Here is a 57,671-nt window from a genome sequence, read left to right as displayed (position 1 = left end):
GATGAGCCAGGTTGGCGCGGAAGACGCCTGCCGCAGCGACTGGCTGCAATCCGGCAGGGCTGTGGTGGGACGCGGGCATGTCGCCACCGGCGTGCCGAACCCGGCCACAGGCGGGAAACGATAGGCAATCTGGCTGGTGAAACTGCGCTGGAGATCCCAGGTGTAACGCAGCCCGCCCGTAACCTTCAGCTTGTCGTTCAGGTCATAGCTCGCCTGTACATAGGTGCCGATGCTCTGCGTGGTCAGCCTGTTGCGCGTATAGTCCACAGTGCCCACCGGCACGGGAAAGCCGAGCTGGCTGCTGAGCAATATGCCCAGCACGTCGGTGCACTGGAGCGTTTCCACATTGGCGCAGTAGAGCGATGTGGGCGACTTGGAACCCGATGTGCCCAGCGGTGCGGACCGCTCATAATAGAGGCCAATCTGATAGTTCAGGCGGCTGTCACCCGTTCGTCCCTGGAACTGGAATTCCTGGGTGAAGGTGGACTGATAGGCGACACCCGCTGTATCCGCCGACGGGGAAATCGCCGCGAAAGCGAACGGACGGCTCGGCTCGCCGCCCACCGGCGCCGACACGAACTGCGTGCCGAACAGCGCGGAATTCAGCTTCTGCTTCAACTGGCCATAGCTGCTGATGCTCTTCACCGTCAGCGTGTCCGACGCCTGCCAGGCGAGCGTATTGGCAATCTGCCACGTCTCCAGACGCGAACTGGCGTTCGCGGCGCTGTTGCGCACATCATAGAAACCCTCGCCCTTCGCGCGCTCATCGGCCATTTGCGGACAGGCAAAAGCGCCGAAGAGGAAGCTGGTGGGGTTGCAGTGGGTCAGCTTCTGGAGCGGCCCGTTGGTGTTCGACACATTATAGGAAATGACCGTATAATTTTCGAGGGCAGGCGTGAGGTCCGCGACGATGCTGGCGCGCAGGGCCAGATAATCGACATCGGCAAAATCGCCAGGGCCGACGCCGCTGCGGTTGTGCATCCAGCCATCGCGGGTCTGACGATCCGCGCCGAGGCGCACGCGCAGGCTCTCTGTGACGGGAAGGTTCAACACCGCCTGAACCCGGCGCATGTCATAATTCCCGATGCTGCCCTCGACATAGCCCTCGAACCGGCCGGTCGGCTTTTGCGGGACGAGGATGACCGCGCCGCCCGTCGTGTTGCGGCCGAACAACGTGCCCTGCGGTCCTTTGAGAACCTGCACATTCTGAAGATCGAAGAAGCTGCCCGCGCCCGCGCCATCGCCCGTCGTCAGCGCCGGGTTGCCACCGCGCGGCGCGACGACATCCGCGAAATAGACGCCCACCGACGGGGCTGTGCCAATATCCTGCACGAAACCGCGAATGGCGAACGTGCTGTTGTCGCTGCCGAAATTGCTGTTGGCGGCCAGCGACGGCGTATAGCGCGCCAGATCCTGTGAATTGACGACGTTGCGGTCTGTAATCTGCTGCTGGTTGAAGACCGTGATGGAAATCGGAACGTCCTGGAGACGCTCCTGTACACGCCGTGCGGTTACGATGATCTCACCGGAATCACCGCTTTCCTGCGCCATGACCGGACCGGCGACGAACAAACTGGCGGTAAGGAACAGGCTCGTACGGAAGGCTTTCGAAGGCAACATATATCTCCCAGATGGATAAAGGCGTTTTTCAGGGGCGATCATTGGGTGCCGCCCTTTTTCAATGCATGCCGGTCGCTGGACGACCCGAAGTGACGCCGGGCGTGATCGACCGAAATTGTGCAACGGGGGAGGATCAGGGCGGCCCACCGCGGGCGCGCCCGTCACCCTCAATCGTCAGGCGCGAGGGTCACGCGCAGGCCGGACAGGCTCTCGGTGAGCTGGATCTGGCAGGACAGGCGCGAATATTCCGTGCGGTGATTGGATGTGTCGAGCAGGTCGGTTTCATCCGCGCTGATCGCGGGCAGCAAGTCCGCCTGCGCCGGATCGACAAACACATGGCAGGTCGCGCATGAGCAGCATCCGCCGCACAAGGCCAGCATGTCGTCGAAACCGGCGTCGCGGATCACCTCCATGACAGTGCGATCCGACGGGCTGGGCACCGTGGTTTCGTTGCCGTCACGGTCTATGACGATAAGGTCGGGCACGCTTCACTCCTCTGATTTTTGGCGGGATGCGCAGGACAGGCAGGGCATCCGGCTATGGTTTCGCCCTGGGCCTGTTGCGCTGTCAGGGCCTGTTCGTCTTTGGGGATGATGGCTTCCCCACCATCCCCGATTGTTATGGAATGCCTATTGGGCCGTTTCGGCCTGGCTCGACGCCTGCGACAGGTCGACACCCTCGGCTGGTGTGAACTTCACATGCAGTTCCGTCAGGCCGCGCACGATGAAGCTGGGATCATAGTTGAGATCGCGATTGCCGCGCGGTCCATGCTTCGCCTCGTCGAGGTCGATGTTCGACGTGTAGGCGAGGAATTTCTCAAGGATTATACGCACTTCGACGCGCGCCAGCGGGGCACCCGCGCAGACATGCTTGCCGCGACCGAAGGCAAGATGCTCCTTGATCTTGGGGCGGTTGAGCGCGAACGCATTCGGCTCCTCCCACCGTTCTCCGTCGCGATTGGCCGCCGACAGGGCCACCAGTATCTTGGTGCCGGCCGGAACAGCCCTGTCACCGATCCGCGTGTCCCGGCGTGCCAGCCGCGCGGTCTGCTTGGTCGACCCTTCCAGACGAAGCACCTCTTCCAGCAATTGCGGGATCAGCGAGGGATCGGCGCGCAACTGATCCTGAAGACCGGGCTGATCGGTTATGTAGCGGATGGAATTGCCAAGCAGCTTGGCACTCGTGTCCTGCCCCGCCCCGAAGAGGAAGGCGGCCATCTTGACCAGTTCCTCTAGCTCCGGGACGCTCCCGTCGGGATAGGTCGAATGGGCAAATTCGTTGAGGATGTCCTCGCGCGGATTGGCGCGCCGCTCCAGAATATAGCGCGCGAAAAAGCCGCCCATCACCGTCAGCGGATGGTTCTCGCCTCGGAAGTCATTTTCCTCTGTGTTGAGACTTCCCGGAGGCGGCGCGGCATCGATGACATTCATGAAATGCTGGCGATCGTCCGCCGGCACGCCGAGCAGGTCGGCGATCACAAGGGTCACGAACGGCGTCGCGACATCCCGCATCAACTCGCAACCGCCCCTGGCGATCATCTGCCGCGCGATCTCGTCGGAATATTCGTCGATGAAACGCTCATTGGCCTTGAGCCGGGAGGGCGTGAACAGCCGATTGAGCAGCGCCCGCGTCTTCGTGTGCAGGTCATCGTCATAGTTGACGAGCAGGTCGCCGCCGAGAATCCGGTCGCGGTGGGCCTCGACCTGTTCAGAGATGTCGGACCCGGACGGTTCGAACGGCAGCGGCGCGGAGGCACCCTGCACGCCGATGATCGCGGAGAAATCTGCGGAATTCTTGAGGACTTCCAGCGTCTCCGCAAATCCCGTCACGATCAGATAGTCCCGGCCGGGCGGCTGATAGACAGGCCCGTGCGAACGAACCGCCTCAAAGAAGGCGTAGGGATCCTTCAGAATCTCATAATCGGTGAAATAATCACGCTCTTCCAAGGCCTGCATTATCCAGCTCCTGACCGGTACACATGTTATCTATGCAATTATGAATCGCATAAATATCCATTTTCGCCCGATGGTCAAGGAAGATAACAGCGAAAAACCTCTGTTTAACGGCAAGACGTTGCGCACGGCAGCGCCTCACCTCGGATTATATAAGCAATTCATAAGCGCATATTTGGAATCGAACCCGTCGCCCCGGACAACTCCGGCCGGGTAAGGAGCGCACAGGGACGAGCGCCCCTTCGCCGGCATAATATTGCACCAGTCCCGTACCGATATCGCCCGCTCCGGCGACGATGATCGACTTGCCCCTTCAGGGGGCCACACATGGCCCTCTCCTCATTTCGTCAAGTCGCACGGGTCACGCCTTGCCCGCTTCGAAACCGCCCGCTTCGAAACCGTCCTCATGCACGATCCAGTGGACGAAGCGGTGCATGATATACATGGCGTCATGCGGTGCGCCGATCGACTGGCCGCCCGCGTCGCCCAGTTGCACGACGCGCTGCGCCCCGCCGCTGGCCAGCCCGTCGCGCAGTTCCGGGATGCGCGCCGGCGGATAGACGCCGACCGTCTGGGTCGCCACATTGACATATTTCAGGGCGTCTTTCAGCGACCGGACCGGCACCACATTGGCCGTCTTGCGGATCGGATGGAAATCCGCCGGGCCATCGGACAGCACGACCAGCCCATTGCCGTCCGGCGCGCCCCATACGCCAAACTCATCGTCGAACATGCGCAGCGTCTCGATCTCCTCCGCCAGCTCGCCCGGCAGGGGCGGCGCCTTGCCGATAAGGGCGCTGCGCTCCGCCAGGTTGCGCTGAAGACTGTCGCAGAAGCGGTCGATCCGGGCGCGCTCGCCTTCCACGAACAAGACGCGGCTGGACACGCATGGCTCCTGATTGCCCATGCCCACATCCGCCGCAGCGCGGGCGGCGACATCCTCCAGCGTCGTGTCATCCACCAGCGCCTCCGCCCCGATCAGGGAAATCGAGGTCTTGGGATCGAAGGAGACGAGTTGCAGGCCGGGCATCAGATATTTGATGACATTGCTGATCGCGTCACCCCCGCCCCAGGCCACGATCTTGTCGAAATATTGGGGCCGATAAATGGCCTGTTCGACACGTTCGTCCCCGCCGCGCCAATAGACGGCCGACATGGACCGCAGGACGGGATGGTCGGGATCGACATCCATCATCGTGCGCAGGATCGCGACCGCCATGAACGGGTCGCTCGACCCCATCTTGAACACATTGACGGCCTTCACCATCGACGCCAGCGCGATGGACTGCACGGCGGACACCGGCGCATTGCCGGGCAGCACATGCACCAGCCGGGGCGGGAAGGCGCGGGTAAAGCTCCTGCGGCCCGTGCTGTCGGTAGAAGGCACCCACTCGTCGAGCAACCTTGCATTGCCCAGATTGCGCTCGGCATATTCCAGCAGACGCCCCTTGTGCAGATATTCGGCGGCGATCTGCATCTGATATTCGATCTGCTGTCGGGGCAGGACGTTGGTCAGCGCGATCTTGTCGACACAATCGGCGAGATAGCCGCTCCTGTCCTGCTTCATCGCCTCGCCGGTAGCCGCCAGGAAATCGAGTATCTCGTCCAGCTTAACATCGAACAGCGGACCGGGTTCGACCCGCGAACTGATGAGCGCGTCGAGGTCGATCTCCGGCGTGACGAAGTCCATACCGAGGTCGCGGGACTTGTGGTGAACCTGTTCCGCATCGACCAACCGCCCCCGGATGATGAAGGGCGCGGCGACGGATGCCGGGGTCTGCGATCCGATGGATGCCAGGGTGACATTCTGGGTCATGGGTCTGTACTTTCAGAAATTGAGGAAACGGGCCGCGCGCTCAGGCCGCGCCCCGGACATAGGCGTCGATGGTGCCGGAACAGGCGATCTTGTCGCCGCCGGCCGTATCCGCGTACCGCTGAATATCCGCGTGGATCGACGGGCTGTGGTTGCCGCAACCGCAGCGATCCCACCGCACCTTGATCTTGTCACCGGATATGACCCCGCCCCAGCGCCCCTCCAGCGACAGGTCGAACAGCGCCGCCCGGCCCTCATGCTCGCCCGTCGGCTGCGGCTCGACCAGTTGCTCGCCGCTTTCGTCCAGCAACAGCAACAGCATCCATGGCGGCACATGATAGCGGCCATGGGTGCAGCGCGGCGACTGGCTGTTGATCTCCTGCATCCCATAGGTCTGGCAGATGCGCTCGTCCGCCAGGTTGAAGGTGTCGAAGATATAGTCGCGATAATCGTCTGGCACCTGCGCGCGCTTCAGGCCGCCGCTCAGGAAGCTGCTGTTGGGCTGGAAATCCTTGCCGCTATAGCCCCGCGCCCGCACCAGTTCGGCAACCTTGAACAACGGCCCCAGCATGCCGAGGATGTGCAGGGGCATATGGCGGCTTTCGATCAGCGCGTCGGCCGCCTGCTCCAGCGAACTCGCCATGTCCTTTTCGCGCTGGGCCGACACCGCGTCATAATGGGCGACCTCGCTCGGCTTGGCGGTGCCGTCTGCCATCTTCTTGCGCAGCAGCACCATCTCCAGGATGCCGCCAATGGTGATCGGCGGCACGTCGGGGGAAAAGGGCCGGATGCCGGGCAGGCTGAACGCCTCCGCCATCGGACGGCCAGTCATCATATTCTTCGTCGTCATCGCGACCTGCCCCAGCCCGACGATCCGTCGGTCGTTGGCGGGATTGAGGCCGGTCCAGCGGATCGCGGACAGCAGATCGTCCGCCGCGAAGGTCAGGTCCGCCATCGTGCCGTCCATCATCGCGCATTTGCCGGTCGTGCCGCTGGAGCAGGAGACATAATGGCCCTGCTCCTCCAGCCGCTTCAGCCAGTCGTCGAGGCCGTCGATCTCCCCCTGCACGGGGGCGACACCAAAGGATGACACCGTGCCCAGCCAGCGGGCCAGCCGGTCCCACTTCTGCTCGAACAGCCAGGTCTCCGGATAGCTTTTATAGGCGGTGTGGGCGAACAGCAGAGGCACGACATCCGCCGCACGGCGGATTTCGGAAATGCCACCCGTCTCCGCGCGATTCTGCAGCAGCTTGATCTTGCCTACCCGGTCCTGAAACCGCTCGTCGATCGCCTGGAGCTGGATGGGAAGAAGTTCGGCCGCCGATGGCTGAAAGCGATCTTCCTTGCCCGCTATGTCGAGCAGGGACCGGGTTGCCGACATATTCAAACTGGTAGCCATATCTCTCTCCAAGCCAGTGTGACCGTGCTGAAAACCGGCCCTGCCCATGGGGACCGCAGCCGATCAGCGGACGCGCGCGCTTCTTCGCTGCTCCGTACGACTCGGATAATACGTTAAACATTTAACGTAGAAAAGAGAAATTATGACGTTGCGCGGTTCAGCTTCGCTGTCGGTTGATGACCGGGTAGATGACGAGGCTTTCCAGCATGTCGGCGATCTCGCCCTGCGGGAAATCGTCGGGTTGCTGGAACCACCATGCGATGATCTCGAACAAGCCGCTGGCGAACACGCGCGACGTGATGGCGGCGGGAAAGCGGGGATTGAGCCGCGGCCCTCTGGCGGCGACCTCCTGCCCCTGCCGGATGAACTCCTCCCGCATGATGGCGATGGCGCTGTCCGACAACAGCCGTCGCCACAGCGGCCGCCGCCCCGCGATGAAGGCGCAGATTCTCTCGCCCGGCCTGTCGACCACCGGCCCCGCATCGCCCGACTGCTCCATGAAGCCCTGCGCCTCCTGCCGCGCGATGTCAGCCAGCAGATCCTCCTTGGTCGCGAAGTGGCGGTAGAAGGTGGGGTAACTCACCCCCGCCCGGGAGGCGATGTCGCGCAGGCTGATCCGGTCGAATGGCATCTCCTCCAGCAGGTCCAGAAGCGATTGACGCAGGGCCTGCTGCGAACGGACGGATCGGGCATCGCTGAGGGTCGGCAAGGTCGGGACTCCGGGTCGCGTTTCGCGCAGCCGACGAGACGACGCCGGATCGCGCAGCGGAACAGAGCCATGGAAGCAAAAACGGGGCCTGACAACCGTCCTGCCCCGTAAAGATGCCGCCCGGACCACCCGGCCCGGACGGCATTACGTCAATGTTCGATCAGAATTCGACGCTCAGTTCCAGCCCATAGGTTCGCGCCGGCACATAGTTGGCGGAGGTACCGAAGGGCGTGAACAAGGTGGTCGTGATATCCCGGCGATTGCTGAGATTCTTGCCCCAGAGCGACAGTTCCGCATCGACCGGACCCAGCGCGAGATGACGCAGGGCGACCCGGCCGTTGAAGGTCCAATAGCCCTTCGTGCCCTGTGCGTTCCTGTTGCTGTCGTTGATCTGGATCGGCGCGTTGGTCGTCTGGTTCATGGCGCCTTGATAAAAGGCGTCGCCCCGCACGCTCAGCCTCGTATCGCCGAACAGCGGCTCTGTTTCATAAGAGGCATAGGCGCTGCCCGTCCAGTCGGGCCGCTGGTTCACCTCCAGCCGTCCGCCCGTCCCCGCCAGCACCAGCGGCTGGACGAAGGGAAAGGTGACGTCGGCGTAGGAGACGCTGCCACCGATCGTCAGCCCCTTGATCGGGGCGGCGGTGATTTCCGCCTCAATGCCCTTGACCAGCACATCGCCCTGATCGCCGACAAAGACGCTCAGCTTGCTGAGAAGCTCGCTCGCCGTGGTCGCCCCATAGAGGCCAGTGAGGATCGGCAGCGCCAGAGCCTGCGACGCGGGCGTCGAGAGCGACTGCGATTGCTGGAAATGCTTATATTTCACATGATAGACGGCCAGGTTGGTACGCAACCGCCGGTCGAGGAAATCGACCTTTGCACCCAGTTCCCAGGATGTCGCGGTTTCCGGCTCATAGGGGATACCGCCGGTGTTGCCGCCCGACACGAACGAATTCGAGAATTTGCCATAGATCAACGTATCGTCGTTCGGCGTCCAGTTCAGGCCGATCAGGAAATTCGGCTTCGTCTTCTTGTAATCCGGCGGGACTATGGGCAGCCGTGGCGAACCCGACACGTCATAGCGGAAGAAGCTGCTTTTCGTATCCCGCGTGATCCGCGCGCCGGCCATGATCTCCAGCGTCGGCAATATCCTGTACTCGATCTGGGCATAGGCCGCGATCGAGGTCGCCTTGTTGAAATAGCGCCCCTCATTGCCGAGGGGGACCAGACCGCTCGCCGGGATCAGAGCAAAGGACAGAGTGTTCTGCTGCCCATAGGGACCGCCCGCCTCATCCTTGGAATGGAACCACAGGCCGCCGACGGTGATATCGAACTTGCCGGAGGAATAGTTGACCTGAAGCTCGTCGCTCCACTGCTTGGAGATGGAGCTGGCCTGCGCGGCGATACCCAGGAACCGCTGGCCGCCCAGATTCGCCTGCAAGCCTGCCAGCACGGCAGCCTGCGTGCCCGCCGGGAAACTGGCGAAGCCCGGCACGGCGACGGGCGCAAAGGCCGCGATCGCCGCCGGCGTCATGTTGAGGCCGCTCAGCCCGTCGATCGGCGTCGGGCCGATGACATTCGACTGGCGGAAGGCCGCGATATTCTTGACCGTGACACGGTCCACCGGTTCCCATGTCGCGGTCAGGCTGTGGCCATAGACCTTGACCTTGCGCGGCACGGCGAAGCCATTGGTGACGATGTCGGGCCGCTTCCCATTGGCTGCGGTATAGACATTCTGGCTCGAATAGAGCGTGTTCAGGAAGTTCGCGAGCGTGGGGCCGAGGGCGCCGGTGGCATTCGCCAGATCGAAGCCGACAAAACCAGTCGCGTCCGGCGTGCCGCGGTCGTCATTCTGGTCGAACTTGTACACGAAACGCAGGTTGTTGGTCGGCTCGAACTTCAGCGCGCCGAAATAGGAACTCGTGTCCACCGTGCCCAGATAATAGGGGGACTGCTGGACGCCGAAACCGGGCGACAGCGACCGGTCCCACACCTGCCCACCGGCGGCGTTATAGACCTCGCCGCGCCGGTAATTGTGAACATAGCTCACGAAACCGCTGAACGGCCCGACCTGCGGCAGGTCGGCGGTGATGCGGAAGCGCCCGGCATCACGGTTGCCCAGCGATGCATCGACCTTGATATGCGCCTCGCCCGACGGATCGCGCGTCACCACGCTGATCGCGCCCGCCGTGGCGTTGCGCCCGAACAGCGTGCCCTGCGGACCGCGCAGCACTTCCAGCCGCTGAATATCAGGCAGTTCGAAGATAGAGCCGCGCGGCGAGCTGACGTACACGCCGTCGATGTAGATGGACACCTGCTTGTCCGATCCCGGCACCACGCCAAAGCTGTTCTGGCCGCGGATGGTGAAGACGGGAACCTGGCTGCCGCCCGGCGACGGACGGACGATCACGCCCGGCGCGATGGAGGACAGGTCGTTGACGGAGAAGATACGGTTCGCCTGAATCGTCTCCTGCGTCAGCGCGGTGACGGCGATCGGCACGTCCTGCAGGCTCTGCTCGCGCTTCTGCGCGGTGACGATGATATCCTGGAGACCGACCTCCTGCGCGAACCCTTGCACGGGCGACAGCAATGCGACGGCGCCTGCCGTCGTCGTGAGAAAATGCCGTCGGCGAATGTTGATGGCTTTCATGAAACCCCCTCCTCCTATGTAACCAAGCGAGCCGGCGTCATCGCCATTCAGGTCTCGCTTGGCATATTGCCGCCTGCACCATATTGTGCAATCGTGAGTCGCATTGATGGACAAACAGGCCCGGCGATGCAATCCTAAAGTTCGAGCGGGATCATATTCACGTCCAAGTGAAATTACTCGTACAATTGCCGATATAATAGAAAAATACCGAATATACTTGGTCGATCGCCACTATAGGGGCATTGGCCCACAGCATTTAACTGCAACCAAAGCGCGCAAATCCTGTAAAAATAGCGCAATTATATATCGCAGAGAGTGGAGGCATATGGCAGTCGAACAGGGGAACAACCGGTCATCGCCGGAGCGCCTGGCGGTCATCACCGGCACGGGAGGCCTCGGTTATGAAGCCGCCCGGAAGCTTGCCGCGCAGGGTTTCCGCATCATCCTCGCGGGCCGGAATGAGGATAAGGGCCGGGCCGCGGTCGCCGCCTTGCAACAAGCCAGTCCCCACGCCACCATCCAGTATGAGCGGCTGGATCTGGCCAGCCTGTCCTCCATCTCTGCCTTTTCGACCGCACTGGCGGGCCAGCTCGCCGCCGTCGATCTCCTCATCTGCAACGCTGGCATCATGTCGCCCCCGCAGCGCCGGACGACCAAAGACGGTTTCGAAGTGCAGATGGGCGTCAATCATCTGGGGCATTTCGCGCTCACCGCCGGCCTGCTCCCGCTTCTCCGTCAGGCGCCATCCGCCCGCGTCGTCAGCGTGACCAGCCTCGCGCAGCATCACGCGAAAATCGATCTCGACGACCTGCAAGGCGACGCGCGCTACAATGCCGGACGCGCCTATTGCGCCTCGAAATTCGCGCAGGCATCCTTTGCCCGCGAACTGGACCGGCGAAGCCGGGAAGGCGGCTGGGGGATCGCAAGCCTCGCCGCCCACCCCGGCTTTGCCCGCACGAAATTGTTCGAAGGCGACCATGCACGGACCGGTGGCCCGAAAATCCTGTTGTCGGGCCTGCTGGGCCATCTGATCGGCCAGTCCGCGTCGGACGGTGCCGCGCCCATCGTCCATGCAGCGACAGCTCCCGACGCGAAAGGCGGCGAGCTTTATGGTCCCAAGGGCCTTTTCGAGATGCGGGGACCACCTGGCCCCTGCACCTTCGCCAAGGCCAGCGACGATCCTGAGCGCGCGGCCCGACTATGGATCTTGTCGGAGCAATTGACCGGCGTCCGCTTCCCGCAACCGTCCCGATAACCCGCCCACCGTCCAGACCGTCACAAGTCGGCTGGAACCCGCATACCGATTACGAGAGGATAGCTGATGAAAACGCGCACGCCCGGCCCCGGCAATGAGTGGCAGGCCCATTGGCCGTTGCTCCTCTCCGCCACGATGGGCGTTTCCGTCGCCGCGATCCCGCTCGCGACTCTGGGCGTCTTCATGGCCCCGCTTCAGGATGCCTTCGGCTGGAGCAGGACGGAGATTTCGGCGGGGCTGACCCTGTTCGCCTTCATCACCCTGCCCTTCATGCCGCTCGCGGGCATGCTCGTCGACCGATATGGGGCGAGGCGCGTCGCACTGCCGGGCCTGTTGCTCAGCAGCCTGGCCTTCGCCGCCTTTTCCGTCCAGACCGGATCGCTCACCCTGTGGTTCGCGACATGGGTCGCCTATACGCTTGCCTCGCTGTCCGCCAGCATCCTGGTCTGGAGCAGCGCCATATCCTCTGCCTTCCGGCATAATCGCGGCCTCGCGCTCGCCCTGCTGTTGTGCGGCAACGCCGTGACACAGGCGCTGGCCCCGCTGGCATCCCTGTGGCTCATCGACGCCTTTGGCTGGCGCGTCGGCTATATCGCGCTGGCGGGGGGATGGGGCGGTTCCGCCCTGCTGCTGGCGGCCCTGTTCTTCCGCGAGCGGGGAAAGACGGACGCCGCCACTCCCACCATGGAACAGGCGGCATCGGCGCAACCGAGCGGCTTGTCCGTCCCGCAGGCGCTGCGCAGCCTGCCCCTGTACCGCATCGCGCTGGCGACATTCCTGCAAACCACGCTTTCGGCCGCGACGGTCGTGCATCTCATACCCATGCTGACCTCGCTGGGGCAGACCCGCGCCGATGCGGCATCCTTTGTCGCCATTTTCGCGCTGGCGGCCATCGCCGGGAAGCTGCTGACCGGCTGGCTTGTCGACCGGGTCGATGCGGCATGGCTCCCGTCCCTCTGCTATGCCGGACCGGGGATCAGTTTCTTCCTGCTGCTCAACGGGGCCGGGTCGCCCGCCTTGCTGCTCATCGCCATTGCGGTGCTGGGCTATTGCTCCGGGGCATCGCTGCAACTCACCACCTATCTCACCACCCGCTTTGCCGGCCTGCGCAACTTCGCCACCATCTTTGGATTCATCTCGACCGTCATGGCGCTCGCGGGCGGTGTAGGTCCGGTCCTGGGCGGCCTCATCTTCGACTATTCCGGCGGATATGTGCCCTTGCTGACGATCGGCATGGTCACCGCCTGCGCGGCGGGCCTGTGCGTTCTCGGCCTGGGGCGCTATCCCGAATTCCGGCAGGAGCCAGCCGCCCATGCAGCATGATATTGACACGGCCCGCTCCCCCGCCCTCTATCGGCCCGCCATTGGGCGACCGCAGCAGCAACAGGAGAGTGTCGTGACGAATTCACGGATCTGGACCCGCAAGACACCCCCATTCCTCCTGACCGCAATAGCGATCATGACCGCATCGTCCGCCCCGGCGCAGCAGGCCCCGCGACCGCTCTACATGGCCCCGCAAACGCCATTCCAGACCATGACGCTGGCCGAAAAAGTCCAGCGCCTGTGCGACGAGCAGGAAATCCGGGATCTGGTGTCCATTTACGCGCATCGGGCGGCCCATGGCGTTTCCATGGCCGATCTGTTCACGGACGACGGGGCCTTCGTGAATCGCGTTCCGCAGGCTCCGACGCTGGAAGTGCGTGGACGCAAAGCGCTGGACGCCTATTATAACGGCCTGCCCACCACCGGGAATCATCCCATCCCCACGATTCATAATCATCTCATTGCCGTCTCCGGCCATGATGCGACCGGCATTTCCTCGATCGAAGTGCGGATCAGCGGGAATGGCCCGGACCGGATCGGGTCAGGCTATTATAACGACCGCTACAGGAAGGAGAATGGGCGGTGGAAATTCGTCCTGCGGGACGCGGATTTCTTTCATCTGACGACCATCGGCCAGTCATCGGATGCCCCTCCACCCAAACCGTAAAGGGCAATCCTATCTTGATGCTTCCTTGCCCGCCACCCTATCAGGGGCGGGCGCGCCCATGATGCAGTCCGCCACAGGCCGGTTTTTATTGACGTGGCACCGATCCTCATTCTTCAAGCAGGGATCATGTGCAGGAGTTGAAGCGTGCGTTCGACAAAGAAGAGCCTCCCCGTCGACCTGAGCGATGGTTTGGCAACCAAAGAGGGAGCGGAGACGATCGCCCCAATCGCAAAGCCCGCTGCGCCACGTGGCGGCACCGACCCTCGACAGATCCGCAGCGCCACTGCCCTGCGGGAAGCCCTGCTGACATTGCTGGAGCGCAAGGCCTTCGATCAGATCACGGTGCGCGAGATCGCTGCCGAAGCCGGGGTCAATAATTCGACCTTCTTCCGCCATTATGTGGATAAACAGGCCCTGCTCGATACCGTCGCGGCGGACGAGATCAGCCGGCTGGTCGCCTTCTCTCTGCCCTGGGGTCCAAAACTCGACGGCAACCGGGCCTTGTGCAGCTATGTGAATGACCGCCGCGCGCTTTGGAAAGCCCTGTTCAATGGTGGCGCGCGGGCGGCCATGCGCGAAGAATATCTGCGCCTGTCGAGAGAGGTCGCCGCCAAGCACACCGGTTCCACCAGTTGGCTCCCCAATGATTTCGCCATCATTTGCAGCACCATGCTCATCATTGAAACGATCAGCTGGTGGCTGTCCCAGAGCGAGCCGAATGTGCAGTCTGGCGAGGAAATAGCGGTGATGCTCGACCTGCTCCTGAGCGCCACCACCTCACAAAAGCCTCCTCCCCGGCGTCGTTGACGGGGCCATTCCCGGCAAGGATTATCGGGTGCTGTGCGACTATGCGGACAGCCACCGTAGCTTGTGGAACGCCCTGCTTGCAGGCGGAGCTATGCGCGCAGAATCAATGAAGCTTGCCGGATCATTGGCTGCCGTCCGAACGGTCCATTATCGGTACGACAACGCTGATCGTCGAGACAATATCATGAGGTGGCGGAAAGCAGGTGCGAAATGCCAGCGGATGCGATCATGGTGCCATGATCGCGAAAGGGGCCGGGCGATCCCCTCGCCCGGCCCCGTCCCGATTATTTCCTGGGCAGCTTGGCAAGGTCTGCCTGTATCGCGGCCAGCGCCTGATCCGTCAGCGTGTCCGGCGAATATTGCTGCACGATCTTCAGCGTCATGGACCGCGCCATGTCGACCTGCGGATTGCTGGAGAAGCCCGGCATATGCTTGTCGATCACCGCCTTGGCCGCCGGATCGTCCAGCAATGTGCCGATGTCGGTCTCCTCGACAGTATAGCTCGTGACCTTCGCGGCGGGGGCCGGGGCGGCGGGTGTCTGTGCAGGGGCCACCGCAGGGGCGACGGCGATCAGCAGGGCGGGCAGGATGGCAAGATAGTTCATGATCTTCCTCTCTCTCTTCTGTCAGGCTTCGTTCGACGTGGTAATATTGTCATCGGGATGGCGGCGGGTTCAGCCCAGCCCCGACGCTTTCCGGCCCGCCCCCGCGCCATGAAATTCCGCCGGTCCATCCGTTTCTCCGTCCCCGATAGGATGGATGGGCTGCGGATAGTCGCAGCCCATCCCGACCTTTACCGCGAGCCGAAAGCCAGCCGCAGGTTCAGGCCGAACTCACGCGGCGCCGTGGTCGTCACTTCCAGATAGTTGGTGCCGATGGTCTGCGACGCCGTGGCGCTGCGGATCGTGGAGGTCACGCCGCCATTGGTGGCGCTCAGCACCCGCTGGGTATTGAGCAGGTTCTTGGCGAACAGCGACAGTTCCCACGCCCCCTTGGGCGAGCGCAGGCCCGCATAAAGGTTGAGCTGCGAATAGGCGCGGACGTCGTCGAAGCTGTAGCTGGGATCCTGCCCATAGCTGGGATACAGGTTGAACAGCCCGCGCAGATAGGCGTCCGCCCGGTCGCTGACCGGCACCGCATATTCCGACTGGACCACCATGCTCCACTTGGGCGCAGTGTTCGACGGTCCGCTATAGTTGCACGCGGAGACATGGTCCGTCGCGGGCAATTGCGCGACCGTCACCGCGCCGGGGTTGGCGTCCGGCACGCCGTCGCCGTTCAGGTCGGTGCAGGCGATCCGCCCGCCCGTCACCCGGCCATTGGCGTAGCTGAAGGTCGCGCCGACGTTCCACCGGCGGGTCGCCTGGAAATTCGTCTCGATCTCGAAGCCGTCGACCTTGACCGGGACGGCGGCGACGAAGTTGAAACGGGCGGCATCCGGGATCGCGGTGGGGGTGCTATAGTTGATGTACCAGATCGACCCGCCGCGATAGCCATAGTTGGTGAAGTCCTGATGGAAGGCGGAGGCGTTCACCGTCAGGCGCCGGTTGAGCCAGCTCGTCTTCACGCCGACCTCGTAGGAGGTCGACTTCTCCGGCGCGGTCGTGATGAACGACTGCTCCAGCGCGGACCTGCGCGCGCTGAGGTTGCCGATCACGTTGAGGCCGGGCCGCCACGAACTGCCCACCGTGGCATAGGCCATGATGTCGCGGGTGAAGTCATGCTTGAGCGATCCGGTATAGATCACCGCTTCCGACCGGCTGAGGTAGGACGGCTGGGCCGTGCCGCGCACCATGAAGTCGCTGCTTTCCTCATAATCGATATAGCGCAGGCCGCCGGACAACTCCGTCGCGTCGCCGATGTACGCGGTGATATTGCCGAACAGCGAATGTTCGTTCCGCCGGCCCGGACGGGCGGTGGCCGACGTGTCGAAGAACAGGAAGGAAGGCGAGATACGGATCGCCGTTTCCTGGTTGATATAGTTGGACTGCGACACATGGTTTATCATGCCGCCAACCACATAGCTGAACATGCCCAGCACCCGCTCGTCGGACGACAGGCGCAGTTCGTGCGTGTCCTGTGTCTGGCGGATGTCCGTGCACTGGTAGAAGTCGCCGTTCGTCGCGCCAAAGCCGAACAGCGCCTGATTGGTGGAGCAGACCGGCTGAAAGCCCGCCGGGTCGGTCAGGGTGCGCGGCGTGGTGCCGGTCAGGGCGTTGGCCTGGTCATATTGCGACACGCCCCGGATATGCTGAACGCTGCGCGACCCGACATAGCTCAGCTTCTGCCCGGCGAACCGCCAGTCCGCGTTCCACGTCATCACGTCGAACCGCTGGATGTTGGACCGGAAACCATCGGTGATCGCCTGCCGCTGGAACGGGTCGATATAGGCGGGGGCGGACGATTGCGTCGCGTCGAAAAAGCTGATCGAGGCGAGCTGGTTAAAGCCGCGCTGCCGCCGGTCCGTGCTCTGGTACAGGAAATTGGCGCTGATGTTGTCGGTCGGTTCGAACCGCACGCTCGCCCGATAGGATTCGGTGCGGGCATAGGGGCTGGCGCTGCTGTTGACGCTATAGGTCCGGTTCGCCTCGTTCCGGTCGTAGAAACCGGCCAGGCGCACGGCCAGCACATCGTCGATCAGGGGGATGTTGACCGCGCCATGGACGTTGCGGCCGCTGTTGGAATTGACCGTCCCGCTGACATAGGCGCCCACGTCCTTCAGGTTGGGCTTGCGGCTGGTGACGGTGATGGAGCCAGACGGCGACGCGCGCCCGCGCAGCGTGCCCTGCGGCCCGCGCAACAGTTCGACCTGGCCCACGTCGTACATGGCCGCGAACAGGATGTTCGATTCCATCGGCGCATCGTTGAGGTAGAATTCGACCGCAGGCAGGCCGCCCGTGTCGATGTCGAACTTCACGCCGCGCACCGTCGCACCCGCGCTGAACCCGTTGGAGGCGTTCGTCAGTTGCAGGCCGGGCACGACATTCTGGATGTCGCGGAATTCGCGCAGGTTCAGCTTGTCGATCGCGTCCGCCGTGACGGCGTTGATCGTCGTCGGCACGTCCTGCAACCGCTCGTCCTTGCGGCGCGCGGTGACGATGATGTCTTCCGAGACGCTGGCGCCATTCTGGTCGGCGGGGGTCTGGGCCATCGCGGTGCCGGTGGATGCGACGATGGCCACCATGGCCACGCCCGCAAAGGCACGCGAGATATAACTGCTGTTCATAAAACTCCTCACTGAAATGGTCCCCGGTCGTTGCCGGGGCCTGTATGATTTTGCTGGATCAGGGGCGGACTTCGATGGCGGCGACGACCGCCTGACCGCCCGTGGCGGGGAAATCGGGCGGCACCGTGCCGTTTTTCACCACCGGTGGGACACTGCGCGAACCCCCTTTGAGCGGCCCACCCGCCGCATCCTCCACGCAGAATGGCTTCACGCCGAACGACTTCATGTCCGACGATTGCACGATGGTCTTGCCATGGGTCTTGACCATCCACGTCCCCGCCGGAACCGGCAGGGTGTTGGAGACGCTCTCCCCCTCGCGCCCATAGTCCTGGCGTTCCGGTTGCGGGGCCATGCCGCGCCCGCCGAACGCGGCGGGGTTCAGCGCGATGACCCTGCCCCCCGTGCCGAAATTGTCAGAACCGACACGAAAAAAACGGGTCGCGGAAGAACCGGCCACGGAAGAGAAGGCCGGCGCTGCCCAGATCGGGGAGATGATCAACAGGGGCAGCGCCGCAGGCATGCGCGCAAAATGGGAGGATGCGCGCATTTTCAGAAAGTCGGTGACGCGGCGGCGGGCACGCGCATCGGTCCGGGACCATGCGGCGCGGCGCGGCGGCGCGGGCCGGCACGCAGGGCGGCAGCGCGGACGGCAAAAGGGCTTGGAACCGCTCGATATTCCGCGGCGAAATTCCACATGGCGGGCGTCCGCTCGGCGATCGTCTGCGCGAAGTCCGGGGATGACGAGCCAAAAAGGCGGGGCTTCCGATAGCCGACGCGAACGATGCGCAAGAGACCTGATATGCAGCGGATAGCCGGAGACGCGCCACTCGCGGGCCGTCGGGGCTGGATGTCGACTGGCGTCAGGGGACCGGCGGCGGCCAGAACGCGGCAAAGGCATGTTGTCGCGATACCGACCCACTCCTTCATCCTTGCCTCCTGCATCATAAAACGCGATTTATAATCGCATTGCTCTGCGATATTTAGTCGCATAGATTGGCAAGGCCGTATCCGTCAATCGGTAAGGCATATTTAATGCGTTTATCGTCCCGCTTTTCCGCTCCGAAAATCCGGCCGGGAAGCGAGGGCGCGGACGATCATGGCGGGGAGCCTTCCTTCAATATGCAGGATTATCAGATGGATAATGCTTCTCCCGACGATCCTCTCGCACCGCTGGACAGGGACTCCCGGCTTTTCTGGATCGTCGCGCAAAATTTGTATGACCAAATCGCGGACGGAAAATGGGTGGTGGGCGATCGGCTTCCGTCCGAACGGGCATTGGGCAAGTTGTTGGCGGTGAGTCGCCCGACGATTCGCGAGGCGCTGATCGCGCTGGAGACCAGGGGCTATCTCGATATTCGGCCCGGCGCGGGCGCGCATGTGGTGGCCATCCCGTCCCGTCGATCGCCCCCCGATCCCGACACGGGCGTGCTCGAACGGCTTCAGGCGTGCCTGTTGATCGAGGGGGAAGCGGCGACCCTCGCCGCCCTCAACATCGGGGATGGCGAGCTTGCCGAGCTGGACCGGGTCGCCCGGCAACTCGATGACGCGGACTCCCATGCCAGCCCGTTCGAGGCGTCGGAACGCAAATTCCATCTCCTGATCGCGCACGCGACCGGCAACGCCACGCTGCTCTCCATCATCGACAATCTCTGGCAGGCGCTGGACCGACCCGTGGCGGAGCATCGCCTGTCATCGGGATTTGGCCAGCCGGGTTCCGCTCTGTCCGGTCCGGGCCAGTCGGCTCCGGCACAGCGGGCAGGCACTCCCGGCGAAAACCGGCATCAGGCGGTGGTCCAGGCGCTGCGTCTTCGCGATGCGCCGCTCGCGCGCGATGCGATCCGTGCCCATCTCGGCGCCATTCTGGCCCAATTCCTGTCCCTTATCGAGGAGGCGGAGGTTGCAAAGGTGCGCGCGGCAGGCCGCTCGACCCGCCAGCGGTTCGCCCTCCCCCAGACCTGATCCCGCCCCTTTCCCCTGCCTCCAACAGGAGAAACGTCCCGGTCGCCCCCGGGCCGGGCCTCAAACCCGCCCCGCCTCCCCTGCTCACGAAAAGGGCCGGGCAGCGCGGAAGACACCCCCGCACGCCCGGCCACAGATTTGCATCATTCCCCACCAAACCGCGCGGAAAGGCGCAGGAGCGTCAACCGATGAACATGCCGCCATTGACCGGCAGAACCACGCCCGTGACATAGCTGGCGCCATCGGACGCCAGATATTCGCACGCCGCGGCGATGTCGTGCGGCGTTCCGGCGCGTGGAATGGGAATATGCTGCGCGATCACGTCCAGCGGCGGGAAAGTGCCTGCCGCAATTCCCTGCTCCGCCATCGGCGTGGCGACGACCGACGGCGGGATCGTGTTCACGGTGATGCCCTGCGCCGCATATTCCCGCGCCAGCGCCCGCGTCAGCCCGATGACACCGGCCTTGGCGGCGGAATAATGGGCGCGATCCGCCGCGCCCGACTGAGCCGCGTGGGAGGAGATGGTGATGACCCGGCCCCATTGCGCCTCGACCATGTCAGGCAGGGCCGCCTGCACCGTGTGGAACACGCCGGTCAGGTTGATGTCGATCATTCGCTGCCAGATCGGGACCGTCACGTCCTTGAACGCGATGCCTTCGGAAATGCCCGCATTCGCCACGACGATGGCAATGGGACCGAGCGTCTCGCGGATGGCGGCATAGGCGGCCTCCACATCCTCCCGGTTCGACACATCGACCCGCCGGGCCAGCACATTCAGGCCCTCCGCGCGCAAGGCCGCGCCTTCCTTCTCCAGCGCCGCATCCTGAAGGTCGAGCATCGCGACAGCATGCCCCTTGCGCGCGAAAAGCTGCGTGACGCCCAGCCCGATCCCCGACGCGCCGCCGGTGACGACGACAACCCGATCCGTACCCATATCTCTCTCCCTGCCGTTATTCAGGCGGCCCCGCCGTGATGACGGGGCCGCCAGTCGCTTCAGATCTGCGCCAGATCGACGTCGACAGCGTCCAGGGCTTCGTTGCTGAACTGGCCCGGCGCGAACTTCTGGACGGACCGCAGCGTCATGCCCTTGGCCATCGCGATGCGCTTGTCCGCCGTCATGCCGGGGAAGTGCTTGTCCAGCACCGCCCGCGCGTCGGGGTTCTTCAGCAGATCGCCGATCTTCGTCTTGCCGGTGGACAGGCCCGCGTTGCCCGCGACGGGCTGCGCCTGCTCGACGACCGGCGTGGCGGGGGCAACGGTCGACAGGTCCAGCCCCACGGCGGGGGTCAGGCGGACATGCAGTTCCGAAAGGCCACGGATGATGAAGCTCGGCTCAAAGTCCAGCTTGCGGTTGTCCGCGGTGCCATGCTTCTCCTCGACCAGTTCGATATTGGACGTATAGGCCAGCAGCTTCTCCAGCAGCACCCGCACCTCGACACGGGCCAGCGGGGCGCCCGCGCAGACATGCTTGCCGCGCCCGAACGCCAGATGCTCCTTGATCTTGGGGCGGTCGAGCACGAACTTGGTCGGCTCTTCCCAACGATCGGGGTCGCGGTTGGCGGCGGAGATCGCCACCAGCACCTTCGTCCCGGCGGGCACGTCGCGGTCGCCGATCTTGGTGTCCTTGCGCGCCAGACGCGCGGTCTGCTTGGTCGAGCCTTCCAGGCGCAGGACTTCCTCGATCAGTTGCGGGATCAGCTTGGGGTCGGCGCGCAGCTTGTCCTGCAGGCCCGGCTGGTCGGTGATGTAGCGGATGGAGTTGCCCAGCAGCTTGGCGCTGGTGTCCTGCCCTGCGCCGAACAGGAAGGTGGTCATCTTCACGATCTCGACCAGATCGGGCAGGGAGCCGTCCGGGAAAGTCGCGAGAGACAGTTCGGTGAGAATATCCTCGCGCGGCGTCTCGCGGCGGTCCTGCACATAGCCGGCGAAATAGCCGCCCATGACGACCAGCGGGTGGTCGGGCGAGCTGAAGTCGTTCTTGGCGGACTCCAGATTGCCCGGTGCGGGCGCGGCCTCGATGACATCCATGAACATCTGGCGGTCTTCGGCGGGAACGCCCAGCAGGTCCGCGATGACCAGCGTCACGAACGGCGTCGCGACTTCCTTGATGAGTTCGCAACCGCCCTTGGCGACCATCTCGCGGATGATCCGGTCGGAGAAATCGTCGATGAACTCCTCATTCTTCTTCAGCCGCGACGGCGTGAACAGGCGATTGAGGAGCGTCCGGACGCGCGTATGCTGGTCATCGTCATAATTGACGAGCAATTCGCCGCCCAGGAACTGGTCGCGATGCGCTTCGACCTGCTCGGTGATGTCGGAGCCGGTGGGGGTGAAGGGCAAGGGGGCCGCCGCGCCCGCCAGACCGATGATCGCGGAGAAATCGGCGTTGTTCTTGAGGACTTCCAGCGTCTCCTCAAAACCCGTGACGATCAGATAATCCTTGCCCGGCGGCTGATAGATCGGCCCCTTCGCCCGCACCGCCTCGAAAAAGGCGTACGGCTCCTTCAGGATTTCATAGTCGGTGAAATAGTCCCGGTCTTCCAATGGCTGCACGATATGTCTCCTCTCGCGCGCCCGAATCCGGGGCGCCAATAACTATGCGATTATTCGTCGCGTAGTCCGCAACGTCCACCAGCGTCAAGGCGCTAAAATGAGACGATAGTGTCGCATCTTCCCCGGCTGTCAGCGCCGGGGCGGATGGGGATCGCTCACGACTGCCGGACGATCAGCGGGCGATCTTCGTCATGAGCAGTCCATAGCCTTCGCCGATTTCCCCGCTGCCGCTGTCCGACCGCTGGAACGCCATCCATTGGCCGTCGGGGCTGACGACGGGATTGCTGATGTCGGCGCTGCTGCCCGGCTTTGTCCCGACGACCATCCGGCTGACCGTGCCCCCCGGCCGGAGTTCCAGCGCGCAGATGTCCAGGGCCGGCAGCCCCGGCTTGTCCTGCTGGCCACATTCGACCGCAGCCCATGATCCGTCGGGGGCAATGCCCTCCACTTCATTGTAGCGGCCAGGCTGGCTCAGATAGACGATATTCTCGTTGGTCGCGATCCGGTTGCCCATCACGGAGATGGTGAAGTCGCCCGCCCTGACCGATCCCATGCAGGAATAGACAAGCTCTTCATCGTTCGCGCGAAAGTCCTGCGGTTCGATAAAGCCACATTCCTTGGGCAGGGTCGCCATGATCTCCCGCTTGTTGGCGATCGCTGGCGTCCCGTTGCGATAGACGATCTCCGCCACGTACCGCTTCGTCGGGCGGATGAAGGCCAGTTGCCAGTTTTCGGCAGGCTTCAGGGCCGGTTCGATGGTGGTCCAGGCGATCAGGTTGCGCTTGCGCGAAACCGCGATCCCCTCGAACACCGCCTCGCCCAGCGGCTGAAGCCCTCCCGACAGGCTCTTGTCGAGTATCCACATCTCCAGATGGGCGCGCACATTCGGGCCACTGTTGTGCCGGGGCGCGGTGACGAGGAAGTCGCCGCTGGGCAGATACTGGATACGCATGATGCCCAGATGCGGCATGTGCCGCGTCAGGTTGCGGACCTTACGGGTCGCAATGTCGATCTCATAGGCGTCGCCATACGTCTTGCCGACAAAGGCGATTTTCCTGCCATCGGGCGAAAAGGCGGCGCGCCCGCCGAAGGAGGAGAGGACAGTGGCCGTGTCCACACTGCGTTCGGCCGGGAGCGGCTGGCCATGGGCCGCCCATCCGGGCAGGAGCATTGCGCCCAGCAGAAGAGCGCGCCGAAACAATCGAACCATGAAGAAACCTCTTGATGTCAGGGAGAGGACTGAGGGTGGCCGCACCAGCCTCAGCGCGCAGAGAGTTTCGAGAGGAAAGCGTAGGATCGCGTCGCCGCCTCCAGCCGGGGAATGGCAAAGGGCGGCTCCTGCTCGACATAGAAATGCCGAACCCCGGCGCGATGCGCCTCCGGCAGCAGCCTGGCCCAGTCCACCGTGCCGCTGCCCACCTCGGTCGGGTTCATCGCGATCGTGAAGTTGGGCGTGGTTCCGGCGGCGACATCCTTGACGTGCAACTGCCTGATCCGGCCGTGGTGGGCGCGCAGGAACTGCACCGGGTCCATGCCCGCCGCCACGATCCAGCCTGTATCGACCTCGAAACTGACCAGCGCGGGATCGGTCTCCCGCCACAATATCTCCCATCCGGTCGTCCGGCCCACCGACGCGAACTCGACATTGTGATTATGATAGCCGACGCCGATGCCCAGCGGCTTGAGCGCGCGGCCCTTGTCATTGAGCAGCGCGGCCGTCCGCTTCCATATATCTTCACCCGCCGCCGCGACCGATCGACTGATCGCCATCGGCATGCTTTCGCCCGGATTGGGCCGGAACCCGTCCGGGAACAACAGGATCGGCGCCACCGCCCATTTCGCCCCCAGCACGCCCAGGCTGTCCGCGATCTTCGCCGCATCGCTGGCCATGGACAGGCCGTTGGGGCTGCCCTTGGTCAACAGCGGCAGGTGGAGACTGGTGATGCTGATGCCGGCGCGCCGTGCCGCCGCGGCGATCTCCGCCGGCTGGCGACCGAGCAGGCTGGGCAGTTCGACCTCGCGATAGCCGATGGCCGCGACACTGGCGAAGGTCGCATCCAGATCGCGCCCGATGCCGTCGCCCAATGTGTAGAGTTGCAATCCGATGGGCCGCCCGATCCTTTGGAAGAACGGCGGACGGCTGCGGGCCGCCGGGGATATGCCGCCCATCGTGGCGGCAAGGCCGACAGCGCCCAACCCGCCCAGGATTGCGCGACGACTGACGTTGGTCATTTCATTCTCCGGTAAGACAGAAATAGGGGCGGCCCGCTCACTGGCGGGCCGCCCACCGGATCAACGCGATCCCAGCGAAACCCGCGCTGTCAGGCCGAATTCGCGCGGCGGCGTCACCGTCACGCCGGAGTAGTTGCTCTGGTAGCTCGCCGAACCGAACGCCCCGCCCGCACCCAGATTCACATAGGTGACGGCGGTGGTGTAGGGGCTGCTTTCGGCGGAAACGACCTTGGTCAGGTTGAACAGGTTCTTGGCGAACGCGGTCAATTCCCAATTGCCGCCGGGCGAACGGATGCCGGCATACAGGTTGAAGATCCCATAGGCGCCGACATCGTCATAGGGGTTGTTGGGATCGGTCGACCCCTCTCCCCGCCAGTTGAGCAGGCCGCGCACATAGCCATCGAACCGATTGTCGAGCGGCAGCGTCAGTTCCGCCTGCACCGATCCGCTGAGACGCGGCAGGAAGGTCGCGGGCTGCCCTGCACTGGGACATTCGGCCAGATGCTCCCCCTGATAGGCGGTCTGGAGCTGGCCCAGCGTCGGAACGGCGGTGTCCGGGATGCCGTCGCGATTGACATCCGTACAGGCCAGCTGCGACGCCTTGATCTTGCTGTGCGAATAGTTGGTGATGGCCGTGATGCGGAACGTCCGCGACGGCGCAAAGGTGATTTCCGATTCCAGGCCGTTGATGCTGACCGGCACCGCCGACACGAAGTTGAACTGTCCCCGCTCGTCCTGACCGGAACTGTTGACGTTGATATAATAGATGCCGGTCGCGGCGCGGAACGGATAGTTTTTGAAATCCTGATGATAGCCGGTGAGGTTGAAGGTCAGCCGCTTGTCGAACCACTGCGACTTGATGCCGATTTCATAGGAGGTCGACGTTTCGGCATCGAGGTTGACATGGCTCAGCTCCAACGCCGTCTGGCGGCTGGAGAAATTGCCCACGGCCCGCACCGGCGGACGGAAGGACGTGCCCGTCATCGCATAGACCATCAGGTCGTCGTTGACCTTGTACCGCGCGGTCGCGCTGTAGATGGTCTTGCTGACCTTATAGTCATTTTCCGTGCCGGGCGACCGGCGGCAGGTGCCGTTGCCATAGGTCTGGCGCGTGCAACTGATGAACAGGCCGTCCGTCTCATTGTCGAACTTGATGTGGCGCAGGCCGCCGGACAGTTCGAACCCTTCGCCCAGATAGGCGACAACATTGCCGAAGTAGGATTCCTCCGTCGATGCGCTGGGCGGGCTATAGATGGGCGTGCCGTTGAAGATCGCGCCCGTGACGGCGGACAGGGCTGTCACGCCTGCCGGAATCCGGGGATCTTGCGCGTTGGTCACGGGGAAATAGCCACGGATGGCGCCCGACTGGGTCAGGTTGATTTCCGCGCTGCCGGTCTGGCGGAAATAGCCGACGACATAGTCGAAGAGATTGGCGACCCGCTCCACATTCTGGAGGCGGATTTCGTGGGTATTGCCCTTGGAGATGGTGTTGCCATCCTGGAACAGGCGCAGCGCCGGGAAGGTGACGCCCTGATCCTGGTTCGTGCCGTTGCGGAAATCATTTTCCAGCCGCGAACCGACATAGACCAGCGTCTGGCCCGCAAAATCCACGCCCAGATTCCAGCCATAGAAGCGGAAGGTCTGGCGCAGCGTGCGCGGGTCGGTCGTCACCGCCGCCCGGTCTTGCGGCGTGAAGAATCCGCTGTTCAGGCGCGGGGAGGTCAGCGCGGCGCTGCCCAGGATCGTCCCGGCCGGCAGGGGCGAGATATTCTGGTCGATGCCCGGCGTGAAGCCCGGCACCAGATTGCTGTAGGACTGCACCTGGTCGAACTGCCGCGAAGTCGCCTGCAAGCTCTGGTAGAGGAAACCGCCACGCAGCCAGTCCATCGGCTCCGCGCGCACGCTGACGCGGATGGACTCCGTCTCGGCCCTCGGCTGGACGGTGCTGTTCACGCTCCTGATGCGCGATCCCCGGCCATGGTCGCCCAGGCCTGCGACGCGGACCGCCAGCTTGTCCGCAATGATCGGCACGTTGATCCCGAACTGCAGGTTGGCGGCGCCATCCGACGCGACCGTCCCGATGATCGTGCCACCCGCCTGATTAAGGTCGGGACGGCGAGGCGCCACGGTGATGGAGCCGGAGGGCGTCGCCCGTCCGCGCAGCGTACCCTGCGGACCGCGCAGCACCTCCACCTGTCCCAGGTCATACATCGCCTGCAACACGAAGTTGGAGCCGACCGGCGCATCGTTGAAATAGAATTGGATCGTGCCATTCTCGCCGGAGACGTTCACGTCCTGGTTGACACCGCGCATGGAGGAACTGGAGCCGATGCCATTGGCGTTGGGGCTGAGCGACAGGCCCGGCACCACCGACGTGATTTCCTGGAAATTCCGCAGGTTCAGCTTCTCGATGGTTTCGGACGTCACGGCGTTGATGGTCAGCGGCACATCCTGCAACACCTCGTTGCGGCGGCGCGCCTCGACGATGATGATCTGGTCCTGACCGTCGGAGGCCGCGGATTGTTCATCCGATTGGGGTGTCTTCGCCTGCTCTTGTGCTGCGGCGGTCCTGGCCTGTGCCAAGGATGGAATCGACAGCGACAAGATGCTTGCTGCCCCCAGCAAGATAGCGCGATTCATGATCATAACCCCTCTCCTATCTTCACCCCTCTATCGAGGTGGATATTCTCCCATTATTTTTCGATTATCTTTTCATGCATCCATTTTATGGATTGCACTGTTCTTGCGTGACTTGCAGCCATGCGTCTCCCCAGACTGCATGACTGCCAACAACCGCCAGACCCGGCGGAACATCGAAACCCGGAAGATAGCCCTCTAAGCGACGTCGAGTCGATTAATCTCCGATATTTTCTGATATGTCGATCCAAAATTTTCCAGCCAGCGGATTATCGCCTTGCGGGCCGCGCTCACCCGGTCGACGTTGAAGCCGCCCGCAAAGGCCATGCCGCGCGCCACCGTCTCGATAATCGTCGACAATTCCTCCGGCGCGATGCCCGGAGTGTCGATCCCTTCCGCTTCCAGCGTCTCACGGATGACCCTCGCCTCGATCGCGTTCAGCGTGCGGCCGAATTCGGCGATCAGGCCATGCATGGACTTGCGATGGTTGGCCAGCGCCAGAAATTCGATGTGCAGCACCGCATTGGACGTGTCGCAGCTCAGTTCGAACAACCGCGCGAGCGGGTTCTCCTGTACGATCACCTCCTCCAGGGCGGCGAGATATTTGTCCGTCACATGGCGGAACAGCGCCTCGAACAATTCATCCATCGTGCGGAAATAATAATGGACGATCTGCGGCTTCAACTCCGCATAATGGCCCAGTTTGCGGGATGTTACCTGCGCATAACCCTCCTCCCGCATCAGATTTTCCGCCGCGTCGAGAAGCTTCTGGCGCGTCGCTGAACTTTCCTTTCCGATCCTGCGATTCACCATGCGAAAACTCCCGATGCAATGTGGCGCACTGGCCCAGGCCGCCTGAATTGCCGAGGGTTCCCGCAATGTCCAGATCATTGCGCGGCGGCCCTCGCCACGAAGGAGGTGCAGACGCCGCCCGCACTCACCGACCCGCCGCTCAACAACTGGCATGTGCCGCAACCGCCTTCGCCCGCGGCAAAGAAGGTGCACAGGCTGCAATGGCGCGCGCGATCCTTCGACACATCGACATAGCCCAGCGCCGAACGCCGGTTCATCTGGGAAAGCGCCATGCCGCTGCTACAGGCCGGCGGGGCGGCGACAGCCTCCGCCGCAGCCAGCATCGTCAGCGGCGTGACGGCGCAAAGCGACAATAAATCCCGTCGTGAAACCCGCATTATCCTCTCTCCCTTTCCTGTCTGTTTTATCCTCTGCGCCGTCAGTCGTCGGACGTGCGGAACTGGTCGTGGCACGCCTTGCAGGCACCGCCCAGCTTGCGGATTTCGCCGCGCAGGGCGCTGGCGTCACCGGCCGCGACGGCGCGTTCGACGGCGGTGGCCTGCCGCGCGAAATTGTCCTGCGCGGTCCGAAACGCGGGCGCATTGCCCCATATCTCCGCGCGCGCGGCGGTCTTCACACCCGGCTGCGGCCCGCTCCCCTGCGGAAACCAGCGATATTGGGCCTTGCTGGCGGCGACAATATCGCGCGCGGCCGCCTGAAGGCGCGGCGATCCCGCATCGCCCTGTCGCACCCCTTCCGTCAGCCCCTTCATCGCGGCGCCCAGCGCCCGATACCCCGCCACACGGCTGCGCACGCTATCCGCCGGGACGGCGGCAAGGGACGCGGTGGCGGCGCATATCAGGGCCGTCATGATCGGAATGGCAGGGCGCATGCGATGAAGGCTCCAATTATATAAAACAGGGGGAACAGGCCGCGCGGATCGCGGCCGATGGGCGCGTTCAGGATGTCTTGGGCGCGCGATAGCGATCATGGCACTGCTTGCACGGCATCGCGTCGATCATCAGCCCGGTGACGGCATTGACGTCCCCGCCCTGCCCCGCCTTGGCCATCGCCTCCGCCTTGACGGCGAAATCGCGCAGCGCGCGCATATAGTCGGGGTGGTTCGACCACACCTCCGGCTTTGACCGACCGCCGGGGGCCACCGTCTCGAACGCGGCCACGGAATCCCGCGCGGCCTCCGCGATGGACCGGGTGGTTTCCGCCAGTTTCGACGCCGGCGCGCTGCCCGCCGCGATCATGCCGAGGGTCTTCGCATCCTTGTCCAGCCGCAACATGACCTGTTGCCGTTCGAAGATGATCCCGTCGGCTTCGGCCTTGTCGATGACCGGCGCATCGGCCCCTGCAACGGCAGGAGTCACTTCGCTCCAGCCCGCCTGATGGAAGGAGAATAGTGCAATTCCCACCGCCATGGCGCAGGCCCATTTCCGCTTCGCGCCCTGCAATCCCGTCCTTCTGTCCAAAGTCTCTCTCCTCACCGGGATGCGTTTCACCTGCGAACAGGCGGCTCCCTTTCGCGTGTGCAAGGGCCGGGGCGGGCATCGCAAATGCACCGCTTGACCACCGCGCCGGCATGACGCTATGCAAGTGCACAGCATACGGTCGAAGACCAGGACCGTAAAGCTAAGAATAGAGCGATTTTACGAGATTTTGGCGGGAAGGCAGGGCGTCGCAAAGGGCGTCATGTCGCGGGGAGGCAGGCGTCGATTCGTCACGCCCATGCACGCCCCGCGCCGCATCACGACAACAGGGCCACGATGGCGCGCGGCATGACGGCGCGGTCGATGGCTGGAGGAGAGGATCTATGGCGAAACCCGTTCGACCGGCCCGATGCGCGCGATGTCAGCCGCGATGCGACGATGCCGCATGTCCCGCCCCGTACGCCGGTCATGGCGCGGTGGGCCGGGTGGCCATGGCGGTGAAGGCATGACGGTGGGGGGACTATCGCGCACGCCATCGCGTGCCCGCCGCCACAGCCTGATCGCGGCGGCGGGGCTTGCGGTCAGCACGCTCACCTATGCGCTGGCGGCGGGCGCACCCGGCGAACCGGCCCGCGCCGCTGCCGAACCGGCGACCGCTGGCGGCCTGCCGGGCTTTCGCCGCCTGAACGAGAGCCAGTATGTTCGCTCCATCCAGCAGATATTCGGCCCGACCATTCGCGTGCCGGGCCGTTTCGACCCGCCGCTGCGCGAGGAGGGGCTGATGGCGATCGGGGACAGCCATGTCACCGTCTCCCCCTCCGGTTTCGAACAATATGAACTGCGCGCGCGGGAGATTGCGGCGCAGGTCGTGGACGATACGCACCGCAAGGAGCTGGTGCCCTGCACGCCCGCATCCCCCACGGCCTTCGACCCGGCGTGCGCGGCCCGCTTCTTCGCCAGCTACGGGCGTCAGTTGTACCGGCGCCCGCTGTCGAACCGGGAAAGCGAATCCCTCCTCGGCCTGGCGAAGGCCGCCTCCGACCAGAGCCGGGACTTCTACGCCGGTCTGGAACTGGGCCTGTCCCGCCTGCTCGTCTCCCCGAAATTCCTGTTCCGTATCGAGGGCAGCCAGCCCGCCCCGGACTACCCCACGGCCACCGCCAACGCCATGGTCCTCGACGATTATTCGCTGGCCACGCGCATCAGCTTCCTGCTGTGGGACGCGCCGCCCGACACCGAACTGCTCGACGCGGCCGAACGGGGCGACCTGCGCGATCAGGCCGGGCTGGTCCGACAGGTCGACCGCCTGATGGCCTCGCCCCGTTTCCAACAGGGCGTGCGATCCTTCTTCGCGGACATGTTCGGGTTCGAACAATTCTCCGGCCTTGCCAAGGATCAGGCGATCTACCCCAAATTCAATTCGGATCTGGCGAAAGACGCGCAGGAACAGCTGCTACGCACTTTGGTTGATCATCTTGTAAGCAGACAGGGCGATTATCGTGACTTGTTCACGACGAAAAAGACCTTCCTCAACCGCAATCTGGGCGCCCTATACAAGGTACCGGTGCCGGAAGCGGGGATGGAGGGCTGGGCGCCCTATGTCTTTGGCGCCGACGAACCCCGCGCCGGCATATTGACGCTTGCGGGTTTCCTGATGCTCGACCCCACTCATGAAGGACGCAGCTCGCCAACGATCCGGGGCAAGTCTGTGCGCGAGTTCCTGCTGTGCCAGCCCATTCCCCAGCCGCCGCCGAACGTGGACTTTGCGGTGGTGCAGGACGTGCACAATCCCCAGCATCGCACCGCACGGCAGCGACTGACCATCCATCAAGAAAATCCGGCGTGCGCGGGATGCCATGCGCTGACCGACCCCATCGGCCTGTCGATGGAGAATTACGACGCCACCGGCGATTTCCGCACCCATGAGAATGGCGCGCTGATCGACGCGACCGGCACGTTCGAGGGCAAGCCCTATACTGGCCTGATCCAGCTTTCGCGCCTGTTGCACGACAGCCCGGCGGTTCCCGCCTGTCTTCTGCAACGCGCCTATGAATATGGCGTGGGTCGTTCGGCCACCGGAGAGGACAAGGACTGGCTCGACCACACCGGGCAAGCCTTCATGCGCGACAAATATCGCTTCCCGTCACTTTTGCGGCGGATCGCGACCAGCAGCGCTTTCCGCCGGATCGCACCGCCCGCGCCGGTCGGTCCGGCAAAGATAGTGGCGTCCCGATAACGACAAGAGCTGACAAGAGAGGATGAACCGATGGCCCTTTGGACACGGCGCAATTTACTGAGGGGAATGGCAAGAGGATCGGCGGTTGCGGTCGCGCTCCCGTTCCTCGACCTGTTCCTCGACAATCATGGGGAGGCGCTCGCATCGGGCGCTCCGATCCCGACCCGGTTCGGGACATGGTTCTGGGGATGCGGGGTCAACACCGCACGCTGGTTCCCGACGAAGCTGGGCGCGGATTATGACATAAAGGAAGAGCTGCGACCGATAGCGCAATTCAAGGACAAGGTTTCGATCTTCTCCAACTTCAACTGCAATCTGGATGGCAAGCCCAACCTCGTTCACTGGTCGGGCGTCATGGCCACGCTGAGCGGCACCGCCCCCACCAAGGGCGGCGTGTCGGGCGGCAGTTCGGAAGCGCCCACAATCGACTGTCTGATCGCCGACCATATCGGCAAGACGAACCGCTTTCGGTCGCTGGAATTGGCCTGCACCGGCCAGTCGGGCGTCAGCTACAGCATGCGGACCGGATCGACGGTCAATCCCAGCGAAGTCGACCCGATCAACCTCTATCGTCGTCTGTTCGGGGCCGAGTTCCAGGATCCCAACAAGGCCGACTTCACCCCCGATCCGCGTATCATGCTGCGGCAGAGCGTCCTCAGTTCGGTCAAGGACGACCGCGATGAGCTGATGCGTTCGCTGGGCAGCGCCGACAGGCAGCGTGTCGATCAATATTTCACCTCCGTCCGGCAGGTCGAACAGCAATTGGGGCAGCTATTGGAGAAGCCCGCCCCGGCGGATGCCTGCGTCATGCTGAAGGAACCCGGCAAGTCCCAGCTTGGGCCGACATGGGACGTGGCGATGAACAGTCACGACCTGCTGGGTCAATTGCTGGTGATGGCGCTGGCCTGTAATCAGACCCGCGTTTTCAACATGGCCCTCTCCAACGCCGGATCGAACCTGCGCAAGGCGGGCGATCCCGTTTCCTTCCATGAACTGACGCATGAGGAACCGGTGGACGAAAAGCTGGGCTATCAGCCCAAGGCCACCTTCTTCATCGAAAAAAGCATGGAAACCTTTGCCAGCATGTTGCGCATGATGGACGGCGTGAAGGAAGGCGCAGGAAGCTTGCTCGACAACAGCCTGATCCTCGCCACGTCGGAGAGCAATTTCGCGAAAATCCACTCCGTCGACAATCTACCGATCATGGTGGCGGGACGCGCGGGCGGAAAGTGGAAGTCGGGCCAGCATATCAGTGGCAACGGCGACCCCAGCTCCCGCGTCGGCCTGACCATCCAGCAGGTGATGGGCCTGCCCGTGACCAGTTGGGGGGAAGGCGCAATGCTGGCGTCCAAGCCCATCGGGGAGGTGATGGCCTAGAGTTTTCTAGCCGGGCTGTTTACGATCCACGGTTTCGGACATGGGAAGAGTTCTAGAATTTCGAGGATAGGGGACTGCGGGTATCCGCAGCCCCCCTATCCCGTCATCGCGCTTGGGGTGTTTGCACCAGTTCGATCCGGTATCCGTCAGGATCGGTCGCCATCATCATCAGAATGGAGCCATGAACAGTCCGGATCTCGTCCGTCTTATATCCGGCCGCCTTCAACTTCGTCTCGAATCCCCGCAGGTCGGTGACATTCAGCGCGACCCGGTCATAGCCATGGCCATGCTCTATCTTTTCCGCCGCGCCGGGCTTGCCGCTCAGCAGCATGATGCACGGTAATCGTGGATCGGTTCCGAAACCTATCACCGCTTCCGGCTGGTCCTTTGGGCCGAACTGCATCCGCACGGTCATGCCCAGCGCGTCACGATAGAAACGCAACGACCGGGCCATGTCGGTGACATAAAAGGCCGGACCCACGATCATATTGGCGGGTGCGGTCGTCGCAGGGGTGCGCGGCGAAGGCGGAGCAGCCATTTGGGCGTATGCCATCGACAGGGGCAAGGCCCCGATGGTGCCCAGGACAATAGCATGCCACCTTTTCATCGTCTCTCTCCTCGTCGTCATGATCGCGGCAGTTCGCGTATGGGTCTGGTCCGCCCGATCTGGTCGGTCGTCAAAAATGCTAAGCGACTGCACAAATTTACTTGCACAGCTTTCATGCCCCGGTCAATGTGCATCCATCAGCAGAGGCCGAAGCCCGCGCGACAAGATAGAAAATCGGAGGGATGGGGAGATGCAAGCCACCAAAGGCCGCTTGCGCCAGATCATGGCCACGGGCGCGGTCGCCGTCGCGACATTGTTCTGCACCACGGATGACGCATGGGCCTATTATATCGGGCCGAGTTATTTCAGGATCGACGGACTGGCTGGCGGTGCGCTGGATCCCGCGCACAAGGATTGGGTTCGCGCCGAGGCCAATTATTGGACCGCCCGCCCCTCGTTGCGCGAGATTCGCGGCATTACAGGCAAATATAGCGGGTTGAAGTTCACCGGCCCTCGCGCACCAAAATCCGGAGCCAGCATGCTGGCCGTATCCGTCGACAAGGCCAGTCCCGCGCTGGCCGGACTGATGCAGCTATGCCGGAGCGGCAAGGTATTGCCGCAGGTCATATTCTCCGAATCCGCGGATCTGGCGCGCCACCCACAGGAGCATGGCCCACGCCCGGCGAATGTACCGGCCTTCTACGAATATAGGCTCAGCGGCGTCCACCTGACCTGCCCCGTTGTCGCGGGCGCGCCCGAACAGGCGTTCGGGCTGAAGTTCGACGAAATCACATGGCTTAATTTCACGCCGCAACCAAAACCGATAGAAATCACCGCCGAACCGGCGAAACTCTTTCCTGCACCCCGGTCGGGCACAAGCCGTCAGTTCGTCATTTCTTGGTTCGCCCCGATCTCGGACAGTCGTCCCGACCAGTGCGCCCGGATGAACCCGAAGCCGACGCAGGCTGACTATTATGCGCTCATGTCACCCGCAAGAGCCGCGGAACAGCGCGCCCTGCTGGCGGACAAGGGCGGCGCGAACACCATCCTGCTGCCCTTTCGCGGCCCGGATGAAATGAACGTGACCATGATGCCCGGTATCGTGGCCGATCCCGGCTTTACAGAGCCGCAGGTGGATGTGGTGCGGGGTTTCAACCTCGACGGGAACGATGGCACAGGGGCCGTCCCGGCGTCGACCAGGCCGCACAGGAACTATGTCTCACCCGACGGCGAGAAGGGTATCGACAACCAACTCTTCACTGTTCAGGGGTGCATCGAGGGATGGCGCAGGTCGGGCTTCCTGCCGATGATCGGCAATGAACTTCGGCGGGCGGGGGGATTGTCGATCCTTGTCGAAATCGCCGGGATAGACGATCCGCGCAACGACGATGATGTGGCCGTGACCATCCTCTACAGCACCGATGCCATGCGCAAGGATGGCACATCCAAGATCATCCTGCCCGACTACACGTTCCGCGTGAACGACAGCCCGGAATATAGTCAGGATTTCGCCCGGTTCCGCGCCCGCATTGTCGATGGCGTGATACGCACCGAGCCGCTGGACAAAATCTACATGCATGAGGGACCAGCGACGACATGGTCGCTGTCCAGCGCCCGGATGCGTCTCGAAATCCAGCCCGATGGTACATTGAAGGCTCAACTGGGCGGCTATCGGGACATCCGCGATTATCTCGGTGCCGCCTTTTTCCGGTCGAGCGATTATGAGAACACCATCGGCTTCCAAAGCCCCGGCCTCTACAACGCCGTCAAGCGTGCTGCCGATGGAATGAAAGACCCGGTAACAGGCGAATTCACCGGCATATCGGCGGCCTATGAGATGGAGGGCATCCCGGCCTTCATCCCGCCCCGGCAACAGAAAAAGCTGATCGCGGGCCTCGACATCCGTGAGACGGTCGGGAAAACCCGATAGATATAGGTGGGTGAGACGACAGGAGGATCGGATGGACGCCGGGGAGGCCGTGAAGGTTTGGGATCTGCCGACGAGGATATTCCACTGGGCAATCCTGCTGTTGGTCGTGACATCGTGGCGCACGGCCGAAATGCGGGCGATGGACTGGCATTATATCTCTGGCGTATCCGCGCTGGGCCTGATCGTCTTCCGACTTGTCTGGGGTTTTGTCGGCGGGAGTACGGCCCGTTTTTCCGATTTCCTACGCTCCCCTGCCATTGTCCTGCGTTACATCCGGCGCGGCCAAGGCGCGCAGGCATCACCCGGTCACAACCCTGCAGGCGGCTATAGTGTCGTGGCCATGCTGGTCGCCCTCATCGGCCAGATCGGCACAGGTCTCTTTGCCGCAGACATAGACGGGCTGGATTCCGGCCCCCTGTCCTATCTGGTGACGTTCGATCAGGCGCGTCTGGCCGCGTCGCTGCATGGCCTGTTCTTCAACGGCTTGCTCATCCTCATAGCCCTGCACCTGCTGGCGATCATCTGGTATCGTATCCGGCACGGTCGCAAACTGGTTGGCCCGATGGTGACCGGCCGCGATGCCCAACTGGCGGCGAGTACCGCATCGGTTACAAGCCATGGTCCCGTCCGACTTATCGTCGCCATAATGTTCGCCGCCCTTTTGGCATGGTGGATTGGCCAGGGGTTGCGCCTCCCGAACGGCTGACTCGTGGAGCCGTCCACAGTCCGTCGCGGGCAAACCCATAAAGGAAAGATAGTCGTTCATGATCGCTCGCTTCGCCACGACCACGCTTGTCACCCTTGCCATGCTCACCTCGGCGGTTCCGGCATTGGCGGATACGCTGCTTGTCGCGAACAAGGGCGAAGATACGGTGAGCTTTCTCGACCTTGCCAGCGGCAAGGAGCGGGCGCGCATCCCGACGGGCCGATCGCCCCATGAAATCGTCATTTCGCCGAACGGAAAGTTGGCGGCGGTCGTGGCCTATGGCGGCGCCACCATCGACATCATGGACATCAAGTACGCCCGGCTGGTCCGCAGGATCGACCTGACGCCCAACGCCGGCCCGCATGGCATCGTCTGGCCGTCCCATGACACTATCGTCGCCGTGGCGGACAGAAGCCAGTCGGTGGTGATCGTCAACCCCCGCTCCGGCGCAGTCGAGGCGATTCCGACAGGGCAAAAGGGATCGCATATGCTCGCCCTCTCTCCAAACCGCCGCTTCGCCTATGTCAGTAACATCTTGTCCGGGACGGTGAGCATCGTCGACCTGCAACGGAAGACGAAGACCGAGGACATCCGGATGGGGGGCAACCCGGAAGGTATCGCCCTGACGCACGATGGAAACCATCTGTGGGTTGGCGATGACGCCACAGGGCGGGTCCAGGTGGTCGATCTGGCGACGCGAAAGGTCATCACGACCCTGCCGACCGACCCGGTTCCGGTTCGCATCGCAATCAGTCCCGACGGCAAGACGGCAATCACATCCAACTTCGCATCGGGTACGCTCAATCGCTTCGACGTGGCTACCCGGCGGCCTTTGCCCGCTATCAAGGTCAGTGGTGACCGGGCCGCGTTGCAGGTGACGATCCTGTTCGCCCGGAAAAAACCTCTCCTCTATGTGGCGGAGACAGGTCGGGACACGGTCGCGGAAGTCGATCTTGTCACTGGCGCCGTCATCCGCCGCCTGCCGACCGGCAAGAATGGCGACGGTCTTGCCATCGCTCCTTGAGGCTGCGGATAATATCTACCGAATAAAGCAATACGGGCAACCGAGGGCCTTTGGGCCGCAGCACAATGTCTACGGCCCAAAGAACTGACTTGTCAGACGGAGATGCCACCATCCAGCACCATCGTCGTGCCGGTCATGAAGGTGGAGAGGTCCGATGCGCAGAACAGGATGGCGCGCGCAATATCATCCGCCACGCCGACACGGCCGAGGCGGCTGCTGCTGATACCAGGGATCGGGATTTCCTTGAGGGTTTCCTCATCCAGTTCCGCCAGATGCATGGTCGATTCTGTCAGGCAGAAGCCCGGAGCCACCGCCAGCACGCGAATGTCGTGCGGCGCGAGTTCGATGGCCATTTGCTTGGTCATCCCCACCACGCCATGCTTCGAGCTGACATAGGCGGCCTGTCCTGGCGAGATGCCACGCACGCCGGCCAGTGACGCCACATTGACGATCACGCCCCCATGCGCCGCGGCGATCATCCGCCGTGCGGCTTCCCGCGCACCCACGAATGTTCCGCGCAGGTTGATCGCCATGATATTGTCCCACTCGTCCTCCTCCAGATCGAGGAGCGGCGAAAAGGACGGCAGGCCAGCATTATTGACCCAGATGTCGATCTTGCCAAATTCCTTCAGCGCCAGATCCGCCACCGCCGTGATCGCCGCGGGATCGCTGGCATCCATTTTCACGGAGATGACATTTGCGCCATAGGTGCTGCTCAAATCGCGTGCCGTAGTAGCCGCCGCGTCCTCGTCCAGATCCGCGATCAGGACCGATGCCCCCGCCTCCGCCAGTCGTCTCGCGGTCGCCTTGCCCAGACCCCATGCCGACGCCGTCACGACAGCGGAGCGGCCCGCGAGCGAAATCAGATCCCCTACCGAATGACTGGAAACATCCTTGACTGCCATCATTTACACCTTTGAAGAATTATGATCGGAGAAGAAAAACATGGGTAGATATTTGGTCTGAAAGCATTTGTTCAGACAGGTTCGTCCGTTCAGCCGGAGTGCGTGCCGCGCAGCGACTCTCCGCCTGACCAGGATAATGCACGATTATATCTATGCGAATATAGATCGCATAGATATAATCGTCGCCATACCGTAAATGAGGCTAGTCAGAGCTTTTGCGGAGGAGCGAAACCGGCCCGACAAGCCCGGAAGAGCGTAACGGGGCCTTGGCCGTGTAGGTCGCTATGGCCGTGGCCGTGACCTTTTCCGCTCCGGGCTGCTGATCGCCAATCAGTCGGTTGACCCACAAATTCGCCACGCGCACACGAAGCCTGTTATCTCCAGCCCGCAGGAATGGTCTGACATCGAGGTGATAGGGCGCTTTCCAGACCGTCCCGACTAGCCGCCCGTTCAGGGTGACTTCCGCCACATCACCGACCTTGCCCAGATCAAGGAGCAAAGGCCGCCGGTCCGCGGTGATAGCCGAGGATAGCGTGAAGCGCGTTTCATAGGTCGCCATGCCGGAGAAATATTTGACACCCGGCGACGGATGCTCGGACAGCGACATCAATCGGTCGAGGGGGATGCTTGCGGGCGCTCCCCGTCCCGGTTCAAACGACACCGTCCAGGGACCGACGATCCCGGTCACGGTGCTCAGCCGCATCTTCGGCACATTCACCTGCCGTTCCTTCACAGGCTGGCGAAAGATCACAAAGAAGGATTCATGAGGCGCCATTTCCAATGGCACAATCGTCCCGCTCCCCTCGATACGATAGCTCACGGGCGTGATCTCTCCTGTCGCAGCGCGCCAAATATGGGGGATGCGTCCCTTGACCCGAAAATGCGCCTCGAAACTCTCCGTCCGGGCTTTCCGGTTCGACAGGAAATAGATCTCCCCATTCTCAATCGTGCGGTGGACGAACGGAATATCGGCTCCTGCCGCATTGGCCATGACTGCAAAATCGGGTTCTACCCCGGCGGAGGCCAGTGCAGCGGCAACATCGCGGCTGGCGATGACCCTCCCCTGCCCGATTTTCGTATCGCCGCCGCCAGACCAAAGACGGCGGGTCAACGCATTCGTCTCTGTTGCGTCATCGACCAGACTGGGGGAGCCGATCGGTGGCATACCGATCACCGTCGCCCCCGCCTCGACAAGCTCACCCAGGCGTTTGAGGACGGGCAAGGTCATACGGGTGCTGGTGCCGCCAAGGTAGATGCCCCGATAGCGCGCGCCTCCCTTGCTGACGATCTCCCCCTTTTCCACCGACAATTCCGAAAGAAGGCCGGTGGCACTGATGAAATCATAGCCATTCTGGTGCGGCACATCGGCCGGATAGCCCTCTGCGGCCAGCACGCTCACCGGCGTTTCCTCGCCATAGAAATAGGCGACATCGGCGACGTTACGCCCCTGTTGCAACAGGTAGCTCGTCCGCGACAGATAGTCGATCCACGGCTTCGCCAGTTCCGCCCACGCCTCATGCCGACCGAAAAACTGGCCAAAGCCCTGCAAGGACATGCCCGGCTTGCGGTCGTCGCGTGGTTGCTGGACGACGCTGTGGATCACCGGGCGATTAACGCCCGATAGGAACTCCATGTCGATCATCGGCTGAAGGTCGGCCGGGGAAAAGGCCCAGGGCTGCATGATCGAGGTCAGTGACTCCGCAGCCGCAATGGGACGGCCATAAAGATGGGCCACGGATGCCGCACCGCGCATGTCGGCAAGATAATGCGGCCGGGGACCACCTGCGCCAAACGACCACATTGCCCCCATCGGTATGTCGGCATGTCGCCGCAGATCGAGGTCGTCGCCCAGTGATGAGATGGCGCGGTTGCCCTCCAGCGCTTCGCCATAGACGGTCATCCCTTCCGCCTTCGCGACCCGCGCGATCGTGCCATAATGCTCGCTTGCCGCCAGTTCGCCCAGCGTACGCCGGAAATCATAGAGGAAGGCATCGCTCTGCTGGCGCGATCCGATGATGATGCCGGTCATCGTCGGCAGCCAGGGGCGGGGATCATAGCCGCGCAGGCGCTGGAACTGCGCAATCAGATTGGGTGTCCAGTTGGCGGGCCGCACTTCCGTGCTGTCCGTCACGAACGCATTCAGACCCTGCCCGCCCAGGGCGCCCGGCCCTGTTATGCTCCGATAGGTGCCCAGATATGTCGTGAGATAGCGTTCGACGGCTGCCCCATCATATTTATCGACCTCCAGCCCAGTGGCTTCCACCGTCGCGGGCGCGTTGGTCTTGCCGGTCAGGGAGTAGCCGATCCGCAGGATCCGCCAGTTGCCCTTTGGCGCAGTCCAGTCGAGCCGTCCGTCGCCCGCCATTTTCGATGTGAGGTCGATGACCGATCCCGGCTCGATACCCTTGGCATTATCCCCGACCTGTCCGTCGAGTTGATAATAATCGTCAGCAATAGCAAACGCCGCCTTGCGCTCGAAGGCGTTCACCCGCGCCTGCGTGGAAAGCTGGAAGTCGGCGACCACCGGCTTGGCGCCGCCGCCGCCGCCCAGACCCGCTGCACTCCGCATGTCGACGCCCGGTGCCGGGGTAAAGCCCGACACATCGCCGGGCTTCCCCCGCACGAACAGCAGGCGGAACTGCCGCGCGGTCACCGGCGCGAAGCTGACCGTCGTCGGCACGGCGGACAGGGTGAAGTCGCTCACCCTGCGCCAGCCAATGCCATCGTCGCTGGCTTCCAGCCGGGGAATGAGAGGCCCCGACAACGTCGATCCGGGCAGGTTCGCGACAAAGAGCCGCGCCGAGCGGATGGTCGTGGAGGCCGCAAAGGCATATTGGATCGAACCCGGCCCCGACGATAAGGCACCCGGCAGGGCGATACCATCGTCAAGCCGCCCGTCCTGAAGCGGTCCGCCATCAATCACCTGCCCATTGACCGTCACGTCATGGGCACGCACCGCACCCTCGGCACGATCCTCACGGACGGCGAGCAGCAAGGCGTCACGATAATAGTCCGTCGCCTGCGTGCCATGATGCGTTTCGCCGCCCAATCCCTGATAGGGACCGGCAACCGACGGCGGGGTGGCCAGCACGCCCTGGAATCGCCGCCCACCCTTTACGAAGGTTTCGCTCCAGACCAACTTTTTCATGCCGTCCGCCGCCGGAACCCAAGGCCCCCCGGACTCCGACCAGCCCGGCGAACTGGCGATGCCCAGTTCCAGGCCCAGTCGGCGGCTCGTCTTCACCGCGACATTGAAGGCGGCTTTCCAGTCGGGCGACATATAGGTGAGCGGATGGTCGACCAATGATGGCATGGGGCGCGCAACATCGAAAGCCTGCGCCCCACCGATGCCCATGCGGGCGAGCCACTCCAGATCCTTTTCGATCCCGTCGGCGGAAATATTGCCGTTAACCCAATGCCACCAGACACGGGGTCGGGCGCTTTCCGGCGGATTACGAAAGCCCTCCAGCAGTCGATCCTCACCGCCGGAATTGCCTTGTGCGGCCCCCATCGTCGGCCAGCCGCAAGCCGCCAGGCCCGCCGCAAACCACAGTGCCCTCACCGACCGTTTCAACCGTGCCATGCTGCGTTGCCCATCCATCCTGTCCGGCACCCCGAAGATGCGCGGGCATTGCCGTCCATCGCTCTTCGTTGGGCGCTATTTTCTTACTTTAAGCGACAATATACTGCATAGTTTCCCCATCGGCACCCCGTCAAGAGACACTGCCCCTTCAAACCTGCTTGACCGATAACTTCCCAATGGTAAGACAGATTATGCGACGATGAACTGCATAATCGAGGCGACTATCCACAGCCCCTTCGTCCTGAGAGGATATGATGACTGGCATGCGGACCATCTTGACCCCATTGGCTCTGGCAATCGCCACGACGACCGTCCACGCTCAGGACATCCGCACCTCCCTTCCTCTCACGACAGGCTGGCGCTTCCATCAGGGGGATGTTCCCCAACTCCCCGCCGCAAACGTCCCAGCCACGGATTGGGCAGAGGTCAGCGTGCCCCACACATGGAACCGGGTGGGCTACTACACCCCCAACCCGGAACAGCACCTCCATCGCGCTGACAATGTCAGCAAATATCAGGGTGTCGGCTGGTATCGTCTGGAGTTCACCGTCCCTGCGACCTTTACCGGCAAGCGCGCCTGGCTTCAGTTCGACGCGGCCAGCCGCACCGCCGAAATATGGCTGAATGGTCGACGGCTGGGCGATCATCAGGGCGGCTTTTCCCGCTTCCGGCTGGATGCCACGCCGGCGCTGAAGGTGGGTAAAAAGAACAGCCTGCTCGTAAAAGTCGACAATTCCCTGCCCATGCCCGGATCGTCCACGTTCGATACGCTCCCGCTACGGGGGGATTTCTTCATCCATGGCGGCCTCTATCGCCCCGTAGCATTGATCGCGACCGATCCGGTCCATATCGACATGATGGATGCTGGCGGACCGGGCGTCTACGCGACCACCTCGGCTCTCAGCAGCGCGGAGGCGCAGGTCGATGTTCGCGCCCGTCTGCGTAACGATGGCGCACGCTCGGCAACGGTTACAGCCCGGTTCCGCCTGCTCGACGCCTCTGGCAAAACCGTGGCAGAGCAAAGCCGCGCACTGACCCTGTCACGCGCATCCGGGGACGAAATCTCGACGACGCTCCGTGTGAAGACGCCCCATCTTTGGCAAGGGACAGCCGATCCTTATCTTCACCGTCTGGTCGTGGAGTTGGCCTCGTCCAAAGGCGCGATACTCGACCGGACAGAGCAGGCGTTCGGTATTCGCCAGATACGCATCGACCCCGACCATGGCTTTTTCCTCAACGGCCAGCCGCTGAAGCTGCGGGGCGTCGGCTATCATCAGGACCGCGAGGGCAAGGGGTGGGCGGTGACGCCGCAGGATATCGAATCCGACCTCGATATCATGCGCGAGATGGGCGCGAACACGATCCGCCTGACCCATTATCAACATGGTCAGGTCATCCACGATCTTGCGGATAAATATGGGTTGATTCTCTGGGACGAAATCCCGCTCGTCACGGTCTGGACGCTCGGCGCCGCGACGGACGCATCGCCCGGCCTGAAGGACAATGCGCGGCAGCAATTGCGGGAGTTGATCCGCCAGAACCACAATCACGCATCCGTGGCGACATGGGGCATCGCCAATGAAGTGGATTTCGGCAATTCCATCCCGGCGTTTCTGGGTGGCACCAGGGATAATCCCATCGTGCCCGATCCCATGCCCTTGCTGCGCGAACTCAACGCCTATGCCAAGGCGGAGGATCCCAGCCGCCCAACCACGCTGGCAACCTGCTGCGAACTGCGCGCCTATGGTTCGGGGGTGGGCGTCCCGACGACCGCGGAAGTCACCGACCTCGCCGGGGCCAATCGCTATTTCGGCTGGTATTTCGGCACCGCTGCGGACCTTGGCGGACATCTCGATGCGCTTCATGCGCGCCGTCCGCATCAACCCCTGTCCGTCACCGAATATGGTGCAGGCGGCGCCACCACGATCCACACGGACGATGTGATGGGCGGCCCCGCCGATTCCCGTGGCAAGAACCAGCCCGAAGAATATGAAAGCTATATCCACGAGCAGAATTGGGCGACGCTGGCCAGCAAGCCCTATCTCTGGGCGACATGGCTGTGGAACTCCTTCGACTTCGCATCCACCGTTCGCGGGGAGGGCGACGCGCGCGACATCAATACGAAGGGCCTCGTCACCTACGACCGAAAGATCCGCAAGGACGCCTATTATTTCTACAAGGCAAACTGGACCGACACGCCGACCGTCCACATCAATGGCCGCCGCTATGTCGACCGGGCCTATCCGGTGACATCCGTGCGGGTGTACAGCAATACGCCGCGAACCGAATTGCTCGTCAACGGCAAGTCGCTGGGTATCCTTGACAATTGCCCGCAGCATATCTGTGTCTGGACCGGAGCGCGGCTCGTGCCAGGAACCAACAAAGTGTTGGCGCGGGGACTGGGCGCGGCCGCCCCGACAGAGGACAGCGTCGTGTGGCAACTCGGCAAGGAGGCCGCCGATGCCATCAGGATCGACAGCGGCGCCATCGTCGCGGGGAGTGCAGAGGGCAGACGCTTTGGCTCGGACAGCTTCTTCGATGGCGGGACGGCCCGGTCCATCTTCGCGCCTGCGGAGGATGGGACGAGAGTGGATCGCGGGGCGCTCGCGGGCAACCCGGACCGGGAAATGGTCGCAACCGTCCGCGAAGGCCGCTTCGGCTACCGCATCCCGTTGGAAAATGGCGACTATATCGCGACCTTCACCTTCATAGAGCCATCGGCAGGCCTCGGCCTCCGCCGTTTTGATATTGTCGCGGACGGGAAGCGCATCATCAAAGGGCTGGACATTGCCGCCGCCGCCGGAGGAAAAATGACCGCCATCAGGCGGCAAATTCCCGTTCGGGTGAAGGACGGGCAGCTGGACCTTCGCTTTATGCCCATCGTCGGGCAGGCGATCGTGTCCGGTATCGAGGTTACGCGGCCCTGATCGCCTGAATCGCTTAGAAACCAGCAGGAGACAAGGAACTCAATCACGCCGCAGCCCCCATGAATCTGAAGGCGGCCACCACAATCCGCCCGACTTCGTGGAGCACAAGGTCGGACCGGAATTCCTCCTTGACCGCCCCAAATCTAAGAGACAGTATGTCGCATAGTTTCCGGAAAAATCGGCGCATAACCGTCCGCCGTAGAAAATAGATTTGGGAGAGAATTATGGAACGCCTGGAAGACAGGGATTTTTTCACCGATCCCGCGATTCTCAATGACCCCTATGAATATTTCGAAGCCGTTCGCGCGCACGGGCCGATCTACCGGCCTGCGGGCAAGGATTATCTCCTGGTCACCGGCTTTGCCGAGGCTCTGGAGATTTTCCGCAACTCCACCGATTTTTCCGCCGCGATCGCGCTACAGGGTGCCGCCTGCCCCCTCACTTTCCAGCCCGAAGGTCCGGATATCAGCGCCCAGCTTGAGGCGCATCGACCGGAAATCATCGGCCATGATCTCCTCGTCAACATGGACGACGAACAGCATGCGAACCTGCGCGCGCTGGTCAACCGGCTGTTCATTCCGTCCCGCCTCAAGGCGAACGAAGACTATATGGACGAGCTATCGGAGGAGATGATCCGCAAGGTTGTGACCGACGGTGGATGCGAGTTGATGCAGGAACTCGCCACGCCCTTCGTCACGGCCGTGGTCGCAGATCTGCTCGGTGTCCCCAGGGAGGATCGCGAGTTCTTCATCCAGCTCCATCTGAACGCGCCGCCACCGGGCAGCCTGAACAGCAGCGATAATGATTATCGCACGCAAGCCCATCCGATGATCGTGATGGCGAGCTATTTCGAAAAATACATCCAGGACCGCATCGACAACCCGCGCGACGACATCATGAGCGAACTGGCGCATGCCACCTACCCCGACGGGACGAAACCTACGCTCAAGGAACTCGTCAACCTGTCGACCTTCATGTTCGGCGCGGGTCAGGATACCAGCGCAAAGCTGATCGGCAACGCGATCCGCTACATCGTCGACGAACCCGGCCTTCAGGCCAAGCTGCGGGAAGACCCGTCGCTCATCCCGCTCATGCTGGAGGAGGTGCTGAGGCTGGAGGGTTCCTCCAAGATCACGGCCCGGCTGACCCGCAAAGACACGACCGTCGGCGGGATGGAAATTCCAGCCGGGACGAGGGTCGGCATCGCGCTCGCGGCGCTCAGTCGCGATCCGCGCCGCTGGGACGATCCCAACAGCTTCATCCTCAACCGCCCCCGCATCAAGGAGCATCTCTCTTTCGGTCGAGGCGCCCACACCTGCGCGGGCGCCCCACTGGCCCGTGCGGAGGTTCGTATCCTGATGGAACATTTGTTCCGGTACACGTCTCACATCGAACTCGACGAGGCTGCGCATGGAACGCCGGGCAATCGCAGGCTCCAGTTCGATCCCAGCTTCATTGTCCGCGGCCTCTCCAGCTTGCAGATCAGACTGACGCCGTCCCCGGCTCTCGTCGAGGCGTGACAACACGGGCCATATAGGAGTTGGCAATGGTCGACCTTCGTTCCAGACTGGCTGTGATGGCGTTGGTGGCTGCATCCGCCGTCACCGCGGGGCAAGCCGTCAAAGCCGAGGAAATCTCACAGCGCGCGCCGGCGGGAACAGATGCCGGCGCGATCGACATTCCGGCATTTGCCTACCCGCCGTCGGCGTTGGCCAGCGAAGAGTTGAAGCGGGCCTATGCGAGATCGCTCTCCGGGCCGGGAAATGGCACGATCACACCTCCCAAGGATCCCAAGCTCGTCGCGATCATGCGCTCGGTGGTCAATGGCATGTTCGAAAAGTCGCTTCCCTTCCTGCGTGAACGCTATCCTGTGGAAACGGCGCAGGAGACCATCGCCGGCGTTGAGGTCATTCGGGTCCGGCCGAAAGGCGGGGTGTCGAACAGGAACAGCAAGCGCGTCCTGATAGAGGTGCATGGCGGTTCCTTCATGGTCGGCTGGCCTTCTGTCGCCCTGCTCGATGCCATACCTGTCGCCTCACTCAGCGGGATCGAGGTCATCAGCATCAATTACCGCCTCTATCCGGAGGCGATGCACCCGGCTGCACTGGAAGATCTCACGGCGGTGTATCGGGAGGTGCTCAAGACACATGCCCCGCGCAATGTCGGGATTTTTGGCGGGTCGGCGGGCGGCGTCATCACGCTCCAATCCATCCCCTGGTTCAAGAAGCAGGGCGTTCCCCTTCCCGCCGCTATCGCTCCGCTGTCCTGCGCGTTTCAAACCGCGACGGGGGACTCGGCGATCTGGAATTTCAGCGGCGGTTTCGCGCGCCCCGGAACGACCCTTGTCGCCAAGGGCGGCTATTTTGGTGACAATTACGATCGCAGAGACATCGTCCCGGAAGTCACTCCCGAACGTCTCGCGGACTATCCGCCCACCCTTTGGCTGTCGGGCACACGCGCCCCGGAAATGAGCGGAGCCGCAGTTGGTCATGCGAGCCTGCTCAGGCGCGGGATTCGATCAGAACTCTACATCATCGAAGGGGGCTGGCACCAAAGCTACAGCACCGCGCCCGAAACGCCGGAATCGCAGGACGCCATGCGCTACATCGCACGCTGGTTCGACACCCATCTCGGCCGATAATCGCCATTCAGCATGGCCGAATATGTGCAGGCATTATTTGGGCCGTCCTCAGCCCTGACGACATATAGGCTCTGCATACTGCTGCATTTTCAAAAGATTGGAGGACTATGATGAAAATATTTTTCATGAGCGTCGCCGCCACATTGTTGTTCAGTGCCAGCGCACAGGCTCAAACCAGCCCGGCGCCAACATCGGACAAAATACCCCTGCCGTCGGCTGCGCCGCTGGTCGCGCCAGCGCCTGCGGGTAAAGGCGCGCGTGTCATGATGTTGCGCTGGTTCACCAGCGATGTCGCCCGTGCCGAAAAATTTTACCAAGCGGTTTTCGATATGACGACCGTGCAGCGGATGGGCGACAATGTGCGCATCATGATGTTTCCCGGCGGGGCCATGCCGGGGATGATTCTGGTGCAGTCCAGCGATCCGAAGCGGCTCAGGGGAAGCTTCATCGCGCAGGTCGCGGACGTCAAGGCGACGCTGGCAATCGCGGCTGCGAACGGTGGAAAGCTGCTGAACACCCAGTTCAGCCAGAACATTCACGGTCAACAGGCAAGCTCCAGCCACTTCGAGGATGCCGATGGCAATGTGATCGAGCTTTTGCAGATCAGAGCTGCCGGGAAATGAGCGGAACATGTCCCCGCGGCCCCTCGCTCCGCCGCTGCGCCTTCGCAACCGTCTGGCGTCCACGCTGATGCACGCTGGCCGCCTTTTCGGCCTCTTCTGTTCGAATGGTACGCAAGGGCCGCACCCCGCCTGAGTTGTGCAGCGCACAAATGGGAAGGGCGCTTTCCCGAACGACGGCCGGGTTCGTTCTGATGACATGGGAGGGCCGTGGAACCTCCAGTGGCCACGAACAGAGGGCAGGGTCCGGAATATGCTGGTGTTGGCGGTGGTCACGACCCATGCTCCATCGAGCAGGTCGCGCTGGTCACTGTTCCCCGAATGATAATTTTTTGGTTAAGGAATGCGAAACGATGGTTACCTCCAAGCGAGCTTTTACAGTGGTAATCGGCGCGCTCTATACGACAGGCGCCCTCTCCTCGGCCACCGCAGGAACCCCGGCGAGCGCGAAGCGCAATCCATGGATGTCCCGTGCCATCGTGTCGCAGCAGGTCGCGGCGAAAACCGACCGCGCCAGAGAGACCGTCGCCAGTCGCCGGGCGAAACTGCTGATCGCGGCCATGACGCCCGAACAAAAGCTGCAACAACTCACCGGAAGCCGCCCCGAAATCGTCCCTGAACTGCCCAATTGTTTCGGCGCACGTCACGCGCGGGGTATTCCGGAACTCAACATCCCGACCTTCCGCATCAGCAACGGCCCCGTCGGCGTCGGGCAGAATGACTGCGTTTCCCCTGAGATAGTGGGGGCCACCCAGGCGGGTATTTTCGGCTCCGTCATGGCTGCCGCCTACACCCACCACACGTCCGCCAAAGCCACTGCGCTGCCGTCGGCGATCAGCGTGGCCGCCTCGTTCGATCCTTCTATCGCCACGACCTATGGTGACGTCATCGCGCAGGAGATGAATGATCTGGCACTGCATGTTTTCGAAGCGCCCGGCCTCAATCTCGCGCGCTTGCCGATCCTGGGCCGCAATTTCGAATATTTCGGCGAAGACCCCTATCTGACCGGCATCATGGCGACGACGGAGATCAAGGCTATTCAGGCCAAGGGCGTGATTGCCATGCCAAAACATTATGTCGCCAATGAGCAGGAGACCAATCGGCAGACAGTCGAGACGAGCGTCGACCGGCAGGTGATGCGCGAGCTGTACCTCCTGCCGTTCGAAATGGCGGTGAAGGACGGCAAGGCCGCATCGGTCATGTGCGCGTACAATAATGTCAATGGCAGCGCATCCTGCGAGAGCCGGGAAATCCTCACCGACATCCTGCGCAAGGACTGGGGCTTCGGCGGCTATGTCCAGCCGGACTTTTTCGCGGCGAAGAGTACCGTGGCGTCAATGAAGGCGGGCATGGATCAGGAAATGCCGCAGCCGGGGCATTGGGCACCGGCAAAGCTCAACGATGCGTTGGCGAAGGGCGATCTCACCGTCGCCGACTTCGACCAGGCACTCGAACGACGGTTCACGCAGATGTTCAAGGCCGGCATCTTCGACCGGCCGCTGGTCCAGAAACCGATGGATATCCAAGGCCATGGCCGCAAGGCGCGCGACATCGGCGCACGCTCCGCCGTGCTTCTCCAGAACAACGGCGCGCTGCCGTTGCGGACAGACCTGAATTCCATCGTCGTGATCGGCAAGGCCACGCAGGTCTATGCGCAGCAGGCCGTCGCGGGCGGTGCGCTGACCGGCAAGCCCATGGGGTCCGGCGGCGGCAGCTCCGATGTGGTGCCGCACTATTCGGTGACGCCGATCGAGGGGATTCGCAACGCGCTGAAGGCACAGGGCAACGCCAAAGCCATAGTCAAGCTGATCCTGGTCGACGACGCCAATCGCGCTGCGACGATTGATGGTGTTTCCACGAGCTTCGACGCCGCCTTGGCCGAAGCGGCCGGGGCGGACAATGTCGTCGTGATGGCGGGCACCATTTCGGAGGAAGGCGCCGACCGTGCGACCTTCACGGTGCCCAACGGCAAAGTGCTTTCGGGCAGGCCGACAGACGGCCACGGACTGGATTGGTATGCCGATCGATCGGACGTCATCGCGGTGCTGGACCCCGGCAAGAATCCGCGTGCGGCGATTGCCCGGAACAGCCAGACCCTCTCGATGATAAAGACGCTACTTGGCACGCGCTCGACGACAGGCACCGACATGTCACGCAAGACGGTGCTGGTGCTGAAGGACAATGCCAGCGTGGCGATGGACCCGGCACTGGTCGGCGCGCAGGGACCGGCCATTCTCGAAGCCTGGTTCCCCGGACAGGAAGACGGCAACATCGTCGCCGACCTGCTCTTCGGTCTCCGCAACCCCGGCGGCAAACTGCCCGTGACCTTTCCTTATGCGGGCAAGGGTTTCCTCGACAGCGTCACTACAAAGCAATTTCCCGGCACGGTAGGCTCCGACGGAAAGACCCAGACAGTCGAATATACGGAAAAGCTGGCCATCGGCTATCGCTGGTATGACGCGAACCTCAGCGGCCAATGCGCGCCTGTTGCCGGGCGCAACCCCTGCGTCGCCTTTCCGTTCGGTCATGGCCTGTCCTATTCCAGCTTTGCCGTGAGCAAACCGGCGCTGGCGTTCGACCGTGCCCGCAAGGTCTGGAGGGCAACGGCGAGCGTCACCAACACCGGCAAGCGGGCGGGCGCCGAAGTCGTCCAGGCCTATCTGGCCCTGCCCGCCAGCGCACCCGGAGCGCCGCAACCGCCAAAGCGACTGGTAGGCTTCCAGCGTATCGAACTGGCGCCCGGCGCATCGGGAACCATCACGATCACGATCGACCCCGCCGCCAGCAACCATCCGCTCAGTGTCTGGGATGCGACCGCGAAAGCATGGGCCATACCGGCAGGCGACTATAGGGTGTGGCTGGGTTCATCCTCATCCCCAGCCGATCTTGCCTCAGCCGGGACATTCGCACGCTAGCCCGGTTGCGGCTCGCTGCTTGGGCGCCGCAACCGGGGTTCATCTATCGCCATGAATGGACGCTGGGCTGAATTTCCGATTTTCGATGCAAGGAAGGACTCTGCATGACGAAGGGCAAACTGGCAGGAAAAGTCGCCCTGATAACGGGATCCGGTCGAGGCATAGGGCGGGAGATCGCACTCCGGCTCGCCAGCGACGGCGCCGATATTGTGGTGCATTATGCGGGCAGCGAAGCCGGGGCGATGGAGACGGCACAGGCCATCCGCAACCTCGGCCGGAAGGCCGTCACCGTCCGTGCGGATATCAGCCAGCGTACACAGGTCAGATCAATGTTCACGGAGATGGACAAGGCCTTCGACCGGTTGGACATTGTCGTCAATTGCGCGGGTGCGAGCGGTGGCGGCACGCTAGCCGATCTGGACGACGACATTTTGGCGGAGTTGCTCGGCGTCAATTTCTATGGCCCGCTTTATGTGGCGAGCGAGGCGGCCAGACGGTTGGGCGATGGTGGGCGGATCATCAACTTCTCCTCGACCACAGCGGATTTCCCGCCCGGCGGCTCGGGCATTTATTCGAGCGCGAAGCTGGCGATCAAAGGCTTTACCGAAGCATGGGCCAAGGAACTGGGCGCGAAGGGCGTGACGGTCAACAGCGTCATACCGGGAGCGACCAGCCCCGGCATGTTCGACAAGACGCCGGAACCCTGGCGGAGCCAGTTCATGAACGCCTCGCCTTTTGGCCGTGCGGGCCGGGCAGACGAGGTTGCCTCGGTCGTGGCCTTTCTCGCCTCACCGGAGGCAAGCTGGGTGTCGGGAACCCATATCCGCGTGAACGGCGCCGCCAATATGTGAGGCTGCCATCATGCCGCACCCCCATCCACGCGCTGCGCCCTTGGTGATTCGTTGAACACGGGTTTCGTCCAGCGCCCGCGAAGGCAATGACCATGGCCGACAGGGTGGGCTTTCGCACGTGACATAGCCACCACCGAAGGCTTGCCGCTCCGCCGCTCGTCCATGGATACGGAGCGTCGAAAATTCGGGCGGTTTACACTTATTTGTAAACCGCTCTTCCGGGCCATCGCTAAGTCGTTGATTTTTGGTAGCGGAGGAGGGACTTGAACCCCCGACACGCGGATTATGATTCAGCCCTCAAAGCACGGTTTCTCTAGTACTAGATGCAGCCATGTTGCAACCATGTTGCACCACGACTGCCGCTTGGGACCGCACCCGTAATCCCCTCATTGCTGAATTAGCCCTCCTCGCGGATAAATCTGTGTTGCCTATCGATCTTTCACTTGGGCCTGCTCTCGCGAACTGCGCGCGACCAGGCGGCGGAAGTTCCCAGTCATTAGACGCTCGGCATCCTTGACGGACATCCCCTTAAGTTCGGCGAAGTCGTGATAAACCGATCCGGCGCCGCCGGGGGCGAGCGGAACCCCTTGTGTCATTCCGAATGGTCCGTCAGTCTCGGGCAGCATGCGATCGATCGGCATGGCATTGACGGCCTCACGGCCTGACCTACTCGCCATCATAGCCGACCCGACCGAGAACCAGCAGCCAAGGTCGGCGGCACGTTGAATGATCGCGGGCTTCGCCGAAAACCAATGGAGAACGAATGTGCCGGCGAGCGGCTCAAACTCCAACATATCCAGCAGCATAACAGCGGCGCCGCGGCTGTGGAGTGAAATGGTCCTTCCCCCAGCAGCAGCGCAAGCGTCGAGTATCTCATGCAGTACGGCAGCCTGTGTTGCCAGCGTGTCACGGTGCGGCGGTGAGCCATCGAGCCCGACCTCGCCGATGTAGTCGACAGTCGGCAGGAGGTCATGGAAAAGGGGCAGCTCGTGCCAACGGCTGGCTGCTAGCTCGGGATGTAGCCCGAGCGCTGTGCGAATTCTGCTGCCGGCCGGCGCAAGCGCAGATGTCCCCGAAAACGCGCTTGGGGTCGTCGTCACAGACAGGATGTATACCCCCTCCTCGACCGCCTTGCGGGTGGTCGCAGCCGGATCGGGGTATAGATCGAGGTGGCAGTGGAAGTCGATCAGCGCCATCGCACCGTACCGAAAAGCCTGCCAAGCTCGGCCAACCCGCGACCGACGGCGTCGACGGTGAGAGCGCGCGCCGTTCCATCCGCTGGGAGCGGACCAGCCCGCGCGACCCACCGGCCGAGCTCGCGTGGACCGTCCCCGTCATGGGCAGCCACGGCATGCCTCGCTGCCAACACGTCGTCGTTGCGCGAGCTGGCGCGCAGATCGTTGAGGTAGAGCGTCCCGTCGTACATCCCAGCGGAATGGAAGGACGCGCGTCGAATAAGGCAGGGCACGCACCGTCCGCACTGACCGTTCGCGCGCTTGCCCTTACCGCAGGAATAGGTCTCGGCGGCGAGCTCTACCAGTCGCGGGTGATGGCCTTGGGCCAACATCTCACCTTTAGTGGTCGCGAAGAACGGATTACGCAGTTCCGCCTGGATTCCAACCGCCGCCCAGACCCCGTTCAACCGATCCATGAAGTGCGGATGGGTCGTGCGCGTGCTGAGCGATCCCATCCGTCTTTCCGTGAATGGCGGATTTATCGCGATCAGCGCGTTCTCGGGAACGAGAACCTCGCGGATCCCGCAGCCTGTCGCCGCCAGAGCGCCGTAAGCGAAGAACAGGATCGACCGAGCGCGGGTAGAGCCCTCGTATGGCTGTCGCCACCGTTCGGCGACCCGCCCCTCGAAGCGGTGCGCCTCAAGTCCCAACGCCGCAGCGAGCCGCTGCTGCGGTCCAATCTCCTTGGTCGATCCCTGGCTGACCAGGAGCGGACGGGCACCGCCGTTCAGCGCCGCGAGCGCGCCGAGGAAGCTGTCGAGCCCGCCCGAGAAGAGGCATACGGAATCGCGATCATGAATACGGCCCGGGCTCGGCGGACACGCGAGCCCGCCCGCGCGGAAGGTGAGGTGCCACACATCGCCCGTGAGGAGGGGTCGAGCAATGTTTACTGGCAGAATAAGCCACACATTTAGCGTGCCTATCTGGCATCTTGCGAAAGTCGGCCTTGCATCGGCATCGTCCATCAAGCAGCATGACGATGCACGTATCTGCCATGGTGACGATTATAGCAGGGAGACCGATGTGGATGCTCTGCGTGACCTGACGGACCGATTGAGCGACGCATGGCCCGACCTCCTGCTCGCAGCGGCAACGCTCACAGCACTATACGGTCTGCTGTCGTTGGTCTGGTCGCGGCTCCCCGACAGTCTCACCGACAGCATCCTGGGCCGGGCGTTTTACGGCGCGGCGATAGTTGGCATCGTCGCGATGGGCATCACTCAGCTATCACAACTGCGTGCGCCAGGGGACATGCCGTCACTGGTCAATGGCCCTGGCCAGGGGCAGAAACCTCGCTCCGATCGCATCGACAGTTATATCGGACAGGGCTTTCTCGCTCGGCGCGATGATCAACTCATCGAAAGCTGGGGCCAGTTCGCCATCATCCTGCTAACCGACGTCGGACGGAAGGAAGATGAGCTTTGTCGGGCCTTCCTCCGATCACTGGGCAGCGGGACACCGTCTGCCCAGATGCTGATCAGGATGGACGGGCAAACCATTGCCGTCCGTCCAATATACTGGCCGCTGCGCGGCAACGATACCGAGGTCAACTGCGGCACCCTGATTGAACAATATGATTTCATGCGGGCATCGCAAATGATGCGGCGTCTCGGCCTAAGCGGAACAGGACCATTTCTGGTGAGCGGAACGCTGGCCACCCAGGACGGTCGCCCAAGGATATCGCTGGCCTTCGACTTGAGCGACGTCCCTAGCGATGAGATGCAGGTGGCTTATGCGGACTTCCTCGAGAGCTACAGTCACGAGCGCATCGCCAATCTCAGATATGCGGCTTCGATTCGGCAGAAGATCAAGGATGGCGTGTTGAAAATCTCACCAAATCTGTCTGCGCTGTTCGGCATCGACGTGGCAAAGGCGGGCGACAAATGACATGGACAAGTTGATCGAACTGTTCAGCGTTCCGCGCAATCTTTTGGCGCTCGTGCTGACAGTCATCGTAGCGGCACTGCTACAAATGAAGGATCCCGGCGGACTGCTCACCCTGTTCCTCATCGCCTTCGTGGCTGTTCACGGGATATCGCATTTGCTCAAGCCCCGCGCGACGTCCGACACCACAGATTTGCCTACGCCAAAGAAACCGCGACGTTCACCGCGCAAAAAGCGTTGATGCACAAAAGCGGGGTCGGCGGCGTCGGTAGTGAAGCTGTCAGTCCGTGACTCTGCCGATGCTCTCTCCAGCAGCAAAATGCGCCATCGCGTTATCCGCGGCGACAGGACTGCGCCCGCCAATCTGACAAACGAGCAGCCGGTGCCGCGCGCTCGCCCTTTTGCGTCTATATTGGCAAGCCTGCTGCCTTACCCCGCCAATAGACGCGCAACAGTCTCCGGCTCTTTTGCGATCATGGACAGCAAGGCACGAGCTGGCGCGTCGGGCACACGTCGTCCCTGCTCCCAGTCACGCACAGTGCCCACCGGCAGATGATAGACGGCGGCGAACTGATCCTGCGTTTTGCCCGTCACTTTCCGCAGTGCCTTGATGTCGACCGCCTGATGGACGACGCCACGGGACTCGTCGCCCTTCACGAAAGCGAGGGCGTCTTCCAAACCGGCCGCGATTTTGTCGAATGCGTTCTTGCTCATGGTCTGCTCCTAAAAGCTATCCTTCAATGTCTTGGTCAGTGTGGCCAATGCATTGCGCTCACCTTGCGCTAGGCTCACCTTCTCATTCTTGCCAAACACCGTGAGAAGAAAGACAGGAATCTCGGCACCCGCAAAGTAGGTGATGACGCGGTAGCCTCCCGACTTTCCCTTGCCCGGCTTGGCAACGCGGAGCTTTCTGGCACCGCCGCAACCGGGCATGATCTCCCCTGCCTCCGGATTGCTCGCAATCACGTCGATGACCGCTGCACGCTCGTCCTCATTCATGCCGGCATCCTTGGCCGCCGAGAGATATGCTGAAGTTTCGATGACCGATTGCATGTCCAATTTATACGGCAATGCCGTAGAATGATCAACAGTTATTACGGCACTGCCATAGCCATCATTCCGGCGTGGTTCGGGGATGTTGGCCGCCATCCCCCTGCCATCATGAGCGAACCCGGCTCATTCAGTGCACCGTTGCGCCCATCTCTTCGAGCCAGGCCCAAGACGAACTGTCCACCAGCATATTTAACCCACCATGATCTGGTTTCTCCTCGTCCAGCGGCCTCGTGCTCACTCAGGCCCTAGGCTGACCCGTCCACAACGATCTCGCGCGGCCTGTTGCGGCCCACCCACTGCCACAGCAGCATGCGACAGCGAGCCTACTTGCTATGGCGGTGTCCGATAGTCGCCTGCACTGCGGCTCGCCTTCTGAGCGGCATTGAGCACCCGTTTCTGGCGTGTCGCTGCTGTCCACCACGCAACTAATGCCGACGCCCATGTGGCAGACGGGGAACGTCCGGGTTGGCGCACTGCTGGTCGGCAGCGCGTAGTAGAGGCGGCGGTCACGGACGAACGTCACGGCCTCGCTGAATATTATGGTGCGGCCGATCAACGCCATGCTCTACCTCCGCGCACGGACAGTTCGGTCGGAGTTTGAGCAGATCCCGCTGACGAACCAGCGAACGTTGAGAAAAGGCGTATTTCGGCATTGGTTGCTCCGTTTGAGAGGAGCTTCTCAGTAGTTGCAGAATGGTTGCCTGCACCAATGGCACCGCTTGTCGAAAGCGATTCCACAAGGAAATCACGTCCGTCTCTTGGTTGAACCCACGACTGCCAGCATATGTAGAGGAAGCGGCAGGTGGCACAGATCGACCTCGTTTTGGTCTCTCCTCATTTCCTTGAGGCTGGCTCGGCTCGCCAGGCAGGAAACACAACGCTTGCCCAACTGATTGGCTTTGCCCCTATACTTTGCGACACAATTCAGGAAAACTTTCTCATGAACGGACTGATCAATCTGGACCGCAGAGTTAGCCGAGCTGCGCAGAGCGGGAAGGGAATATGCTTTTCCGACGAAGAACTGGATATCCTCGTCTCTATCGGCGCTATCGAAGTTCTGAAGGCGGCAGCCGCGACCGCTCTCATCGCGCAGGCAGCGAAGCGTCAAGAGGAACGCGAGGAAGTTCGGCGCCTGCAATTGGAGGGGCAGCATAAGGAGGCTGCTCAGCTTGCGCTTGCCCGTGTCCGAAACATACTCAGCACTCCACCTCGCATTCCCCAAGCCAAGCGCGACAAAATGCGATGACGGAAAAGGCGCGGTTTACCCAGGCCGACGTCACCCGCGCAATCAAGGGTGCATTGGCTGCCGGCCTTCCGATCGACCGCGTTGAGATAGCTTCAGATGGGGCAATCATCATCCACGCATCGGCGAGGATGTCTCAGCGCGAATCAAACGAATGGGACAGGGAATAGGGGGTGCAAGGGCGTTCGTTTTACGGCTCACCATGTCGCATCCATGTCGCATCCATGTTGCATGGAGCCGCCGGGACACGTTGAAAAACGCCAGAAATGCTAGGAAATGGATGGGAATGGCGCCAAGCTGCTGACCTGCGCACTATCTTCAACAAAACCAGCTATTTCAATGGGATAGTTGGTAGCGGAGGAGGGACTTGAACCCCCGACACGCGGATTATGATTCCGCTGCTCTAACCAGCTGAGCTACTCCGCCCCAAGGCTGCCGACGGTCCGGGGACCGTGCCAGAACCGGCGATGGTCGCCGGTGGGTCGGCGCCCTATACGCACCATCTCAGGCATGGTCAATGGCTCGTTGAAGCGTTGCACTCCCGGCACGGCTCTGGCAATGCCCCGGTGTTCCGGGCTGGCATGTATGCCGGTCGCTGCGGGGTGAGAGGCAAGAGCATGACCCATTTCGACGTGTTGATTGTTGGCGCGGGCCATGCGGGCGCGCAGGCTGCGATCATGCTTCGTCAATTGAAGTTCGACGGCACCGTCGCCATCATCGGCGACGAGCCGGAACCGCCCTATGAACGCCCGCCGCTGTCCAAGGACTACATGAGCGGCGAGAAGGAATTCGAACGCATCCTGATTCGCCCCGCCACCTTCTGGCCGGAACGCAATGTGGAGATGCTGCTGGGCCAGCGCGTCGACCGCGTCGATCCGCAGGCGCACAGCGTCACCACCATCGACGGCACGACCTATGGCTATGGGCGGCTGATCTGGGCGGCGGGCGGCACGCCGCGTCTGCT

Annotated in this window: 46 protein-coding genes and 1 tRNA gene (2 of these 47 running past the window's edge); 20 read left to right on the top strand and 27 right to left on the bottom strand. The window is 62.7% G+C overall.

The genetic code is table 11. From position 1 onward, the window contains the following. The 7 genes from LWE61_RS17325 to LWE61_RS17295 form a co-directional block, all read right to left on the bottom strand. Positions 1 to 1,620, bottom strand: the 5' portion of a protein-coding gene (locus LWE61_RS17325; protein WP_234151902.1) for a TonB-dependent receptor. It extends 846 nt beyond the left edge of the window; 1,620 of the gene's 2,466 nt are visible here — the first part of the coding sequence; its start codon is at positions 1,618 to 1,620; the stop codon falls past the left edge of the window. Between the two features lie 167 nt (positions 1,621 to 1,787). Beyond that, the gene (locus LWE61_RS17320; protein ID WP_234151901.1) at positions 1,788 to 2,105 is read right to left on the bottom strand and encodes a 2Fe-2S iron-sulfur cluster-binding protein; all 318 of its coding nucleotides are present in this window, start codon (positions 2,103 to 2,105) and stop codon (positions 1,788 to 1,790) included. A 144-nt stretch (positions 2,106 to 2,249) separates the two neighbouring features. Beyond that, positions 2,250 to 3,575: a cytochrome P450 gene (locus tag LWE61_RS17315; RefSeq protein ID WP_234151900.1), complete on the bottom strand. Its 1,326-nt coding sequence runs from the start codon at positions 3,573 to 3,575 to the stop codon at positions 2,250 to 2,252. Positions 3,576 to 3,933: 358 nt separating this feature from the next. Then, on the bottom strand, positions 3,934 to 5,388 hold the full coding sequence (locus LWE61_RS17310) for an acyl-CoA reductase (protein ID WP_234151899.1): 1,455 nt from the start codon (positions 5,386 to 5,388) through the stop codon (positions 3,934 to 3,936). Between the two features lie 40 nt (positions 5,389 to 5,428). Beyond that, positions 5,429 to 6,784 (bottom strand): hypothetical protein, encoded by a 1,356-nt coding sequence (locus LWE61_RS17305; protein WP_234151898.1) that lies wholly within the window; start codon positions 6,782 to 6,784, stop codon positions 5,429 to 5,431. A 157-nt stretch (positions 6,785 to 6,941) separates the two neighbouring features. Next, positions 6,942 to 7,493, bottom strand: a complete 552-nt coding sequence (locus LWE61_RS17300; RefSeq protein ID WP_234151897.1) for a TetR/AcrR family transcriptional regulator — start codon at positions 7,491 to 7,493, stop codon at positions 6,942 to 6,944. A gap of 160 nt (positions 7,494 to 7,653) precedes the next feature. After that, positions 7,654 to 10,140: a TonB-dependent receptor gene (locus LWE61_RS17295; protein WP_234151896.1), complete on the bottom strand. Its 2,487-nt coding sequence runs from the start codon at positions 10,138 to 10,140 to the stop codon at positions 7,654 to 7,656. Positions 10,141 to 10,465: 325 nt separating this feature from the next. Here LWE61_RS17295 and LWE61_RS17290 point away from each other — a divergent pair, with 325 nt between their 5' ends. The 4 genes from LWE61_RS17290 (at position 10,466) to LWE61_RS17275 (ending at position 14,192) form a co-directional block, all read left to right on the top strand. Beyond that, the gene (locus LWE61_RS17290; RefSeq protein ID WP_234151895.1) at positions 10,466 to 11,395 is read left to right on the top strand and encodes an SDR family oxidoreductase; all 930 of its coding nucleotides are present in this window, start codon (positions 10,466 to 10,468) and stop codon (positions 11,393 to 11,395) included. 66 nt (positions 11,396 to 11,461) lie between these two features. Next, complete coding sequence (locus tag LWE61_RS17285) at positions 11,462 to 12,718, top strand: MFS transporter (protein WP_234151894.1); 1,257 nt, start codon at positions 11,462 to 11,464, stop codon at positions 12,716 to 12,718. Further along, positions 12,708 to 13,385, top strand: a complete 678-nt coding sequence (locus LWE61_RS17280) for a nuclear transport factor 2 family protein (RefSeq protein ID WP_234151893.1) — start codon at positions 12,708 to 12,710, stop codon at positions 13,383 to 13,385. The genes LWE61_RS17285 and LWE61_RS17280 overlap by 11 nt, the downstream gene beginning before the upstream one ends. Positions 13,386 to 13,529: 144 nt before the next feature. Next, positions 13,530 to 14,192, top strand: coding sequence for a TetR/AcrR family transcriptional regulator (locus tag LWE61_RS17275; RefSeq protein WP_234151892.1), 663 nt, complete (start codon positions 13,530 to 13,532; stop codon positions 14,190 to 14,192). Positions 14,193 to 14,476: 284 nt separating this feature from the next. On the opposite strand, the gene LWE61_RS17270 is transcribed toward LWE61_RS17275, so the two are convergent. The 3 genes from LWE61_RS17270 to LWE61_RS17260 form a co-directional block, all read right to left on the bottom strand. Continuing rightward, entirely contained in the window at positions 14,477 to 14,797 is a 321-nt protein-coding gene (locus LWE61_RS17270) for a hypothetical protein (protein WP_234151891.1), read from the bottom strand. Positions 14,798 to 14,985: 188 nt separating this feature from the next. Further along, a complete protein-coding gene (locus LWE61_RS17265; protein ID WP_234151890.1) occupies positions 14,986 to 17,418 on the bottom strand; it encodes a TonB-dependent receptor in 2,433 nt (810 codons plus the stop codon). Positions 17,419 to 17,476: 58 nt separating this feature from the next. Beyond that, on the bottom strand, positions 17,477 to 17,875 hold the full coding sequence (locus LWE61_RS17260; protein ID WP_234151889.1) for a hypothetical protein: 399 nt from the start codon (positions 17,873 to 17,875) through the stop codon (positions 17,477 to 17,479). 677 nt (positions 17,876 to 18,552) lie between these two features. Between LWE61_RS17260 and LWE61_RS17255 the strand changes: the two genes are divergently transcribed. Next, positions 18,553 to 19,377: a FadR/GntR family transcriptional regulator gene (locus tag LWE61_RS17255; protein WP_234151888.1), complete on the top strand. Its 825-nt coding sequence runs from the start codon at positions 18,553 to 18,555 to the stop codon at positions 19,375 to 19,377. A 181-nt stretch (positions 19,378 to 19,558) separates the two neighbouring features. On the opposite strand, the gene LWE61_RS17250 is transcribed toward LWE61_RS17255, so the two are convergent. The 9 genes from LWE61_RS17250 to LWE61_RS17210 all read right to left on the bottom strand — a co-directional run bounded on the left by LWE61_RS17250 (position 19,559) and on the right by LWE61_RS17210 (position 29,072). Continuing rightward, a complete protein-coding gene (locus LWE61_RS17250) occupies positions 19,559 to 20,311 on the bottom strand; it encodes an SDR family NAD(P)-dependent oxidoreductase (RefSeq protein ID WP_234151887.1) in 753 nt (250 codons plus the stop codon). A gap of 59 nt (positions 20,312 to 20,370) precedes the next feature. Next, entirely contained in the window at positions 20,371 to 21,930 is a 1,560-nt protein-coding gene (locus tag LWE61_RS17245; RefSeq protein WP_234151886.1) for a cytochrome P450, read from the bottom strand. Positions 21,931 to 22,102: 172 nt separating this feature from the next. Beyond that, the gene (locus LWE61_RS17240) at positions 22,103 to 23,140 is read right to left on the bottom strand and encodes a TolB-like translocation protein (protein ID WP_234151885.1); all 1,038 of its coding nucleotides are present in this window, start codon (positions 23,138 to 23,140) and stop codon (positions 22,103 to 22,105) included. Positions 23,141 to 23,190: 50 nt separating this feature from the next. Beyond that, positions 23,191 to 24,162 (bottom strand): sugar phosphate isomerase/epimerase family protein, encoded by a 972-nt coding sequence (locus LWE61_RS17235; RefSeq protein WP_234151884.1) that lies wholly within the window; start codon positions 24,160 to 24,162, stop codon positions 23,191 to 23,193. 60 nt (positions 24,163 to 24,222) lie between these two features. Beyond that, positions 24,223 to 26,745, bottom strand: coding sequence for a TonB-dependent receptor (locus LWE61_RS17230; protein ID WP_234151883.1), 2,523 nt, complete (start codon positions 26,743 to 26,745; stop codon positions 24,223 to 24,225). Positions 26,746 to 26,997: 252 nt separating this feature from the next. After that, positions 26,998 to 27,612 carry a TetR/AcrR family transcriptional regulator gene (locus LWE61_RS17225; RefSeq protein ID WP_234151882.1) on the bottom strand — a complete coding sequence of 205 codons (615 nt, stop codon included), beginning with the start codon at positions 27,610 to 27,612 and terminating at the stop codon, positions 26,998 to 27,000. Between the two features lie 74 nt (positions 27,613 to 27,686). Beyond that, positions 27,687 to 27,989, bottom strand: a complete 303-nt coding sequence (locus LWE61_RS17220; RefSeq protein ID WP_234151881.1) for a high-potential iron-sulfur protein — start codon at positions 27,987 to 27,989, stop codon at positions 27,687 to 27,689. Positions 27,990 to 28,030: 41 nt separating this feature from the next. Beyond that, positions 28,031 to 28,462 (bottom strand): c-type cytochrome, encoded by a 432-nt coding sequence (locus tag LWE61_RS17215; protein ID WP_234151880.1) that lies wholly within the window; start codon positions 28,460 to 28,462, stop codon positions 28,031 to 28,033. A gap of 88 nt (positions 28,463 to 28,550) precedes the next feature. Continuing rightward, positions 28,551 to 29,072, bottom strand: a complete 522-nt coding sequence (locus LWE61_RS17210; RefSeq protein WP_234151879.1) for a cytochrome c — start codon at positions 29,070 to 29,072, stop codon at positions 28,551 to 28,553. Between the two features lie 403 nt (positions 29,073 to 29,475). On the opposite strand from LWE61_RS17210, the gene LWE61_RS17205 reads away from it, so the two are divergent. Then, positions 29,476 to 31,266 carry a DUF1592 domain-containing protein gene (locus LWE61_RS17205; RefSeq protein WP_234151878.1) on the top strand — a complete coding sequence of 597 codons (1,791 nt, stop codon included), beginning with the start codon at positions 29,476 to 29,478 and terminating at the stop codon, positions 31,264 to 31,266. Positions 31,267 to 31,332: 66 nt separating this feature from the next. Next, positions 31,333 to 32,643 (top strand): DUF1552 domain-containing protein, encoded by a 1,311-nt coding sequence (locus LWE61_RS17200; protein ID WP_234151877.1) that lies wholly within the window; start codon positions 31,333 to 31,335, stop codon positions 32,641 to 32,643. A gap of 103 nt (positions 32,644 to 32,746) precedes the next feature. Here the strand turns inward: LWE61_RS17200 and LWE61_RS17195 are convergent, their stop codons facing one another. Continuing rightward, positions 32,747 to 33,250: a VOC family protein gene (locus LWE61_RS17195; protein WP_234151876.1), complete on the bottom strand. Its 504-nt coding sequence runs from the start codon at positions 33,248 to 33,250 to the stop codon at positions 32,747 to 32,749. 190 nt (positions 33,251 to 33,440) lie between these two features. On the opposite strand from LWE61_RS17195, the gene LWE61_RS17190 reads away from it, so the two are divergent. Genes LWE61_RS17190 through LWE61_RS17180 form a run of 3 tightly spaced genes read left to right on the top strand, consistent with a single transcriptional unit; the run spans position 33,441 to position 36,850 of the window. Then, on the top strand, positions 33,441 to 35,120 hold the full coding sequence (locus tag LWE61_RS17190) for a type VI secretion system tube protein Hcp (protein WP_234151875.1): 1,680 nt from the start codon (positions 33,441 to 33,443) through the stop codon (positions 35,118 to 35,120). 31 nt (positions 35,121 to 35,151) lie between these two features. Continuing rightward, positions 35,152 to 35,826: a cytochrome b/b6 domain-containing protein gene (locus LWE61_RS17185; RefSeq protein WP_234151874.1), complete on the top strand. Its 675-nt coding sequence runs from the start codon at positions 35,152 to 35,154 to the stop codon at positions 35,824 to 35,826. A 58-nt stretch (positions 35,827 to 35,884) separates the two neighbouring features. Continuing rightward, positions 35,885 to 36,850: a YncE family protein gene (locus LWE61_RS17180; RefSeq protein ID WP_234151873.1), complete on the top strand. Its 966-nt coding sequence runs from the start codon at positions 35,885 to 35,887 to the stop codon at positions 36,848 to 36,850. Between the two features lie 92 nt (positions 36,851 to 36,942). On the opposite strand, the gene LWE61_RS17175 is transcribed toward LWE61_RS17180, so the two are convergent. Further along, positions 36,943 to 37,755, bottom strand: coding sequence for an SDR family NAD(P)-dependent oxidoreductase (locus LWE61_RS17175; protein ID WP_234151872.1), 813 nt, complete (start codon positions 37,753 to 37,755; stop codon positions 36,943 to 36,945). Between the two features lie 202 nt (positions 37,756 to 37,957). Next, positions 37,958 to 41,338, bottom strand: a complete 3,381-nt coding sequence (locus tag LWE61_RS17170; protein ID WP_234151871.1) for a glycosyl hydrolase — start codon at positions 41,336 to 41,338, stop codon at positions 37,958 to 37,960. Between the two features lie 263 nt (positions 41,339 to 41,601). Between LWE61_RS17170 and LWE61_RS17165 the strand changes: the two genes are divergently transcribed. From LWE61_RS17165 to LWE61_RS17140, 6 genes are all read left to right on the top strand, one after another. Next, positions 41,602 to 44,265, top strand: coding sequence for a glycoside hydrolase family 2 TIM barrel-domain containing protein (locus tag LWE61_RS17165; protein WP_234151870.1), 2,664 nt, complete (start codon positions 41,602 to 41,604; stop codon positions 44,263 to 44,265). A 224-nt stretch (positions 44,266 to 44,489) separates the two neighbouring features. Then, complete coding sequence (locus LWE61_RS17160) at positions 44,490 to 45,785, top strand: cytochrome P450 (protein ID WP_234151869.1); 1,296 nt, start codon at positions 44,490 to 44,492, stop codon at positions 45,783 to 45,785. A gap of 26 nt (positions 45,786 to 45,811) precedes the next feature. Next, positions 45,812 to 46,906, top strand: coding sequence for an alpha/beta hydrolase (locus LWE61_RS17155; protein ID WP_234151868.1), 1,095 nt, complete (start codon positions 45,812 to 45,814; stop codon positions 46,904 to 46,906). Positions 46,907 to 47,031: 125 nt separating this feature from the next. Next, positions 47,032 to 47,529: a VOC family protein gene (locus tag LWE61_RS17150; RefSeq protein ID WP_234151867.1), complete on the top strand. Its 498-nt coding sequence runs from the start codon at positions 47,032 to 47,034 to the stop codon at positions 47,527 to 47,529. A 350-nt stretch (positions 47,530 to 47,879) separates the two neighbouring features. Further along, the gene (locus tag LWE61_RS17145; protein WP_234151866.1) at positions 47,880 to 50,441 is read left to right on the top strand and encodes a beta-glucosidase family protein; all 2,562 of its coding nucleotides are present in this window, start codon (positions 47,880 to 47,882) and stop codon (positions 50,439 to 50,441) included. Positions 50,442 to 50,545: 104 nt separating this feature from the next. Further along, positions 50,546 to 51,292, top strand: coding sequence for an SDR family NAD(P)-dependent oxidoreductase (locus LWE61_RS17140; RefSeq protein ID WP_234151865.1), 747 nt, complete (start codon positions 50,546 to 50,548; stop codon positions 51,290 to 51,292). Between the two features lie 428 nt (positions 51,293 to 51,720). Here the strand turns inward: LWE61_RS17140 and qatD are convergent, their stop codons facing one another. Next, complete coding sequence (gene qatD, locus LWE61_RS17135) at positions 51,721 to 52,488, bottom strand: Qat anti-phage system TatD family nuclease QatD (RefSeq protein ID WP_234151864.1); 768 nt, start codon at positions 52,486 to 52,488, stop codon at positions 51,721 to 51,723. Further along, positions 52,479 to 53,435 carry a 7-cyano-7-deazaguanine synthase gene (locus LWE61_RS20840; protein ID WP_234151863.1) on the bottom strand — a complete coding sequence of 319 codons (957 nt, stop codon included), beginning with the start codon at positions 53,433 to 53,435 and terminating at the stop codon, positions 52,479 to 52,481. Before LWE61_RS20840 ends, qatD begins: the two co-directional genes overlap by 10 nt. Here LWE61_RS20840 and LWE61_RS17125 point away from each other — a divergent pair. Together LWE61_RS17125 and LWE61_RS17120 are read left to right on the top strand one after the other, a co-directional pair. Beyond that, a complete protein-coding gene (locus tag LWE61_RS17125; protein ID WP_234151862.1) occupies positions 53,410 to 54,414 on the top strand; it encodes a hypothetical protein in 1,005 nt (334 codons plus the stop codon). The two genes, LWE61_RS20840 and LWE61_RS17125, sit on opposite strands and share 26 nt — an antisense overlap. A gap of 1 nt (position 54,415) precedes the next feature. Further along, positions 54,416 to 54,652: a hypothetical protein gene (locus tag LWE61_RS17120; RefSeq protein ID WP_234151861.1), complete on the top strand. Its 237-nt coding sequence runs from the start codon at positions 54,416 to 54,418 to the stop codon at positions 54,650 to 54,652. A 188-nt stretch (positions 54,653 to 54,840) separates the two neighbouring features. Here the strand turns inward: LWE61_RS17120 and LWE61_RS17115 are convergent, their stop codons facing one another. Beyond that, positions 54,841 to 55,125 carry a helix-turn-helix domain-containing protein gene (locus LWE61_RS17115; protein ID WP_234151860.1) on the bottom strand — a complete coding sequence of 95 codons (285 nt, stop codon included), beginning with the start codon at positions 55,123 to 55,125 and terminating at the stop codon, positions 54,841 to 54,843. Positions 55,126 to 55,134: 9 nt separating this feature from the next. Continuing rightward, positions 55,135 to 55,560, bottom strand: a complete 426-nt coding sequence (locus LWE61_RS17110) for a type II toxin-antitoxin system RelE/ParE family toxin (RefSeq protein ID WP_234151859.1) — start codon at positions 55,558 to 55,560, stop codon at positions 55,135 to 55,137. 706 nt (positions 55,561 to 56,266) lie between these two features. On the opposite strand from LWE61_RS17110, the gene LWE61_RS17105 reads away from it, so the two are divergent. Then, on the top strand, positions 56,267 to 56,710 hold the full coding sequence (locus tag LWE61_RS17105; protein ID WP_234151858.1) for a hypothetical protein: 444 nt from the start codon (positions 56,267 to 56,269) through the stop codon (positions 56,708 to 56,710). 346 nt (positions 56,711 to 57,056) lie between these two features. Here LWE61_RS17105 and LWE61_RS17100 read toward each other — a convergent pair. Then, positions 57,057 to 57,133: transfer RNA gene (locus tag LWE61_RS17100), tRNA-Met, on the bottom strand. 191 nt (positions 57,134 to 57,324) lie between these two features. Between LWE61_RS17100 and LWE61_RS17095 the strand changes: the two genes are divergently transcribed. Continuing rightward, positions 57,325 to 57,671, top strand: the start of a protein-coding gene (locus LWE61_RS17095; RefSeq protein ID WP_234151857.1) for an NAD(P)/FAD-dependent oxidoreductase. The gene runs 886 nt beyond the window's last position; only the first 347 of its 1,233 coding nucleotides appear in the window; its start codon is at positions 57,325 to 57,327; its stop codon lies beyond the right edge, outside the window.

Origin of the sequence: Sphingobium sufflavum, assembly GCF_021403115.1 — a bacterium.
Classification (GTDB): Bacteria; Pseudomonadota; Alphaproteobacteria; order Sphingomonadales; family Sphingomonadaceae; genus Sphingobium; species Sphingobium sufflavum.
This window is presented reverse-complemented; position numbering and strand designations above follow the sequence as displayed.

Coding starts and splice junctions, on each gene's coding strand:
- LWE61_RS17315 (WP_234151900.1), bottom strand. CDS start 3,575: ATGCAGGCCTTGGAAGAGCGTGATTATTTCACCGATTATGAGATTCTG.
- LWE61_RS17310 (WP_234151899.1), bottom strand. CDS start 5,388: ATGACCCAGAATGTCACCCTGGCATCCATCGGATCGCAGACCCCGGCA.
- LWE61_RS17305 (WP_234151898.1), bottom strand. CDS start 6,784: ATGGCTACCAGTTTGAATATGTCGGCAACCCGGTCCCTGCTCGACATA.
- LWE61_RS17295 (WP_234151896.1), bottom strand. CDS start 10,140: ATGAAAGCCATCAACATTCGCCGACGGCATTTTCTCACGACGACGGCA.
- LWE61_RS17290 (WP_234151895.1), top strand. CDS start 10,466: ATGGCAGTCGAACAGGGGAACAACCGGTCATCGCCGGAGCGCCTGGCG.
- LWE61_RS17285 (WP_234151894.1), top strand. CDS start 11,462: ATGAAAACGCGCACGCCCGGCCCCGGCAATGAGTGGCAGGCCCATTGG.
- LWE61_RS17280 (WP_234151893.1), top strand. CDS start 12,708: ATGCAGCATGATATTGACACGGCCCGCTCCCCCGCCCTCTATCGGCCC.
- LWE61_RS17270 (WP_234151891.1), bottom strand. CDS start 14,797: ATGAACTATCTTGCCATCCTGCCCGCCCTGCTGATCGCCGTCGCCCCT.
- LWE61_RS17265 (WP_234151890.1), bottom strand. CDS start 17,418: ATGAACAGCAGTTATATCTCGCGTGCCTTTGCGGGCGTGGCCATGGTG.
- LWE61_RS17255 (WP_234151888.1), top strand. CDS start 18,553: ATGGATAATGCTTCTCCCGACGATCCTCTCGCACCGCTGGACAGGGAC.
- LWE61_RS17250 (WP_234151887.1), bottom strand. CDS start 20,311: ATGGGTACGGATCGGGTTGTCGTCGTCACCGGCGGCGCGTCGGGGATC.
- LWE61_RS17240 (WP_234151885.1), bottom strand. CDS start 23,140: ATGGTTCGATTGTTTCGGCGCGCTCTTCTGCTGGGCGCAATGCTCCTG.
- LWE61_RS17235 (WP_234151884.1), bottom strand. CDS start 24,162: ATGACCAACGTCAGTCGTCGCGCAATCCTGGGCGGGTTGGGCGCTGTC.
- LWE61_RS17225 (WP_234151882.1), bottom strand. CDS start 27,612: ATGGTGAATCGCAGGATCGGAAAGGAAAGTTCAGCGACGCGCCAGAAG.
- LWE61_RS17220 (WP_234151881.1), bottom strand. CDS start 27,989: ATGCGGGTTTCACGACGGGATTTATTGTCGCTTTGCGCCGTCACGCCG.
- LWE61_RS17215 (WP_234151880.1), bottom strand. CDS start 28,462: ATGACGGCCCTGATATGCGCCGCCACCGCGTCCCTTGCCGCCGTCCCG.
- LWE61_RS17205 (WP_234151878.1), top strand. CDS start 29,476: ATGTCCCGCCCCGTACGCCGGTCATGGCGCGGTGGGCCGGGTGGCCAT.
- LWE61_RS17200 (WP_234151877.1), top strand. CDS start 31,333: ATGGCAAGAGGATCGGCGGTTGCGGTCGCGCTCCCGTTCCTCGACCTG.
- LWE61_RS17195 (WP_234151876.1), bottom strand. CDS start 33,250: ATGAAAAGGTGGCATGCTATTGTCCTGGGCACCATCGGGGCCTTGCCC.
- LWE61_RS17190 (WP_234151875.1), top strand. CDS start 33,441: ATGCAAGCCACCAAAGGCCGCTTGCGCCAGATCATGGCCACGGGCGCG.
- LWE61_RS17185 (WP_234151874.1), top strand. CDS start 35,152: ATGGACGCCGGGGAGGCCGTGAAGGTTTGGGATCTGCCGACGAGGATA.
- LWE61_RS17180 (WP_234151873.1), top strand. CDS start 35,885: ATGATCGCTCGCTTCGCCACGACCACGCTTGTCACCCTTGCCATGCTC.
- LWE61_RS17175 (WP_234151872.1), bottom strand. CDS start 37,755: ATGGCAGTCAAGGATGTTTCCAGTCATTCGGTAGGGGATCTGATTTCG.
- LWE61_RS17170 (WP_234151871.1), bottom strand. CDS start 41,338: ATGGCACGGTTGAAACGGTCGGTGAGGGCACTGTGGTTTGCGGCGGGC.
- LWE61_RS17165 (WP_234151870.1), top strand. CDS start 41,602: ATGCGGACCATCTTGACCCCATTGGCTCTGGCAATCGCCACGACGACC.
- LWE61_RS17160 (WP_234151869.1), top strand. CDS start 44,490: ATGGAACGCCTGGAAGACAGGGATTTTTTCACCGATCCCGCGATTCTC.
- LWE61_RS17155 (WP_234151868.1), top strand. CDS start 45,812: ATGGTCGACCTTCGTTCCAGACTGGCTGTGATGGCGTTGGTGGCTGCA.
- LWE61_RS17150 (WP_234151867.1), top strand. CDS start 47,032: ATGAGCGTCGCCGCCACATTGTTGTTCAGTGCCAGCGCACAGGCTCAA.
- LWE61_RS17145 (WP_234151866.1), top strand. CDS start 47,880: ATGGTTACCTCCAAGCGAGCTTTTACAGTGGTAATCGGCGCGCTCTAT.
- LWE61_RS17140 (WP_234151865.1), top strand. CDS start 50,546: ATGACGAAGGGCAAACTGGCAGGAAAAGTCGCCCTGATAACGGGATCC.
- qatD (WP_234151864.1), bottom strand. CDS start 52,488: ATGGCGCTGATCGACTTCCACTGCCACCTCGATCTATACCCCGATCCG.
- LWE61_RS17125 (WP_234151862.1), top strand. CDS start 53,410: ATGTTTACTGGCAGAATAAGCCACACATTTAGCGTGCCTATCTGGCAT.
- LWE61_RS17120 (WP_234151861.1), top strand. CDS start 54,416: ATGGACAAGTTGATCGAACTGTTCAGCGTTCCGCGCAATCTTTTGGCG.
- LWE61_RS17115 (WP_234151860.1), bottom strand. CDS start 55,125: ATGAGCAAGAACGCATTCGACAAAATCGCGGCCGGTTTGGAAGACGCC.
- LWE61_RS17110 (WP_234151859.1), bottom strand. CDS start 55,560: ATGGCGGCCAACATCCCCGAACCACGCCGGAATGATGGCTATGGCAGT.